Source organism: Rhizobium sp. SAFR-030, from assembly GCF_059415005.1.
The window spans coordinates 113,117-169,265 of sequence record NZ_JBPFDO010000006.1 but is presented as its reverse complement, the minus strand read 5'-3'; the positions used below and the strand labels follow the sequence as shown (position 1 = coordinate 169,265).

Sequence of the window (56,149 nt, the reverse complement as noted above, 5' to 3'; positions counted from 1 at the left end):
TCCGGCGGCAACCGCGTGCGTCTGGTGTTCTTCGCGCCGACCCGCGGCCTGATCGGCTATCAGTCCGAACTTCTGACCGACACCCGCGGCACGGCGATCATGAACCGCCTGTTCCACGACTACCAGCCGTTCAAGGGCGAGATCGGCGGCCGTTCGAACGGCGTGCTCCTGTCCAACCAGTCCGGTGAAGCCGTGGCCTATGCCATGTTCAACCTGGAAGATCGCGGCCCGATGATCATCGAGCCCGGCGAGAAGGTCTATATGGGCATGATCGTCGGCATCCACACGCGTGACAACGACCTGGAAGTCAATGTTCTGAAGGGCAAGCAGCTGACCAACATCCGCTCGGCCGGCAAGGACGAAGCCGTCCGCCTGACGCCGCCGATCCGCATGACGCTGGACCGCGCGCTGTCTTGGATCCAGGACGACGAGCTGATGGAAGTCACGCCGAAATCCATCCGCCTGCGCAAGATGTACCTCGATCCGAACGATCGCAAGCGCTTCGGCAAGGCCCGCGTCGCCTAAGGCGCCGGCACCAGTCTTCGAAAAGCCCCGGTAAAAGCCGGGGCTTTTTTTATGTGCGCCGGCTGCCCGAAGGCTTGTTCAAGAGATTAAAAGAGCGTTAAATTCTGACTGGTCGCCCGCGCAATATGTCTGTGGGCAAGGCTCTCCAACGCCATTCCGGAATGGCGGATCGGCTGCGGCGAGGTCAGAAGTAACGTCATGAAGACACTATCGATCGACGTCAGACGCGCCGAACTGCGGGATGCACGGGAAGTGTCGGAGGTCCACCGGCTCGCCTGGACGCAGACCTATGCCGGCATCATTCCGCACCGGCCGCTGACCGAGATGCTGGAGCGCCGCGGCGAAAGCTGGTGGCGGCGTGCGGCAGAGGGGCCCGCCACGCTGCTGGTCCTCGACGTTGCGGGTACCATCGCCGGCTATGCGACGATCGGCCTCAACCGGGCGCGTGCGCTGCCGCAGGACGGCGAAATCTACGAGCTTTATCTGCGGCCAGAGTTCCAGGGGATCGGCATGGGCCGCCGGCTGTTCGGCGAGGCGCGCCGGCTGCTGCGCTCACTCGGCTGCAACGGCCTTGTCGTCTGGTGCCTTGAAGACAGCGACAGCGCCGTGCGGTTCTTTCGTCGGCATGGCGGGCTCGATCTGGCGGAAGGCATGGAGGATTTCGCCGACGTGCGGCTGCGCAAGATCGGCTTCGTCTGGCCCTAGCCGTCTTCTCCGACATCTGCAGACATGCTGAAAAAGCGCCTGTATCCGCGCCCCCACCGGCACGGGTCCTGTTGCAATGCAGGGGTTTTGACAGTATCGAGGCGTACCCAATTCAACGCTCTCGGGGAGAAACATGCGTATCGATGCAATCAAGATCGGCAAGAATCCGCCGGAAGACGTGAACGTCATCGTCGAAGTTCCGGTCGGTGGTCACCCGATCAAGTACGAGATGGACAAGGATGCCGGCGCACTGGTCGTCGATCGCTTCCTCTACACGCCGATGACCTATCCGGGCAATTACGGCTTCGTCCCGCACACCCTGTCGGAAGATGGCGATCCGGTCGACGTTCTGATCTGCAACACCCGCCCGCTGGTTCCCGGCTGCGTCATCAACGTGCGTCCGATCGGCGTGATGATCATGGAAGACGACGGCGGCAAGGATGAAAAGATCCTGGCGGTTCCGTCGCCGAAGCTTACCCAGCGTTACGACAAGATCAACAACTACACCGATCTGCCGGAAATCACGCTGAAGCAGATCGAGCACTTCTTCGAGCACTATAAGGATCTGGAGCCCGGCAAGTGGGTGAAGATCGGCGGCTGGCAGGGCGTCGACGTTGCCAAGCGCCTGATCGTCGAGGCGATCGACCGCTACAACGCCCAGAAGTGATCAGCGCTTCAAAAGCGCATCCAGCCTGACCATCAAATCCTCCGGGTCGCCGTCGATCCGGAGGATTTTTTTGCGCGCCGTTTCGCCGGAAACAAAGCTGATCGAGGATTTCGGCAGCCGCGCCCATTTGGCGATGAGGGCGATCAGCGCCTTGTTCGCCTTGCCGGCCTCTGGCACCGCCGTGACGCGCGCCTTCAGGAAGACCTCGCCGTTGGCGGAGGTCTCCATCCCTTCGATCATGTCTCTGGAAGCGTTCGGCGTCAGCCGGACCGAGAGCCGCAGATGGTCGCGATGCGCGGTGAACGCGCTCGTCACATGACGGCCGGCACGATCGTCGTCCACATCAGCGAGCGGATGAAGAAGATGATCAGCAGCAGGATGACCGGCGAGATGTCGATGCCGCCGAGGTCGGGCAGGATCCGGCGGATCGGCCGCAGCGCCGGCTCGGTGAGGTTGAAGAGCATCCGCCCGATCGAGTTGACGAACTGGTTGCTCGAATTGATGACGTTGAATGCATAGAGCCAGGAGAAGATGGCGCTGATGATGAGAACCCAGGTATACAGGTTCAAGGCCAGGTCGATGGTCTGAAACAGCGCGAGCATCCAAGTCTCCATTTCTCGGTTGACAGACATGTAGACATTGGCGACTTAGGCGGCAAGTGCCGAGGCCAGCCTCATGGCGATTCATGTTAACGGGCGTTCCAGGCGCTGGAAACGACCGGTGGAAAGCGTTCCCGATGTCGATGACAGCTTCTGACGATCGCTTTGCCGCCTTCCGGCACAGTTCCTATACGCGTTTCTTCTTCTGCCGGTTTCTCGCCGCCTTCGCCATCCAGATCGTCAGCGTCTCGGTCGGCTGGCAGATGTATGACGTCACCGGCAACGCCCTTTATCTCGGGCTGATCGGCCTCTTCCAGTTCCTCCCGTCGCTCGTCCTGATGCTGGTTACCGGCACGGTGGCCGACCGCTACAATCGCCGGGCGATCGTCGCCGGCTGCCTGATGCTCGGCAGCCTGTGCGCCGCCGCCCTGCTGTTCCTCACGGTCACCGGACAGTTTTCGCCCTGGCCGGTGTTCGGCATCCTGATCGTCTTCGGCATCGAGCGCGCCTTCATGGGGCCAGCCGTCCAGTCGCTGGCGCCGAACCTGGTGCCGGAGCATGCGCTGCCCAACGCTGTGGCGTGGAATTCGTCCTCGTGGCAGACGGCCTCGATCGTCGGTCCAGTTGCCGGCGGCCTGCTCTACGGCGTCAGCGCCACCGCCGCCTACTCAGTCGCGCTTGCCTTCATGCTGGCCGCAGCGGTGCTGATCATCAGCATTCCGAAGCCGCCGCAGCGGACCTCCTCGAAGGCCGTCAACCTTTCGACCATCCTTGCCGGCTTCCGGTTCATCTGGAGCGAGAAGGTGGTGCTGGGGGCGATCTCGCTCGATCTGTTCGCCGTGCTGCTCGGGGGCGCCGTGGCGCTGATGCCGATCTTTGCCCGCGACGTGCTTGATCTTGGCCCCTGGGGGCTCGGGCTTCTGCGTGCCGCGCCCGGCATCGGGGCAATCGTCGTCGCGGTGCTGCTCGCCGCCTATCCGATCCGCCACCATGCGGGCGTCGCGATGTTCATCGGCGTCGCGCTGTTCGGCGTCGGTACCGTGGTCTTTGGCCTGTCCACGGCGCCCTGGCTGTCGATCGGCGCGCTGATGCTGATGGGCGCCTCGGACATGATCTCCGTCTACGTGCGCGAGAGCCTGATCATGCTGTGGACGCCGGACGAGGTTCGCGGCCGGGTGAATGCCGTGAACATGGTGTTCGTCGGCGCCTCCAACGAACTCGGCGAGTTTCGCGCCGGCACGATGGCGCATCTCATCGGCGCGGTTCCGGCAGTGGTCATCGGCGGCTTCGGCACGCTGGCGGTGGCGGTCGTCTGGGCGATGAGCTTCCCGAAGCTGCGCCGGATCGACAGCCTCGACGCGCCGTCCAACCCTTGACGATCAGAGCGCGGCTTCAAGCGTGGCCGCGGCGAGCGGCGGTCGGCGCGCCTCGCGGTCGAAGACGAGATCGAGGAAATCCGATAGCCAGGCTTTCAGCGGCTGATCGAAGATCATCCGGCCCTCCAGGTGCTCGCGGCCCTTCTGGGCATTCGGCATGATGAAGCGGTGCGCGCCGTGCACGACCCAGCGCTGCATCATGGCGCGGGTCAGCTCGGCGTGGAACTGCACGCCCCAGGCATTGTCGCCGTAGCGGATTGCCTGGTTGGGATAGGCCTCCCCCTGCGCCAGCAGGTGCGCGCCGCGCGGCACGTCGAAACCCTCGCTGTGGAAGTGGTAGACCATCTTCGGCCAGCGCATCAGCAGCCTGCCATGCTCGGTGGCGTTCAGCGGATACCAGCCGATCTCGGTCAGACCCTGCCGGTGCGGTGCAACCGATCCGCCAAGGTTGCGGACCATCATCTGGGCGCCGAGGCAGATGCCGAGATAGGGCTTGTTCTCCTTCAGCGGCACGGAGATCCAGTCGATCTCCGCCTTGACGTAGTCGTCGGGATCGTTGGCGCTCATCGGACCGCCGAAGATCACCGCGCCTGTATGTCCGGCAAGCGTCTTCGGTAGCGGATCGCCGAGAACCGGCCGCCGGATGTCGAGGGGAAAACCCTTGTCGATCAGCATCTGCCCCACCCGGCCGGGCGAGGAGCGCTCCTGGTGGAGCACGACAAGGATGGGAGCTTTCTTCGAAGCGCGTGGAGGCATGATCGGCATTCGTCTTTCCTCAGTCTCCTCCCGCATCGCCTCCCACGGTTCGCGCGGCCACCTTCTGCCGCTCCAGCACGCGGTCCCGCGACGAGACACCCAGAAGATCGGCGATTCTCCAGATCACGTGATCTTCCATCTCGCTGCGTTCGCCATCGGCATAGACGAGATCCCAGAGGGCTCCCACCAGGGCGACGCATTCATCGGGGCCGAGATGCCGCTTAAGATCGGAGGTAAAGCGGTAATAGTCAACCGCCTCGGAGCCCGCCTCGCGGCCGACGTCCATCAGTGTCTGCAGATGGCCCTTGTCGAGCTGGTAGCGCTCGCGCAGCAGGCTCTCCAGCCGCTGCTTCTCCTGCTCGGAGATCCGCCCGTCGGCTTCCATGACCTGGAAACAGAGGGCTGCGAAGGCGACGCGCGGATCGTCCGGGGCAAATTCATTCTGGGGACGGTCGCCCGTGAGGTCCTGGAAGAAGTCGAGTATGCGGTCAAACATCAAGCGGGCTCAGAACAGTTTGAGGCGGGTATTGGGTTCTGCGGGATTGCGCTCGTCCTTGACGCCCGGATCGTCCGGCGGACGTCCGTTGAACGGATCGGCGCCGTCTTCGTCGCCGGACTTCTCGGCACTTGCGCCAGCTTCGCCGGTAACCACAGTGGCCGGCGGCACCGGGCGGAGCGGTTCCGCCTTCGGTTCGACAGCCACGGGCTGCGGGGTCGAAACCACCGTCAGCGGCGGCTTGCGGGCAAGCGGCGGCTCCTCGGTGATCGACGTCTCCGACATCGGGTCGATGCGTGGCTCGGCGGGCGGCGTCTCGGACCGCTGGTCTTCAACATCCGTGCGGATGGCGGGGAGGCTGGACAGGGCCGTCTCGGCGGCCAGCGTGCCTTCCTCGATCGGACCCTCCAGCTGGCCGAACGGGCGCTTCCATTCGAAAGCGTCGAGGCGGCCCGTCACCGGCGAGACTGGCAGCCAGCGTTCGGACACCACGCCGTCGGCCACCCAGGACGGATCGCGCGGTGCGCGCAGCGCCTGCGCCATCCAGTGGCGGATGCGGCCCTGGTCGCCGGTTTCGCTCTCCTCGATGTCGGCCAGCAGCATGTAGGCGCTTTCGCGCGGATCCATGCGCAGCGCCGCCTCGGCCTTCGATCGGGCCCTGGCGAAATCCTGCGTATCGAGCGCCGCCTGGGCAACCGCCAGCAGCGATTCCGGATTGTTCGGCTTCAGCGCCTCGAGCTTTTCGGCACGCTTCAGGCGGTCGGCAGCGCTGTCGCCGCTGCGGGCGCGGACATAGGTGGCAGCAAGCTCCGGATGCGGCTCGTTCTTCCACAGCCCCTCGATCACCGAGGCCGCCTTGCGCACATTGTCCTCGCGCAGATAGGACTTGGCAGCGATGATCCCGGCCGGCACCAGATCCCGTGCCAGCTTCAGGGCGGCCTTGGCGTCGTCTCGGGCCCCCTTCGGATCGCCTTCCAGACGTTCGCCGGCGCGGGCCGTCAGCAGCACCGCCTTCCAGCGGTCGGCCTGCTTGCGGTCGATGACGTTGGCGATCCGCTGCTGGTCGAGCAGCCGCATGGCGTCTTCCCAGCGGCCGGCCTGGCAGCGGTATTCCAGCGTCGCCTCGGCAGCCCAGGGAAGGTAGGGTGCGGTTTCGGCCGCGGCTTCGGCATATTGGCGGGCGGCATCGTTGGCGCCCAGCCGGCGTGCTTCGATGTAGAGGCCGCGCAGACCGATCTCGCGGGTTTCCGGATCCTCGGCCATCGCCGCGAACTTTTCGCGGGCTTCCTCGTGGCGGCCCTCGATCAGCGCCGTCTGCGCCTCCAGAAGATGGATCAGCGGCTCCTGGTCGGCGCGCAGCAGTCCGCGGGCACGCGCCGTCATCTTGCGGGCAAGCAGGGCATTGCCGGCACCGGCGGCGATCAGGCCCGTCGACAGCGCCTGATATCCGCGGTCACGCTTGCGGGCGCGGAAGAACCGGCGCATCGAATGCGGCGAGGTCCAGATGGTCTGGATCAGCCACCAGAGGAACATGACGGCAAAGATCAGTGCCACGATGGCGGTCGCTGCCACCATCAGGCTGGTTTCCAGCAGCTGGTTCTGCCAGGTGATCGAGATCAGGCCGGGACGATCGGCGAGCCACGAAAATCCCCAGCCGAGAGACAGCGTGACGATCGCGAAGACAAACAGACGGATCATTCAGGGTCTCCTCAGCCGTTCGAACCGGCGCTGGTCATGGCACGGGTCAGCGTGCCGCTCGTCAGGTCGTCGACCTTGATGCGGGCGTCGAGTGCCCGACCGAAATCGGCGCCGGCCTGTCGGCCTGCTTCGGGAAGTGCGTTCCACTCGGTCTGGGCGGCCTTCAGGTCGCCGGTCCGGACGCGCTCTTCGAGGCGGGCGATGATGGCTTCCGGCGTATCGCCCTCCACATTGCCGACCGGCCGAACCGTGACCATGCGCATGGCGCTCGACATCAGCCGGCCGGCGATGCCCTGGTCGGCAGGCGGCTGGTGGATGGCATCAAGGATGGCGCCGCTGGCGGCAGGCAGGCGGCGGACGAGTTCGGCTTGCGTCGGCACGCCTTCAGCGGCGAACGGCCGAAGCCCCTCGACCGCCGCATCGGCCGGGGCGACGCTTGCAAGCGTCTGCAGCTCGGCTTCGAAGGAGCCACCGCGCTCCGTGGCGGATTTCAGAGCCGCTGCGGCCAGCGCCAGCGCCACGGCCTGTTCGGGGCCCGGCTGATCGACCTTGGTCTCGACGGCGGCGATCCGCTGGTCGAGTTCGGCACGTCCAGCGGTCTGCGTCTGGCTTGCCGTCTTCAGACCATCGAGTTCACTCCGCAGCGCCGCGACCTGCTCGTTGAGCTGGCCTGCATCGTCGGTGGAACCGGCGGCTTCAAGCGCTGCGATGCGATCCGACAGGTTGCCGTCTGCCGCCGGGCGCGCTTCCAGGCCGGCAATCTGCTGGCGCAGGGCGTCGAGCTCGGCGGAGCTTGCGGCGGACGGTTGGCTGCTCGGCGCCGGCAGGTAACCGGCATATTGCATGCTTCCAGCAAGCAGCAGCGAAACCAGGCCGCCGATGATTCCGGAGGCGACAAGTGCCGGTCCCAGGCTGCTTTTCTGCGGCGGTGTCGTTGCCGAGGTCGGACGCGGTGCCTCGGATGCCGGACGCGGCATCTCCGGCGGGTTCTTCGGCGGCGGCGGAGCACCGGCGCCGATCGGCGTCTTCACAGGAGATTCCGGTTTCGGCTCGGAAGGCTTGGTGTCGAGCGGCTTGGCTTCCACAGGCTTGGCATCCAGCGGTTTGGCGCCGATCGGCTTGTCCGCGATCGCACCCGGTCCGGCAGCCTTGGGCAAAACTGTGGGCGGCATGGTCGGCGCTTTTGCCGGTGCAGGCTTGGCGTTCTCCACCGGGTCACGCAGAACGCTACCGCCAGTGCTGGCGGTCGAGGCGGACACATTCGGCATCTTCGGCTCAGGTGTCTTCGGTCCGGGCGCCTTCGGCTCAAGCGTCTTCGGCGCGGGCTGCGGAGATGGGGTCGCAACGGTGGCGGTCGGATCGGATGTCACCGGCTCGCCGTCGGCAGGGGTGCTCTGCGCGGGACCCTTGTCGGCAACGGCGTCCTGTTTCGCCGTTACTGCGTCGGTATCGTCGCTTCGCACCGGCTCGGCGATCGGGCCGACCTCATCGGCTGCCAGGTCGATCGTGACCGGTGTCTTTCCCGGGCGGGAACGGCGGGGCGGCTTTTCGGAAACCATGGCAACCTCATTCTGGACTGTCTGCCGGCTCGGCTGACTGCGGGGCGAGCTGTCTTCTAAAACCTAGTCAGCCGGGCGGTGGATGGAAAGAGGCTGGACGGATTTTGGTTCCCGCACCCGATCAAAGTAGAAGAAGAAGCTGTTCTTCGCTCGGCTCCGGCGCCACCCGGATCGTGCCGAAGCTGTCGGCCGGCAGGGCGTCGGCGATCGTGCGGCTGAGGCAGAAGGCGGTCATTCGCGCCAGGTCGGGCAGTGCGTGCCGGAGCGCCGCGTCCTCGATGAAGAGGCGAGCCGCCTCGCTCGAATAGAACAGCACCGCATCCGGGTGCGGCGACAGGGCCGTGAGTTGCTCGGCCTTCAGGGCCGCCGGCCTCATCGAGTAGACCTCGACGGTGCGAAAGCGGATGCCGGCTGCCGCAAGCCCCGCCTCGAAGCGCGCCGATCGCGGCCGCCCGGCAAGGTAGAGCACGTCCTGCACGCCGTCGCCTGCGAGCTTTTTCGCAAGACCGGCACCCGTGCCGGGCCCGGCTGTCACCTGTCGGAAGCCGAGATTTCGTGCCGCCGTGGCACTTGCTGCGCCGACGGCATGGACGGGCGTATCTAAGACCGGCTGCAGATCAGCCTGCTCGACCGCCGACAGGGTCCGGACCGCTTCGGCGCTGGTGATGGCAATCACCGCATGCGGCTGGTGCAGCGCCTCGGCCGCCGCCTGCGGCCGGTGCTCGGGCTCTGTCAGCGGCAGAAGAACGGCGTCGTGACCCATCGCCGCAAGCCGATCGGCGGTGCGCCGGCCGCCGATCTCCGGGCGGGTCACGATCACCCGCATCGGCGTCAGGTCCAGTCGGCGAAGAAGCCGGGTCCGGCGGCGGTGCGCACCATGGTGCCGGCCTGGTCGCCGATCTGCAGGGCATCGCGACGGTGCCCGTCCAGCTCGATGGCGTGCTCCTGCGAACCGTCGGGCGTCAGGATCAGGCCGCAAAACCGCAGGTGATCGCCGTCGCAGACGGCGTAGCCGGCGATCGGCGTGCGGCAGGATCCGTCGAGCGCGCCGAGGAACGCCCGTTCGCAGGACACCGCGTCATAGGTCGGTGCATCGTTGATCGGCTCGAGCAGGTCGAGGATGCGCCGGTCGCCGATGCGGCTCTCGATGCAGATCGCCCCTTGCGCCGGGGCCGGCGGGAAGTCGCGCGGATCCATGACGTCGGTTGCCACCTCCGGCATCGACAACCGGTTGAGGCCGGCCATGGCGAGAAGCGTCGCATCCGCCTGGCCTTCCTCCAGCTTGCGAAGCCGGGTTTCCACCAGGCCGCGGAAGGTGATGACGGAGATGTCGGGTCGCCGGCGGCGGATCAGCGCCTGGCGGCGCAGCGACGAGGAGCCGATGGTCGCGCCTTCCGGCAGAGCCATCAGGCTCGGTGCGGTACGGCCGATGAAGGCATCGCGAAAATCCTCGCGCGGCAGGAAGGCGGAAAGCTCCAGCCCGTCGGGCAGGGCGGTCGGCATGTCCTTCGACGAGTGCACGGCGAAATCGAGGTCGCCGGCCGAAAGCTGGGCTTCCAGCTCCTCGGTGAACAGGCCCTTGCCGCCGACTTCGGCCAGCGACCGGTCGGTGATCCGGTCGCCCTTGGTCGACAGCACGACGATCTCGAACATCTCCTCCGGCAGCCCGTGCGCCACCATCAGCCGGGCGCGCGTCTCGGCCGCCTGGGCCAGCGCCAGCGGGCTTCCGCGCGTGCCGATGCGGAAAGGTTTTGTTTGCATCTCTCGTCATCCGTTGTTACGCGATAGCTTCGTAACCGGCTTTGCCCGGCATCGCAATTCGCCCGAACGCCTCCCGGACCCATGACCCGCCCCTTGCGCATTCTCGGTATCGAAACCAGCTGCGACGAAACCGCCGCATCCGTTGTCGTTCGCCATGAGAACGGGCAGGGTGAGATCGTCTCCGACGTCGTTTTGTCGCAGCTCGAGGAGCACAGTGCTTTCGGCGGCGTGGTGCCGGAGATTGCCGCCCGCGCCCATGTCGAGGCGCTCGACGGGCTTATCGAGGAGGCGCTGTCGCGCGCCGGCATCGGCCTCAAGGACATCGATGCGGTGGCGGCAACCGCCGGCCCTGGGCTCATCGGCGGTCTGCTTGTCGGCCTGATGACCGGCAAGGCCATCGCTAGGGCGGCTGCCAAGCCGCTCTACGCGATCAACCATCTGGAAGGCCATGCGCTGACGGCGCGGCTGACGGACGGCATCGACTTTCCCTATCTGATGCTGCTGGTCTCCGGCGGCCATACGCAGCTGGTGCTGGTCAAGGGCGTCGGCGACTACGAGCGGTGGGGCACGACCATCGATGATGCGCTGGGCGAGGCCTTCGACAAGACGGCAAAGCTGCTGGGTCTGCCTTATCCGGGCGGTCCGGCGGTCGAGAAGGCTGCGGCGTCCGGCGATCCGACGCGCTTCGACCTGCCGCGGCCGCTGGTCGGCGAGGCGCGGCTCGATTTTTCGTTCTCCGGCCTGAAGACCGCCGTGCGGCAGGCGGCGACCGCCATCCAGCCGCTCACCGAACAGGACATCGCCGACATCTGCGCCTCGTTCCAGCGGGCGATCTCGCGTACGCTGAAGGAGCGCATCGGCCGCGGCCTGTCGCGCTTTCGCGAACGCTATCCCGGCATGCAACAGCCGGCACTGGTGGTGGCCGGCGGCGTCGCGGCAAACCAGGTGATCCGCACGACGCTGCAGGACCTCTGCGCCGAACATCGCTTCCGCTTCATCGCGCCGCCTCTGCAGCTGTGCACCGACAATGCCGCGATGATCGCCTGGGCGGGGCTCGAGCGCATGGCAGCCGGTCTTGCGGAAGACGAGCTCTCGGTCGCGCCGCGCTCCCGCTGGCCGCTGGACCAGGCGGCAGCGGCGCTGATCGGATCCGGCAAGCGGGGTGCCAAGGCATGAGCAGGGAGAAGATCGCCGTCATCGGCGCCGGTGCTTTCGGCACGGCGCTTGCCACCGTCATCGCCTTGGAGGACAAGGCCGACGTGACGCTGATCGGCCGTGATGCGTCGCTGATGGCCGACCTGCGCAACGACCGGGTCCACGATGCAGCACTTCCGGGCGTCTCGCTGCCCGACGCGCTGGCCTTCTCGGTCGAGCCGGATGCACTGGCCGATGCCGACATCGTGCTGTTCGCCATGCCCTCACAGGCACATGCGGATGCGGCACGACATTACGGGCCGTATCTCGCCCCGGATGCGATCATCGTCAGCTGCGCCAAGGGCATCGAACAGGCCTCCGGCCGGCTGCTGAGCGAGGTTCTGGAGCAGGAGTTGCCGCATCACGCGGTGGCGATCCTGTCCGGTCCCGGCTTTGCCGCCGATATCGCCCGCGGTCTGCCGACGGCGATGGCCGTGGCGGCTGCCGACCAGGCGGTCGCAGAGCGGCTCGCGCATGCCGTCTCAAGCCGGAGTTTCCGGCTCTATGCGTCGACCGACCGGATCGGCGTGCAGCTCGGCGGAGCGCTGAAGAACGTGCTGGCGATTGCCTGCGGCATCGTCGAAGGTGCCGGGCTCGGCGATTCCGCCCGTGCCGCGCTGATTGCCCGCGGGCTTGCCGAAATGTCCCGGCTCGTCACCGCCATGGGCGGCCAGGCAGACACCGTGCGCGGCCTGTCGGGCCTTGGCGACCTGGTGCTGACCGGCACCAGCCACCAGTCGCGCAACCTGCGCTTCGGCATCGGCCTGGGCCAGGGCCATCCGGCGCAGATGTCCGGCGGGCCGCTGGTCGAGGGCGCCTATACCGCGACCATCGCCGCCGATCTTGCCGCCCGCCACCATGTGGAACTGCCGGTCACCGATGCCGTGGCCGCCATCATCGAGGGCCGGCTCGACGTCGCCGCGGCGATGCAGCAGCTGATGACGCGCCCGATCACCACCGAATAATTGCGACAGGAGAACAGCATGGCACTCTTTGCCTTCGTTTGCGCCGACAAGCCCGACCATCTCAACGTCCGCATGGACACGCGCCCGGCGCATGTCGACCACCTCAACGCGCTGAACGACCAGGGCGTGCTGAAGATGGCCGGCCCGTTTCTCGACAGCGACGGCAAGCCGAACGGCAGCCTCGTCATCGTCGAGGCGGAAACCATAGAAGCGGCGCAGGCCATCGCCAATGCCGATCCTTACGCCAAGGCGGGCCTGTTCGCCTCGGTGGAAGTGAAGCCCTTCAACTGGGTCTTCAACAAGCCGGACGCGTGAGGCAGGCATGGCATACTGGCTCTACAAGTCCGAACCGTTCAAGTGGTCCTGGGAAATGCAGAAGGCCAAGGGCAAGGTTGGCGAGGAATGGACCGGCGTGCGTAACTACCTGGCACGCAACAACATGCGGGCCATGAAGATCGGCGACAAGGGCTTCTTCTACCACTCCAATGAGGGGCTGGAAGTCGTCGGCATCACCGAGGTATGCGCGCTTTCGCATCCTGATTCGACAGCCGAAGGCGACGAGCGGTGGGATTGCGTCGACATCCGCGCCGTCTGCGACATGCCCAAGCCCGTCACGCTGAAGGACGTCAAGGCCAACCCCAAGCTCGAGAAGATGGCGCTCGTCACCTCGATGCGGCTGTCCGTCCAGCCGGTGACGGAAGAGGAATATTTCGAAGTCTGCCGCATGGGCGGGCTCGACAAGCCGCCGCTGTCGCCAGCCGACGAGGGATGAAGACCGAGCCGCGCGCCTTCATCCTCGCCAACACCGCTGTCATGTCGCCGCCGCACGTGCCGGAAATCCGGCTGCATCTGGCCGACGAGGCGCATGACCTCTGGCTGAAGACCGAGGAGGATCTGCAGGAGATCGGCCTGCCGCCGCCGTTCTGGGCTTTCGCCTGGGCGGGCGGCCAGGGGCTGGCGCGCTACGTACTCGACCATCCCGACGTGGTCCGCGACCGGCGGGTGGTGGATTTCGCTACCGGCTCGGGGCTGGTCGCGATCGCCGCCCGGCTTGCCGGTGCCGCGGCCGTGCATGCCGTCGACATCGACCCGTGGACGCAGTCGGCCGTCGAACTCAACGCTGCGGAAAACGCCGTCGAGATTTCCTTCAGCCGCGACGATCTCGTCGGTGGCGTGGTGGACGCGGAAGTGGTGCTGGCCGGAGACGTGTTCTACGACCGCGACTTCGCCGCCCGGCTGGTGCCGTGGTTCTCGATGCTTGCCGCGCAAGGCAAGCAGGTGCTGGTCGGAGATCCCGGGCGCAGCTATCTGCCGAAAGATCGGCTGGAGGCTCTGGCAAGCTACGAGGTGCCGGTCAGCCGGGCGCTGGAAGACAGCGAGATCAAGAAGACCACCGTCTGGCGCTTCGTCTGACCCCCTTCGATAGCCTTCGGGATCAGTTGGTGCCGCGGATGACGCAGACGCCGGCCTCGTAGCGGCAGTCGTCATACGCGAGGAATTCCCCGCTCGCGACGTCCTCGTCGATGTGGATGATCTTCGGCTGCAGCCCGATCGACCGGCTGCCGGCCTCGCCTGTGCTGCCCAAATCGCTTGAGAAATAGATGCCGTTGCCGCGCACCCGCATCGCCGAAATGCCGCCGGCAAAGGTGCCGACGCCGGGGATGATCGACGGCAGCCCATCGCCGCCCACATACTCGCCCCCGCCGTATCCGCGATCGGTATGTCTGCCGTGGTCGCGGTGCCGATCGCCGTGACGGTCCCTGTGGTGCGCCTGGCGGCGGTCGTCGCCGCCACGCCAGCCGGGCGCCCGGTAATCTGGAACGGAGGATCTGCCGCGGCCGGCATGGCTGCCGTGCTCGATGCTGCGCGATTGCCAGCCGGAATGGTGGCCTCGGTCGCGGTGACGCTCGGACGCCTCGGCAACGGTTGCGATGCCGGCGGTCGCCATCATGACTGCCACTGCCACCAGGCCAGACTTCAGGTTTGCCGCCATTGGGGCGTCCTCTCCAACTCCGTTCGTTAACCCGACGTTAACAGAAACAAAGTGGATTGGATCCTATTCGGACCCCGCTGATACGAAAAAGTTTCAAGGGGTCCGGACAGACCCCGGACATGATTGTCTCGGCGGTGGTAGATCCACTCCGATCTGCCAATCGATTAAATTTGAAATCGCTCTGGAATCGGCTTGTGGTCTGACCATCCGATGAGTAAACCACCCGATGATGCAATGCACATTTTCTCGGCATGGTGCATTGCCGGAAGCGCTCCCGCGTGAATGCGCATGAACGCCGCGAGGATATGATGGCGAATGTGACAAATAATCGGCCGTTGTCGCCGCACCTGCAAATTTATCGTTTCATCCCCACCATGGCCATGTCGATCGTGCACCGCATCACTGGCGGCGCGCTGTATTTCGGCACGATCCTGGTGGCTGCCTGGCTGCTCGCCGCGGCCTCGGGCGAACAGACGTTCAACCAGGTGAACTGGTTCTTCGGCTCCATCGTAGGACAGGTCATCCTGTTCGGCTACACCTGGGCCATGCTGCATCACCTGCTGGGCGGGCTGCGCCACCTGATGTGGGATCTCGGCTACGGCTTCGAGAAGGAAACCTCGACGCTGCTCGCCAAGGCAAACCTGGTGGCTTCGATCGTCCTGACGGTCGTCGTCTGGGCCATCGTGCTGATCGTACGCTAAGGAGTTACCTCATGGACATGCGCACGCCGCTCGGCAAGGTTCGCGGGCTTGGCTCGGCCAAGAGCGGAACCGATCATTTCTGGAAGGTTCGCACCACGTCGATCGCACTGGTGCCGCTGCTTCTCTTCTACGTCGTCTTCCTCATCATGTATGCCGGCCGGCCTTATGCGGATGTCGTCTCGGCGCTGTCCAATCCGTTCGTCGCGACCATCAATGCGCTGACGATCATTGCCAGCATCGTGCACATGAAGCTCGGCATGGAAGAGGTCATCCAGGACTACATCCATTCCGAGGTCATGAAGCTCGCGCTTCTGATGCTCAACGCCTTCTTTTCGCTTCTGGTCGGCGGGCTCTGTCTTGTCGCCGCCTTGAAGATCGCATTCGCAGGATAATCATCCCATGGCATCGATCACTCCCATCGCCCAGAACGGCAAGGCCTACACCTATGTCGACCACTCCTACGACGTGATCGTCGTCGGCGCCGGCGGGGCTGGCCTTCGCGCCACGCTCGGCATGGCCGAGCAGGGGTTCAAGACGGCCTGCATCACCAAGGTCTTCCCGACCCGCAGCCACACGGTCGCAGCCCAGGGCGGTATCGCCGCTTCGCTGCAGAACATGACGCCGGACTCGTGGCAGTGGCACCTCTACGACACGGTCAAGGGTTCCGACTGGCTCGGCGACGTCGATGCCATGCAGTACATGGTCATGGAAGCGCCGAAGGCCGTCTACGAGCTCGAGCATTACGGCGTGCCCTTCTCGCGTAACGAGGAGGGCAAGATCTACCAGCGGCCGTTCGGCGGCCACATGCAGAACTTTGGCGCCGGCCCGCCGGTGCAGCGCACTTGCGCCGCCGCCGACCGTACCGGCCACGCCATCCTGCACACGCTCTATGGCCAGTCGCTGAAGCACAACGCCGAATTCTTCATCGAGTATTTCGCCCTCGACCTGATCATGTCGGACGACGGCCGCTGCACCGGTGTCGTCGCCTGGAACCTCGACGACGGCACGATCCATCGCTTCGCCGCCAAGATGGTGGTGCTGGCGACCGGCGGATACGGCCGCGCCTACTTCTCGGCAACGTCGGCCCATACCTGCACCGGCGACGGTGGTGGCATGGTGGCCCGTGCCGGCCTGCCGCTGCAGGACATGGAGTTCGTCCAGTTCCACCCGACCGGCATCTACGGCTCCGGCTGTCTGATCACCGAGGGCGCGCGCGGCGAAGGCGGCTATCTCGTCAATTCCGAAGGCGAGCGCTTCATGGAGCGCTATGCACCCTCGGCCAAGGATCTTGCCTCGCGTGACGTGGTGTCGCGCTGCATGACGCTGGAAATCCGCGAGGGTCGCGGCGTCGGCAAGAACAAGGACCACATCTTCCTGCATCTGGATCACCTGGATCCGGCCGTCCTGCATGAACGTCTTCCCGGCATCTCGGAAAGCGCCAAGATCTTTGCCGGCGTCGACGTGACGCGCGAGCCGATCCCGGTCCTGCCGACGGTCCACTACAACATGGGCGGCATTCCGACCAATTACTGGGGCGAAGTGCTGAACGCCGACAGCGAAAATCCGGAACGGCTGCTGCCGGGCCTGATGGCCGTCGGCGAAGCCGGATGCGCCTCGGTGCACGGCGCAAACCGCCTCGGCTCCAACTCGCTGATCGACCTCGTGGTCTTCGGCCGCGCCGCCGCCATCCGCGCCGGCCAGGTCATCGACCGGGTATCGCCGGTGCCGGCTCTCAACATCGCTGCCTGCGACAAGATCATGGACCGCTTCGACGGCCTGCGTCACGCACAGGGCGGCACGCCGACGGCGGTGCTGCGCGACAAGATGCAGCGCGCCATGCAGGAAGACGCCGCCGTCTTCCGGACCCAGGAATCGCTGGAATCCGGCTGCAAGCGCCTGTCGTCGATCTGGAGCGAGATGAAGGACATCAAGGTCACCGACCGGTCGATGATCTGGAACTCCGACCTTGTCGAAACGCTGGAACTGCAGAACCTGATGGCCAACGCCATCAGCACGGTGTTCAGCGCCGAGGCCCGCAAGGAAAGCCGCGGCAGCCACGCCCGCGAGGATTATACCGAAGGCGCATTCGCCGGCCGCGACGACGTCAACTGGCGCAAGCATTCGCTGGCCTGGGTGTCGCCGGAGGGCGACGTCAAGCTCGACTACCGGCCGGTGCACACCGACCTCATCGCCGAGGGCATCGATCCAGTGAAGATCGAGCCGAAGGCGCGCGTGTACTGATCGATGAACATGGTGGCCTCCCGCATAGATGCCCGTAAAAGCGTCCCTGGGGGGAGGCCGCTTGGCCTGTTCGCGATCAACCTCGACCGGTCGCCGGATCGCTGGGCGGCCATCGAGGCGGGCTTCGGCAGCCTCGCCTGGCCGCTCCACCGGGTGGCCGGCGTCGATGCGCGAAACGATCCGCAGGCGGTTCTGTCGGTGCGGGGCGCGGCCTTGGCCGATGACGGCCAGGGGCTGGGGTGGAACTTGCACCGCAACCGCCGGTTCATGCTGACGGAGGAAGCCTGCCTGGCCGGCCATGTGATGGCCTGGCGCCAGTTTCTCGCAAGCGATTTCCAGCACGCGCTGGTGCTCGAGGATGATGCCGCTCCGCAGCCGGGTTTCGAACAGACCCTGAGGTCTCTGCTGGCGAAGGGTTTCGACGCCGACATCGTCAAGCTCGAAGGCATTTATCGCGCGGGCGGGCGACGGAGCCTGCCGCTCGCAAGCCTCGGCGACCACCAGCTGGTGCGGTCGCTGCGTCCCTGTTCGGGTGCTGCGGCCTATCTGCTTACACGCCCGGCGGCCGAGCGGCTTCTGGCGCGGATCGGCCGGCTGCTCGTTCCGGCCGACGATTTTCTCTGGACGCCGTCCCTGCACGGGCTGCGGCTGGCGGACGTGTCGCCGTGGACGGTGATGCAGTCGGGTGCCGCAAGCGTGATCGCGACAGATCGCGGGGAAAAGCAGGCCAGGCGCGGCGGCTCTTTCATGCGCGGTCCAGCAACGGCGCTGCGGCGGGCAATGGAACGGCTTGCGCTTTTGTGGGCAGCCTGTGACGGGCGTCCCCATATACTCGTGAAGGCGACCATGGCGCCCTGGGCGCCGGATGATTATAACCGAGGTAACAAAACGGCGGTCTGCGCCGATGATCGAAGGTCCAGCAATGGTTGAACTTGCTCTCCCGAAAAACTCCAAGATGACCGAAGGCAAGACCTGGCCGAAGCCGGCCGGCGCCACGAACCTTCGCGAATACCGCATCTATCGCTGGAATCCGGACGACGGCGAGAACCCGCGCATCGATACCTACTACATCGACGTGGACAATTGCGGTCCGATGGTTCTCGATGGCCTCCTGTACATCAAGAACAACATCGACCCGACGCTGACGCTGCGCCGTTCCTGTCGCGAGGGCATCTGCGGGTCGTGCGCGATGAACATCGACGGCTCCAACACGCTCGCCTGCACCAAGGGCATGGACGACGTGAAGGGCAGCGTGAAGGTCTATCCGCTGCCGCATATGCCGGTGGTGAAGGATCTGGTGCCGGATCTGACCAATTTCTACGCTCAGCACCGCTCGATCGAGCCTTGGCTGAAGACGGTCTCGCCACCGCCGGTCAAGGAGTGGAAGCAGAGTCACGACGACCGCATGAAGCTCGACGGTCTCTACGAGTGCATCCTGTGCGCCTGCTGCTCGGCATCCTGTCCCAGCTACTGGTGGAACGGCGACCGCTATCTCGGCCCGGCCGTCCTCCTGCAGGCCTATCGCTGGCTGATCGACTCCAGAGACGAGGCCAAGGGCGAGCGTCTCGACGACCTCGAGGATCCCTTCCGCCTCTATCGCTGCCACACGATCATGAACTGCGCCCAGACCTGTCCCAAGGGCCTTAATCCGGCCAAGGCCATCGCCGAGATCAAGAAGATGATGATCGAGCGGCGGGTCTGACATCCGTCGGCCGCCCTTGAACTCGCGCAGATGTGAGCCATCTGCGCGGGAGGCGGCCCGAAACGCGGGCCTGGACCGGATCGATGACTTGATTTGAAACGGCTATTGACGGTAATTCAGAGACAGACGTGCGCGCGGTGCGTGCGGAAGCGGTTAGCGGGAGCTTTAAGATGCAGTTGAGATATGTGGTGACCGGCGTTCTGGTTGCGGTGTCCCTTTCCGGCTGCCAAAGAACCTCCAGCGATCCTTACACCAATCTGCCGGGTCCTGCTCCTCTGCAGGCCCAGCCTGTTCCTCAGGTCCAGTCCAACCAGCTGCCGCCTCCGGGCGCCGGCGGCTCGTCGCAGTTCCCGGCTGCTCCCGCTGGCAACACGCAGATGGCGTCCCTGCCGCCAGGCGGCGGCGAAGCGCCGGCAACCGCGCTCGATGTCACCAAGGAATCGATGGTCGGCAACTGGCGCGTCAACAATGCCGGCAGCAGCTGCGACATGTTCCTGACGCTCACCAATCTCGGCGGTGGATCGCGCGGCGGTACGCGCGGCTGCGTCGGCGAGCTGACGGCGATGGGCTCCTGGGAAGTGTCGGGCAAGACGGTGCAGTTCAAGAACCGCAGCGGCGACGTGATCGGCCGGGTCTACAAGAGCGGCGAGACGCGTTTCGACGGCACGACCAATTCCGGACAGGCGATCAGCCTCAGCCGCTAAGCGGACGTCTCCGGCGCCCGCCCGACAGGGCTCATCGATGGCACAACTCCCGGACTACAACAACAGCGTCAGCGATGAGCTGACGTCCATGACGGCGGCGGGTACGCTGCAGCTCGACAGGGCGCAGATGGCCGTCGCTGCAAAGCTCGATCATGTGCTGGCGCAATTGCGCGAGCGCGTGCCGGCGAAGAAGACCAGCGCCCTCGGCTGGCTGTTCGCCCGCAAGGCCCGACGCTCGGAAAACGGCATCCGCGGGCTCTATGTCTACGGCTCGGTCGGCCGCGGCAAGACCATGCTGATGGACATGTTCTTCTCCAAGGCTCCGGTGGCCGCGAAGCGCCGCTGCCACTTCCACGAATTCATGGCGGATGTGCATGCGCGCATCCATGCCCACCGGCAGAAGCTGAAGGCCGGCGAGACGAAGCAGGCGGATCCGGTACCGCCGGTCGCCGCCGACCTGTTCGCCGAGGCGCAACTTCTCTGCTTCGATGAGTTCTCGGTCACCGACATCGCTGACGCGATGATCCTCGGGCGGCTGTTCACCGAACTCTTCTCGCTCGGCTGCGTGCTGGTCGCGACCTCCAACGTGGCGCCCGACGACCTCTACCGTGACGGCCTCAACCGCTCGCTCTTCCTGCCGTTCCTGACGCTGATGACGCAGTATGTGGACGTGACGACGCTGAATTCGCCAACCGACTACCGGATGGAGAAGCTCGCCAGCCTGCCCGTCTACCTGTCACCGCTTGGCGGGAAGGCCGACGTGGCGCTGGAAACCGCCTGGCACCAGATGACTGACGGGGCGAAGGTTGCTCCGGCCGAAATCCCCCGCAACGGCCGCAGCATCCACGTCCCTTGTGCTGCAGGGCGGGCTGCACGCTTCGGCTTTTCCGACATCTGCGACAAGCCGCTTGCCGCTGCCGACTACCTGGAGATTGCCGCCCGCTACGACGTCGTGTTCGTCGAGGGCGTGCCGCTGCTCGGACCTGAGAAGCGCAACCAGACGAAACGTTTCATCAACATGGTCGATGCATTCTACGACAAGAGCGTGCGGCTGTTCATTTCGGCAGCGGCGACGCCTGACGCATTGCTGACGGAAAAGCGTGGTACCGAGGGCTTCGAGTTCGACCGGACGATCTCCCGCCTCTACGAGATGCGCAGCCCGGATTATCTCGCACTGCACAGGGCGAAGCGCGCCCGGGATGACACTTCAGCGACATAATCTCTTACGTTTACGTAAGAATTTTATAGTCTAACCGATTGAAATTCCAGCTTCCAAAGAATCGTTTGCCATTTTACGGCATCCGGGCTAATCGAAAGCCCTACCGGTCGACAGTCTCATGCCGGCCATGCATTCGAATGGAGAGGAAGCTTCTCAATGGCTCGCAAAAAGATTGCACTTATCGGTTCCGGCATGATCGGCGGCACGCTGGCTCACCTCGCCAGCCTCAAGGAGCTCGGCGACATCGTCCTGTTCGACATCGCCGACGGCGTACCGCAGGGCAAGGGCCTGGATATCGCCCAGTCCGGCCCGGTTGAAGGCTTCAACGCCAAGCTCTCCGGTGCCAGCGATTACGCAGCCATCGAAGGCGCTGACGTCTGCATCGTCACCGCCGGCGTCGCCCGCAAGCCGGGCATGAGCCGCGACGACCTGCTCGGCATCAACCTCAAGGTCATGGAACAGGTCGGCGCCGGCATCAAGAAGTATGCGCCGAACGCCTTCGTCATCTGCATCACCAACCCGCTCGACGCGATGGTCTGGGCGCTGCAGAAGTTCTCCGGCCTGCCGAAGAACATGGTCGTCGGCATGGCCGGCGTGCTGGATAGCTCGCGCTTCCGCCTCTTCCTCTCCGAAGAATTCAACGTGTCCGTCCAGGACGTCACCGCCTTCGTTCTCGGCGGCCACGGCGACACCATGGTGCCGCTCGCCCGCTACTCGACGGTCGGCGGCATTCCGCTCACCGACCTCGTCAAGATGGGCTGGGTCACCGCCGAGCGCCTCGAGCAGATCATCCAGCGCACCCGTGATGGCGGCGCCGAAATCGTCGGCCTGTTGAAGACCGGCTCTGCCTATTACGCCCCGGCCGCCTCGGCGATCGAGATGGCGGAATCCTTCCTCAAGGACAAGAAGCGCGTCCTGCCCTGCGCCGCCTATCTCTCCGGCCAGTACGGCGTCAACGACATGTATGTCGGCGTGCCGACCGTGATCGGCGCCGGCGGCATCGAGCGCATCATCGAAATCGATCTCAACAGCGACGAACAGGCGGCTTTCCAGAAGTCCGTCGATGCGGTTGCCGGCCTCTGCGAAGCCTGCACGACCATCGCTCCCGCTCTCAAGTAATTGATGACATACGAAGGTCGCCAGCAACTGATCGGTTTTGCGCTTATCGCAATAATAGCGGTGGGCGGGATATGGCTAGCGATCTACTTCGTATCCGCTTTGGTTACGGCAGATAAGTCGATTCAGGCCGCAATCATTGCGGCCGTAGTCGGTCTGTTCACGGTCACATTCACCTACTGGAAGGAGCGTAGTCGCTCCATTAAAGAGGCGCATAGGGACAAAAAAATCGAGGTCTATCAGAAATTCTACGAGATCATGTTCGCTTTAATGGAAGCATCGAAAAAGGGCATTGTGAGCGATGCATCCGATGCGGAATTTCAAGCGAAATGGTTCGAAGTTAGCCGGGGTGTGATGTTTTACGGTTCGCCTACGGTCCTGAACGCTTTCGCAGCGCTGAAACGACATAAAGGTGATGCTGAGCCAAAGAATGTTTTCCGGATTATGGGGAGAATACTGTTGGCTATGAGAAGCGATATTGGACTTAGCAATTTTGGTCTCGACGAATTGAATATACACCAGATTTACGTGAATGATGACATCAACAAGCTAGGAAATGCTAATGAACATTCATGAATATCAGGCCAAGGCTCTTCTGAAGAGCTACGGCGCACCGGTCGCCGAAGGCGTGGCGATCTTTTCCGCGGAAGAAGCCGAAGCTGCCGCAAAGCAGCTGCCCGGCCCGCTCTACGTGGTGAAGAGCCAGATCCATGCGGGCGGCCGCGGCAAGGGCAAGTTCAAGGAACTCGGCCCGGATGCCAAGGGCGGCGTTCGCCTGGCCTTCTCGATCGATGAAGCCAAGAGCCACTCCAAGGAAATGTTCGGCAACACGCTGGTCACCGCCCAGACGGGTGAGGCCGGCAAGCAGGTGAACCGTCTCTACATCGAAGACGGCGCCGACATCTCCCGCGAACTTTACTGCTCGCTCCTCGTCGACCGTTCGGTTGGTCGCGTCGCCTTCGTCGTTTCGACGGAAGGTGGCATGGACATCGAGGCTGTCGCCCACGACACGCCGGAAAAGATCCACACGATCGCCATCGATCCGGAAGCCGGCGTCACGGCCGACAACATCGCTGCCATCTCCAAGGCCCTGGAACTCTCCGGCGCTGCCGCGGAAGATGCCAAGTCGCTGTTCCCGATCCTCTACAAGGCCTTCAGCGAGAAGGACATGGCGCTCCTCGAGATCAACCCGCTGATCGTCATGAAGAACGATCACCTGCGCGTTCTCGACGCCAAGGTGTCGTTCGACGGCAACGCCATGTTCCGCCACGACGACGTCAAGGCGCTGCGTGACGAAACCGAGGAAGACGCCAAGGAAATCGAAGCCTCCAAGTGGGACCTCGCTTACGTGGCGCTCGACGGCAACATCGGCTGCATGGTCAACGGCGCAGGCCTTGCCATGGCGACGATGGACATCATCAAGCTGTACGGCAAGGAGCCGGCAAACTTCTGCGACGTCGGCGGGGGCGCCGGCAAGGAGAAGGTTGCGGCAGCCTTCAAGATCATCACCGCAGACCCGAAGGTCGAGGGTATCCTCGTCAACATCTTCGGCGGCATCATGAAGTGCGACGTCATCGCTGAAGGCGTCGTCGCTGCCGTCCAGGAAGTCGGCCTCAAGGTTCCGCTGGTCGTTCGTCTGGAAGGCACCAATGTCGAGCTTGGCAAGAAGATCCTGAACGAATCGGGCCTTGCGATCACGGCCGCCGACGACTTGGACGACGCCGCCAAGAAGATCGTCGCTGCGATCAACGCCTAATTTGAAGGACCGGAAATAATGTCCATTCTCGTCAATAAAGACACCAAGGTCCTGGTTCAGGGCCTGACCGGCAAGACCGGCACCTTCCACACCGAACAGGCGCTTGCCTATTACGGCACGCAGATGGTCGGCGGCATCCACCCGAAGAAGGGTGGCGAAACCTGGACCGGCTCGAAGGGTGAAAGCCTGCCGATCTTCGCTTCCGTCGCCGAAGCCAAGGAACGCACCGGCGCCGACGCCTCGGTCATCTACGTTCCGCCGGCAGGCGCAGCGGACGCGATCATCGAAGCGATCGACGCCGAAGTGCCGTTCATCACCTGCATCACCGAGGGCATCCCGGTCATGGACATGGTGCGCGTCAAGGCACGGCTCGAAAAGTCGAAGTCGCGTCTTCTCGGCCCCAACTGCCCGGGCATCCTGACGCCGGAAGAATGCAAGATCGGCATCATGCCGGGCTCGATCTTCCGCAAGGGCTCGGTCGGCATCGTGTCGCGCTCCGGCACGCTGACCTATGAAGCAGTGTTCCAGACCTCGAACGAGGGCCTCGGCCAGACGACCGCTGTCGGTATCGGCGGCGACCCGGTCAAGGGCACCGAGTTCATCGACGTCCTGGAAATGTTCCTCGCCGACGAAGCCACCCAGTCGATCATCATGATCGGCGAAATTGGCGGTTCGGCCGAAGAGGATGCCGCTCAGTTCCTCATCGACGAAGCCAAGAAGGGCCGCAAGAAGCCGATGGCAGGCTTCATCGCCGGCCGCACCGCGCCGAAGGGCCGCACCATGGGTCATGCCGGCGCCGTCGTTTCGGGTGGCAAGGGCGATGCGGAATCGAAGATCTCCGCCATGGAAGCCGCCGGCATCAAGGTGTCGCCTTCGCCGGCCCGCCTCGGCAAGACGCTGGTTGAAGTTCTGAAGGGCTGACGCCACATTCACGTCAGCTGATACACTTTCAGGGCAGGCGGATCCGGTTGGATCCGCCTGCCCATGCCGCTCCCGGGTTTTTGCGGGCCTTACGGCAGCATACGCACTGCAAGCGACGGTCGGCGCTTATCCAAGATCCGGCCCCCAATTACGTCAGGAGGCGGGTATTACAGCCCGCGGAAGCATCATGGCACGGCAAGAAGCCAACGAGCAGTTTCTCATCACCTCGTTCCTCGACGGCGCGAATGCCGCCTATATCGAGCAGCTCTACGCTCGCTACGAGGAAGATCCGAATTCCGTCGGTCCCGAATGGCAGTCCTTCTTCAAAGCGCTGGCCGATAATCCGGATGACGTGAAGAAGGCCGCCAAGGGCGCCTCCTGGCAGCGCAAGAACTGGCCGATCCCGGCCAACGGCGAGCTGATCTCGGCGCTGGACGGCAATTGGCCGGTCGTCGAGAAGGCGATCGAGAAGAAGGTTCAGGCGAAGGCCGAGGCCACCGCTGCTGCTGCCGGCACGCCGCTCGATCCGACCGCTGTCCTGCAGGCGACGCGTGACAGCGTGCGCGCCATCATGATGATCCGCGCCTACCGCATGCGCGGCCACCTGCATGCCAAGCTCGATCCGCTCGGCCTTGCAGCGCCGGTCGAGGACTATAACGAGCTGTCGCCGACCGCCTACGGCTTCACCGAGGCCGATTACGACCGCAAGATCTTCATCGACAACGTGCTGGGCCTCGAATACGCGTCGGTCCGCGAGATGATCGATATCCTCGAGCGCACCTACTGTTCGACGCTCGGCGTCGAGTTCATGCACATCTCCAACCCTGAAGAGAAGGCGTGGATCCAGGAGCGCATTGAAGGCCCGGGCAAGGGCGTCGAGTTCACCCCGGAAGGCAAGAAGGCGATCCTCCAGAAGCTCGTCGAGTCGGAAGGCTTCGAGCAGTTCATCGACGTCAAGTACAAGGGCACCAAGCGCTTTGGTCTCGATGGCGGTGAATCGCTGATCCCGGCACTCGAGCAGATCATCAAGCGCGGCGGCCAGGACGGACTGGAAGAAGTCGTGCTCGGCATGGCCCATCGCGGCCGTCTGAACGTCTTGACCAACGTCATGCACAAGCCGCATCGCGCGGTGTTCCACGAGTTCAAGGGCGGCTCCTTCAAGCCCGACGAAGTCGAAGGCTCGGGCGACGTCAAGTACCACCTCGGCGCCTCCTCGGACCGCGAGTTCGACGGCAACAAAGTGCACCTGTCGCTGACCGCCAACCCGTCGCACCTGGAAATCGTCAACCCGGTGGTGATGGGCAAGGCCCGCGCCAAGCAGGACATGATCGCCAAGTCCTGGGATGGCGACGTCATCCCGCTGAAGGAACGCGCCAAGGTCCTGCCGCTGCTGCTGCACGGCGATGCCGCGTTCGCCGGCCAGGGCGTGACCGCCGAAATCCTCGGGCTGTCGGGCCTGCGCGGTCACCGCGTTGCAGGGACGCTGCATTTCATCATCAACAACCAGATCGGCTTCACCACCAATCCGGCCTATTCGCGTTCGTCGCCCTATCCGTCGGATGTCGCCAAGATGATCGAGGCGCCGATCTTCCACGTCAACGGCGACGATCCGGAAGCTGTCGTCTACGCCGCCAAGATCGCCACCGAATTCCGCATGAAGTTCCACAAGCCGGTGGTCGTGGACATGTTCTGCTACCGTCGCTTCGGCCATAACGAAGGCGACGAGCCGGCGTTCACGCAGCCGAAGATGTACAAGGTCATCCGCGGCCACAAGCCGGTTGCCGAGCTCTACGCCGAGCGTCTGATCGCCGAAAACGTCATCACCGACGGTGAATACCAGAAGCTGAAGGCCGACTGGCGCGCCCATCTGGAACAGGAATTCGAAGCCGGCCAGAGCTACAAGCCGAACAAGGCCGACTGGCTGGACGGCCAGTGGACGGGCCTGCGCTCGGCCGATAACGCCGACGAGCAGCGTCGCGGCAAGACCGCCGTGCCGATGAAGAGCCTCAAGGAAATCGGCCGCAAGCTGTCGACCATTCCGGACGGCTTCAACGCTCACCGAACCATCAAGCGGTTCATGGACAACCGCGCGCAGATGGTCGAGACCGGCGAGGGGATCGACTGGGCGATGGCGGAAGCCTTCGCCTTCGGGTCGCTCGCCGTCGACGGCCACAAGGTGCGTCTGTCCGGCCAGGATTGTGAACGCGGCACCTTCTCGCAGCGTCACTCGGTGCTTTACGATCAGGACACCGAAGAGCGCTACATTCCGCTTGCCAACCTGTCGCCAACCCAGGCCCGCTACGAAGTCATCAACTCGATGCTGTCGGAAGAGGCCGTGCTCGGCTTCGAATACGGCTACTCGCTGGCCCGTCCGAACGCGCTCACCCTCTGGGAAGCCCAGTTCGGCGATTTCGCCAACGGTGCGCAGGTCGTCTTCGACCAGTTCATCTCGTCGGGTGAGCGCAAGTGGCTGCGCATGTCGGGCCTCGTCTGCCTTCTGCCGCACGGCTATGAAGGCCAGGGTCCGGAGCATTCGTCGGCGCGCCTCGAGCGCTGGCTGCAGATGTGCGCCGAAGACAACATGCAGGTTGCCAACGTCTCGACGCCGGCCAACTACTTCCACATCCTGCGCCGGCAGATGAAGCGCGACTTCCGCAAGCCGCTGATCCTGATGACGCCGAAGTCGCTGCTGCGTCACAAGCGCGCCACCTCGACGCTGGCGGAAATGGCGGGCGAAAGCTCGTTCCACCGCCTGCTGTGGGACGACGCTGAAGTCATCAAGGACGGCCCGATCAAGCTGCAGAAGGACGCCAAGATCCGTCGCGTCGTGATGTGCACCGGCAAGGTCTATTACGACCTCCTGGAAGAGCGCGAAAAGCGCGGCATCGACGACATCTACCTGCTGCGTCTGGAACAGCTCTATCCGTTCCCGGCCAAGGCGCTGATCAACGAGCTGTCGCGGTTCCGCCATGCGGAGATGGTGTGGTGCCAGGAAGAGCCCAAGAACATGGGTGCCTGGGCGTTCATCGACCCGTATCTCGAATGGGTGCTGGCGCATATCGACGCCAAGTACCAGCGCGTCCGCTACACCGGCCGTCCGGCTGCCGCCTCTCCGGCGACGGGCCTGATGTCCAAGCACCTGGCGCAGCTGGAAGCCTTCCTCGAAGACGCACTCGGCGGCTGATCTCCAGTCGCTTGGTGGCGGCTGAGTTCTCAGCCGCCCCTTCACCCGTTCGAAAATACATCTGACAAACACGGAAACAGATCATGGCCACCGAAATCCGCGTCCCAACGCTTGGGGAATCCGTCAGCGAGGCAACCATCGGCACCTGGTTCAAGAAGGTCGGCGACACGGTGAAGGCCGATGAACCGATCGTCGAACTGGAAACCGACAAGGTGACCGTCGAAGTTCCGGCCCCGGCATCGGGCGTGCTGACGGAAATCGTCGCACAGGCCGGCGATACGGTCGGTCTCGGCGCGCTGCTCGGGCAGATCGCCGAAGGCGCCGCCGGTTCCGCATCGGCTCCGGCCGCCGCTCCGGCCCCGGCAGCTGCCCCTGCAGCGCCGGCCGCTGCTGCTCCGGCACCTGCCGCCGCACCGCAGGCGACTGCCGGCTCGTCGATGCCGCCGGCCCCGGCTGCCGCAAAGCTTGCCGCCGACAACAACCTCTCGACCTCCGACATCGATGGCTCGGGCAAGCGTGGCCAGGTGCTGAAGGGCGACGTGATCGCTGCCGTCGCCAAGGGAACCTCGGCTCCGGCTGCCGCGCCGGCAGCGGTTCCGGCCGCACCGCGCGCTCCGTCGTCCACCGAGGATGCGGCCCGCGAAGAGCGCGTCAAGATGACCCGCCTGCGCCAGACGATCGCCAAGCGCCTCAAGGACGCCCAGAACACCGCCGCCATGCTGACCACCTACAACGAGGTGGACATGAAGGCGGTCATGGACCTGCGCAACCGCTACAAGGACGTGTTCGAGAAGAAGCACGGCGTGAAGCTCGGCTTCATGGGCTTCTTCACCAAGGCCGCCACCCATGCGCTGAAGGAACTGCCGGCCGTCAACGCCGAGATCGACGGTACCGATCTCGTCTACAAGAACTACTGCCACGTCGGCATGGCCGTCGGCACCGACAAGGGCCTCGTCGTCCCGGTCATCCGTGACGCCGACCAGCTGTCGATCGCCGGGGTTGAAAAGGAACTCGGCCGTCTCGCCAAGGCTGCCCGCGATGGCACGCTCGGCATGGCCGACATGCAGGGCGGCACCTTCACCATCACCAATGGTGGCGTCTACGGCTCGCTGATGTCCTCGCCGATCCTCAACGCACCGCAGTCGGGCATTCTTGGCATGCACAAGATCCAGGAGCGTCCGGTCGTCGTCGGCGGCCAGATCGTCATCCGTCCGATGATGTACCTGGCGCTTTCCTACGATCACCGCATCGTCGACGGCAAGGAAGCCGTCACCTTCCTGGTGCGCGTCAAGGAAAGCCTGGAAGATCCGGAACGCCTGGTTCTCGATCTCTAAGAAACTACGTGACATCGAACTGAGGAGAGCAGCATGGATCCGATTTCGGCAAACGCCGCGCATCTTGTCGTGCTGCTCTCGCTCAGCGTTGTCATCCTGCTCTTCCATATCGGCTTGCAGGGGATTCTTGCGACCCGCGAGCTGGGATCGACCTGGAACGCCGGTCCGCGGGATGCCGACAAGCAGCCGACGGGAGTGATGGCCGGTCGCGCCGCCCGCGCCTCGAAGAATTTCCAGGAAACCTATCCGGCCTTCATCGGCCTGCTGCTCGGCCTCGCCTTCATCGGCGATCCGTCCGGCCTTGGCATCGGCGGCGCCTGGATGTGGCTGATCGCCCGCATCGCCTATATCCCGCTCTATCTCACCGGCATTCCGTATATCCGCTCTCTCGTCTGGCTGGTGAGCGTCGCCGGGTTGCTGATCATGATGTTCGCCCTGGTTGCCTGAACTGCCCCGGGCACATCAGGCAAACGCGACGTTTCTAAAAAGGACTTAACTGCATGGCTTATGATCTCATCGTTATCGGCACCGGCCCTGGCGGCTATGTCTGCGCAATCAAGGCTGCCCAGCTCGGCATGAAGGTTGCCGTGGTCGAGAAGCGCGCCACCTTCGGCGGCACCTGCCTCAATGTCGGCTGCATCCCGTCGAAGGCGCTGCTGCACGCGTCGGAAGTCTTTGCGCATGCCAAGCACGGCATGGAAGAGCTGGGCGTCGAGGTCTCCGGCACCACGCTCAACCTCGAAAAGATGATGGGCCACAAGGACGCGACCGTGAAGTCGAACGTCGATGGCGTCGCCTTCCTGTTCAAGAAGAACAAGATCGAGACCTTCATCGGCACCGGCAAGATCGTCTCCGCCGGCAAGGTCTCGGTGACCGCTGAAGACGGCTCGGCGCAGGAACTCGAAACCAAGAATATCGTCATCGCCACCGGCTCCGACGTTGCCGGCATTCCGGGCGTGCAGGTCGAGATCGACGAGAAGGTCATCGTCTCGTCGACCGGCGGCATCGCGCTTGAAAAGGTCCCGGCCCACATGGTGGTCGTCGGCGGCGGCGTGATCGGCCTCGAGCTCGGCTCGGTATGGATGCGTCTCGGCGCCAAGGTCACCGTCGTCGAATATCTCGACACCATCCTCGGCGGCATGGACGGCGAAGTCTCCAAGCAGTTCCAGCGCATCCTCGCCAAGCAGGGCATGGACTTCAAGCTGGGTGCCAAGGTCACCGGCGTCGAGAAGTCCGAGACCGGCGCCAAGGTCACCTTCGAGCCGGTCAAGGGCGGCGAAGCCCAGACCGTCGATGCGGACGTTGTGCTGATCTCCACCGGCCGCAAGCCGTTCACGGCGGGCCTCGGGCTGGAAGAAGCGGGCGTCGTGCTCGACAACCGCGGCCGCGTCGAGATCGACGGCCACTACGCGACCAACGTCCCGGGCATCTATGCCATCGGCGACGTGGTCAAGGGCCCGATGCTTGCCCACAAGGCGGAAGACGAGGGCGTGGCGCTTGCCGAAATTCTCGCCGGCCAGCACGGCCACGTGAACTACGACGTCATACCGGGCGTCGTCTACACGCAGCCGGAAGTCGCCTCGGTCGGCAAGACCGAGGAAGAGCTGAAGTCGGCCGGCACCGCCTACAAGGTCGGCAAGTTCCCGTTCATGGCCAATGGCCGTGCGCGCGCCATGCTGGCGACGGAAGGTTTCGTCAAGGTTCTGGCCGACAAGGATACCGACCGCGTGCTCGGCGTTCACATCATCGGCTTCGGAGCCGGCGAAATGATCCACGAGGCAGCCGTGCTGATGGAATTCGGCGGTTCGTCGGAAGATCTCGGCCGCACCTGCCATGCGCACCCGACGATGTCGGAAGCCGTCAAGGAAGCAGCGCTCGCCACCTTCTTCAAGCCGATCCACATGTGATCGGCGGGGCCGGCACCCGAAACGCACGCTTCGAAGTCCCGCCTGGCCAGTCCAGGCGGGACATTTTCGTTCAGGCAGGTCTCGAACAGTGAGTATTTTGGCGAGCGGCTTCGGGGCGGGTCTCGATCAGTCGACCCGCGTCACCGCAAATCCCTGCTGGCGCAGGAGGCTTACCAGCCCGTCCTTTCCAACCAGGTGCAGCGCGCCGACGGCGATGAAGGCACCGCCCTCGTTCAGCATCGGCAAAGCGCGTTCGGCCATGGTGTGGTTGCGGCGGCTGACGATGCGCTCCTCGAATTCGGCATAGCCTTCGCCCTCTGTACCGTCCGGTGCCACCGCCTTCAGCATCGGCATGGTCATGCCGATCTCGCCGGACAGATAGAGTTCGGTCATCGTCGCGGTGACGTCGTCCATCCGGTCGCCCATGGCGATCATCTCCATCAGCGACTTGATGTGGAAGTCGGTGGGGATCGATGCCATGGCCGAGAGCTGCTCCTGCATCGTCTCCAGCCCCTTCACCGGCTTGCCGGCCGCGACCGCCTGCTCGGCAATCTGCTTGTCGAGGAAGGAGGCGCCCTTGGCCTTGCGGGCAAGCTCACATGCCGGCAGGGCGATGAAGCTCGACAGCATCCACGGCTGCATGCGCGAGACAGCGGCAAGCGGAATGCCGCGCTTCTTCAGCGAGGCTTCGAGCTTTGCCGCATCCTGCGGCGACAGGAACGTCTGGATTGTCGCGCCGTCGGTCATCATCGTCAGCTCCGGCTTGACGAGCATCTTCGCCATCGCCTGCTTCTCGTCGAGGATCTCGTCGGATTCAACGACGATCACCTTTGCGGAATCGCGGGCTTCGACGGCACCCTTCGGCATGGCGAGCACCCGGGGATCGGTCACGTGCATGGTGCCGAGCAGCCAGGAGGGCGCAAGGCCCGGCCTGTCGATCTTCCAGAACAGACCCCGGCCGTTCTCCACCTTATCGGCTTCCGCCACCAGCCCGGCATAGGCGGACGGATCGCGGGCTTTCATCTCGGTGAGGATGTTGGCTCCGTCGCACGTGTCGCCCGCCGCGCGTGCCGGGACCGCAAGGCCGAGCACGACCAGGAACGTCAGAAACGCCAGCACGTGCAGTGCGGCCAGCAGCCAGAGAGCCTGGTCGCCGGGCTCCCGGCGGACAGAACGGAGATGGGGGAAGATGCGATGGGTCATGGGGATCGCTTTAACCCTGTGGAGGAGCAGAGAGGCTTAACGAACATGGTTAATGCGGTGTCTGCCGGCCTGTTCCTCAGGCGCGCGGATGGGCGCGGTCGTAAACTTCCAGCAGCCGCGCCTGGTCGACGCCGGTATAGATCTGCGTCGTAGACAGGCTGGCATGGCCGAGCAGTTCCTGGATGGTGCGCAGGTCGCCGCCGCCTGCCAGGAGGTGGGTGGCGAAGGAATGGCGCAGCGCATGCGGCGTGGCGCTGTCGGGTAGCCCCATCGCGCCGCGCAGCTTCTGCATCTCGCGCTGGATGATCGCCGGCTGCAGCTTTCCACCGCGGGCGCCGCGAAACAGCGGCTGGTCGTCGTCGAGATGGTAGGGGCAGAGCGTGCGATACTCGTCGATGGCGCGCGGCACGACGTCGAGCACCGGCACGATCCGCGTCTTGCCGCCCTTGCCGGTGACACGCAGCGTGCGGGCATCTCCCGGCAGGTCGGCGGGCGTCAGGTCCAGTGCTTCCGCAATGCGCAGGCCGCAGCCGTAGAGCAGCGTCAACACGGCGGCGTCGCGGGCGGCGATCCATGGCTCGTCGTTGAGCTGCGCCTGGCGGGTCACCAGCTCGACGGCCTGGCGGTCGGTGAGCGGCTTGGGCAGCGATTTCGGCTGACGCGGCGCGCGGATGGCGCCGGCGGCGGCGGCGTTGATCAGGCCCTTCCGTTCCAGGTAGCGCAGGAACGACCGCAGTCCTGCCAGGTGCCGGCCGAGCGAGCGGGCGCCGGAGCCGTCCCTTCGCCGCTTGGCCAGAAAGGCGCGAAGGTCGGCGGTGCGCAGGGTGTGGATGTGCGACAGAGCCGGCGGATGGCCAAGATGCGTGGTCAGGAAGGTCAGGAACTGCCGCGTGTCCCGCTCGTAGGCCTGCAGCGTGTTTGCCGCCAGACGTCGCTCGCCCGACAGCTGGTCCAGCCATTGCCGCCGCTGCTCCAGCAGGTCAGGCCCCGCCAGGATGAGGATCTCGTTCACGCCAGGTCCATTGTTTTTGTGGGCTCAGGCACCACATTGATGGCGGTGGCGTTACCAATTCGCTAAGAGGGCACCGTCACGTTTCGATCACAGTGGATTGCGATAAAGCTGTGCATGTTTGGCGGGAGTTCTTATGCAGCGCCGTGAAGCCTTGTCCGCGTTCGGGCAATTAGCCGAGGCGATTGCCCTCGTATCCCACGGCAGCCCGGGCCATATCGTCGATACGCTGATTGCCGAGCGCGGCACGCGCATCGTCCACCATCCGCTGTGGCCGGTCATGCGGCCTTTCCTGTATTCGCTGCTGCGCTACAGCCGGGCGATCCGCTTCACCAACGACATCGAGAGCCTGTCCGGCTTCCAGTCGTTCGAGCACCTGAGCAACCTGCTGAAGCTCGATATCCGCGTCCGCAACCCGCAGCGTATTCCGTCGTCGGGCGGCTTCATCCTGGTCAGCAATCATCCAACCGGCATTGCCGACGGCGTCGCGGTCTTCGATCTCCTCAAGGAACGTCGTCCCGACATGATGTTCTTTGCCAACCGCGATGCGGTGCGCGTCAATCCGCGGTTTTCCGAGATGATCATCCCGGTCGAATGGCGCGAGGAGCACAAGTCGAAGCTCAAGGCGCGCGAGACGTTGCGGCTGACCAACCACGCGGTGGAGGCGGGCAAGGTGACGGTGCTCTTTCCCTCCGGCCGCATCGCCTACTGGGAGAACGGCCGGCTCAACGAGCGGCCGTGGAAGACCTCGGCCGTCGGGCTTGCGCGCAAGTACAATCTGCCGATCCTGCCGGTGCATCTGACGGCGCGCAATTCCGGCCTGTTCTACTGGTTCGCCAAGTGGTCGACGGAACTGCGCGACATGACGGTGTTCTACGAACTGCTCAACAAGAAGGGCGGCCACTTCGATTTCTCCATCGGCCAGATGATCCTGCCCCAGCAGCTGGACGGCGATCCGGCAGAGGTGACCAGGGCGCTGGAGCACCATACGGTGAATGAAATGGCCGCCGATGGCGACGCCGTGTTTCAGCCGCCGGGATCGTCGGCGATGACCGCCGCCTGAGCGATCCGCCTATCGGATCACCGACCCCGGTTCATCCGGCCGCGGTCCTGCGCTAGGAATGGCACATGCTGCTTCGTTCGATGTTTGCCGCAAACTACCGCTCGCTGCGGGCGATCCGCATGGATCTCGCCGGCGTCAACCTGTTCATCGGCGAAAACGGCGTTGGCAAGTCCAATCTCTACCGCGCCCTGCAGCTGGTGCAGGCGGCGGTGCGCGGCACGCTTGCCCATGAGATTGCTGCCGAAGGCGGCATGGCGTCGGCACTGTGGTCAGGGCCACGCCGCGCGGAGAAGAACTTCCGCATCAAATTCGAAGTGGAGGTGCTGGACGAGGAGCGCGCCATCACTTTCCGCTATCGCGTCGAGGCCGGACTGCGGCCGCTCGAGGCGGCAGCCGGATTTGCCTTCGAGCCGCAGGTGAAGGCCGAGGAGCTGTCGGTCGAAACCGGTTCGCGACCGGTGACGATGATGAAACGGGCCGGACCCGGCATCATGGTGCGCGGGCCGACCGGGCGCATGCAGGAATATCCGGAGCAGGCGATGACTTCCGAGACCGCCATCGCGCTTCTCGGCGATGCCGGCCACTATCCGGAGATCGGCACCTTCCGCCGCATGATCGACAGCTGGCGCTTCTTCCATGGCTTTCGGACCGACCGCGCCTCGCCGCTGAGGCAGCCCTGCCTGGCGGTGACCTCGCCGCTGCTCGACGAGGACGGCAGCAATCTGGCGGCTGTGTTCGCGACGCTCGTGCACATCCGCGGCGATACGGTGGAACTTGCGCGGGCAATCTCCGCTGCCCTCGGTGGCGCCAAGCTCTCCGTGCCGGAGCCGGGCGAGCATGCCGAGTTCGGCCTGGTCTTTCCGGAATTTCCGCTCCGGGTTTTCCAGCCGCGCGAGCTGTCGGACGGGCAGTTGCGCTTCCTCGGCCTGGCGGCCGGGTTGATGTCCTACAGGCAGCCGCCGCTGATTGCCCTCAACGAGCCGGAAGCGAGCCTTCATCCCGACATGCTGCCGCCGCTGGCAGACATGATCGCCGAGGCGTCGCGCGCCAGCCAGGTGTGGATCGTCACCCATTCGGAAGTGCTGGCCGCGGCGGTGGAAGCGCGCTGCGGCACGCGGTCGAAGCGGGTCATCCGGCGGGAGGGCGCCACCTGGATCGAGGGCATGCGTCTGACCGGCGTGATCGACGACGAGGACGACGAAATCTGATTCGGGTTCCCTTTTGTTCCGCATCGGGGCATGGTCCCGCTCAATGGCTAAAGATTCGTCCGACCTCTTCGGCAAGCTTTTCGAAGCGCCCGAGATGACCCATACCGTTCCCGTCCTGGTGCCGCTACCGGTGCCGGAGGCGTACAGCTATGCGGTGCCGGAAGGCATGGCGGTCGAGCCAGGTTCGGTGGTGCAGGTTCCGCTCGGGCCGCGTCAGGTCATCGGCGTCGTCTGGGACGACCCGGACGCCGACAGCGGCAGGCCGCTCGACCCGAAAAAGCTCCGGCCGATCACGCTCGTCTTCGACTGCCCGCCGCTTACCGGCGAGATGCGCCGCTTCATCGACTGGGTGGCGTCCTATACGCTGTCTCCACCCGGTCTGGTGGCGCGTATGGCGGTACGGGCACCGGCAGCCCTGGACCCGGAACCGATGGTCGAGGCGCTGCGCTTTCTGGGCGGTGCACCGGACCGGATGACGCCGGCACGTGCCCGGGTTCTTGAGCGGGTGGCGGATGGCGCGGTGTGGACGCGCATCGGCCTTTCGCATGCGGCGGGCGTGTCGATGAGCGTCGTCGACGGCCTCATCCGGCATGGCCTTTTCGAGACCACCTTTCTACCGCCGCCGCCGGTGGTGGCGCGCCCCGATCCCGATTATGTCGCACCGCGCATCGAAGGGCCGCAGAAGCAGGCGGCTTCCGAAATCGTCGAGACGATGCAGGAGGGCGGGTTTTCCGCAGCCCTGATCGACGGCGTCACCGGGTCGGGCAAGACCGAGGTGTATTTCGAGGCGATCGCGCAAGCGCTGCGCACCGGCAAGCAGGTGCTGATCCTGCTGCCGGAAATCGCCCTGACCGCCAGCTTCCTCGACCGTTTCCAGGACCGGTTCGGCGCCAGGCCGGCCGAATGGCATTCCGACCTGTCGCCGCGCATGCGCGAGAAGGTCTGGCGCGGCGTGGTGACCGGCGAGGTGAGGGTGGTCGCCGGCGCCCGGTCGGCGCTGTTCCTGCCGTTCGAGGAGCTGGGCCTCATCGTCGTCGACGAGGAGCACGATCCTGCCTACAAGCAGGAGGAGCGGGTTTTCTACAATGCCCGTGACATGGCGGTGGTGCGCGCCCGCATCGGCCAGTTCCCGGTGGTCCTGGTGTCGGCGACGCCGTCGGTCGAGAGCCAGGTCAACGGCCAGACCGGCCGCTATCACATGGTCCACCTGCCGACCCGCTTCGGCGATGCGGCGATGCCGGACCTGCATCTTGTCGACATGCGCCGGCATCCCCCCGAACGCGGCGGCTTCCTGTCGCCGGTCATGCTGCGGGCGGTGAAGAAGACCATAGAGAAGGGCCAGCAGGCGCTGCTCTTCCTCAATCGCCGCGGCTATGCGCCGCTCACCCTCTGCCGCGTCTGCGGCCATCGCTTCCAGTGCCCGCAATGTTCGAGCTGGCTTGTCGAGCACCGCTTCAAGAGCCAGCTGCAGTGCCATCAGTGCGGCCATTCGGAGCGCACGCCGGAGGCATGCCCGGAATGTGGAACGCTGGATCATCTGGTCGCCTGCGGGCCGGGCGTCGAACGGATCGCCGAAGAGGTGGAGAAGCATTTTCCCGATGCGCGCACCATCGTCATGTCGTCCGATCTCCTGGGCGGCATGAAGCGCATGCGCATCGAGCTTGAAGCCATCGCCAATGGCGAGGCCGACATCGTCATCGGCACGCAGCTGGTCGCCAAGGGCCACAATTTCCCGCTGATGACGCTGGTCGGCATCATCGATGCCGATCTCGGGCTGGCGAACGGCGATCCGCGCGCCGCCGAGCGCACCTTCCAGCTCTTGAGCCAGGTTACCGGCCGTGCCGGACGAACCGGGCTGAAGAGCCACGGGCTGCTGCAGACCTATCAGCCGCAGCATCCGGTGATGCAGGCGATTGTCTCGGGCGATGCCTATGCCTTCTACGAGCGGGAGATCAACGAGAGGGAAAAGGCCGTGCTGCCGCCGTTTGGCCGGCTCGCCTCGATCATCGTCTCGGCCGACAGCCGGGCTGATGCCGAAGGCCATGCACGCGGGCTGCGGGCCGCCGCCCCGCATGTCGCCGGCATCGCCGTGCTCGGTCCGGCCGAAGCACCGCTTGCGCTGGTGCGCGGACGGCACCGCTTCCGGCTTCTGGTACATGGCAAGCGCAACAGCGACATGCAGTCCTATCTACGCACGCTGCTCGGCAGCGGGCCGAAAGTGCGCGGCACGGTGCAGGTGCAGCTCGACGTCGATCCGCAAAGCTTCCTTTGAGAATCACGCTCCGGCTGCTATGGCCGGCGCACTTTACGTGCGGCATGTCCAAGGATCCGGCATGGAACTCTACTTCCCCAGCGAACTTCCCGAACAGCTTGCCTTCATCGGCGCAGCGCTCGTCGCCTTGACCGGCCTCGTGCTGTTTCTGATGCCGTCAGCGGCGCTCAAGGCGGCCGGCTTCTCGGTCGGCGTGGTGACGCCGGAAGGCTACGGCGCGACGCGCGCGACCGGCGGCATGTATCTCGGTCTCGGCGGCACGGCACTTCTCCTGGCACAGGACTGGATCTATCTCGCCGTCGGTGCCGCGGTGGCACTCGGCGCGCTCGGACGGCTGATCTCGGTGTTTGCCGATCGTGGCGCGACGCCTCGCAACATCGGCTTTATGCTGCTTCAGGTTGTGGTTTCGTGCTTGCCGCTCGGCTATGTGTTCGGCTACTTCTGAAGGCTGAGGAGGCCGGGAGGAGGCCGATCCGCGCATTTCTTCACGGATTGAGACAAAATCGTTTCAAGCCCTTGCAGATAAGGCTCTTTCCGGGGCTGCGCGTGTTGCGAGTCCCTGTGTCCTATGCTAGACGAACCGCGAATTTCGAAAAAACGCCTGGGGCTGACCTCGGTCGAATTCGAGAAATAGAAGCATATTCAACCGCTTGTCTGACTTGGGAAAGCAGGCTCCGCGATTGGGTGATAATCAGGGAATTTGTGCCCGTGGCAGACACATCCCATCAGACTTCCAGCGTGGCCGATCGTTACGCATCCTCGCTTTTCGAGCTGGCGCTCGAAGCGAATGCCGTCGATCAGGTGCGCGCCGATCTTGACCGTTTTCAGGCAATGATCGACGAGAGTGATGATCTCAAGCGTCTCATCGCCAGCCCGGTCTTTTCGTCCGCAGATCAGGCGCGTGCCGTGGCTGCGCTGGCGGACAAGGCCGGTGTCCGCGGCGTCGTTGCGAACTTCCTCAAGGTCGTCGCCGGCAATCGCCGTCTGTTTGCGTTGCCCGGCATGATCCGCGCCTTCCGCGATATCGTTGCCCGTCACCGGGATGAAGTTACCGCCGAGGTCGTCTCGGCCCATGCGCTGTCTGCAGCGCAGGAACAAGAATTGAAGTCGGCGCTGAAGGGCGTCACCGGTAAGGACGTCACGATTGCCATGACGGTCGACCCCACCATTCTCGGTGGCCTGATCGTCAAGGTGGGGTCGCGCCAGATCGACAGTTCCCTTCGCACCAAACTTTCCACTCTTAAGCTTGCATTGAAAGAGGTCGGCTGATGGATATCCGTGCAGCGGAAATTTCCGCAATTCTCAAGGATCAGATCAAGAACTTCGGCCAGGATGCCGAAGTTTCGGAAGTCGGTCAGGTCCTGTCCGTCGGCGACGGCATCGCTCGCGTCTACGGTCTCGACAATGTCCAGGCCGGTGAAATGGTCGAGTTCCCGGGCGGCATCCGCGGCATGGCGCTCAACCTCGAATCCGACAATGTCGGCGTCGTTATCTTCGGATCCGACCGCGACATCAAGGAAGGCGATACCGTCAAGCGCACCGGCGCCATCGTCGACGTGCCGGTTGGTCCGGAACTGCTCGGCCGCGTCGTCGACGCGCTCGGCAACCCGATCGACGGCAAGGGCCCGATCGCCACGACGCGCCGTTCGCGCGTCGACGTGAAGGCTCCCGGCATCATCCCGCGCAAGTCGGTGCATGAGCCGATGTCGACGGGCCTCAAGGCCATCGACGCCCTGATCCCGGTTGGCCGCGGCCAGCGCGAGCTGGTCATCGGCGACCGTCAGACCGGCAAGACCGCCATCATTCTCGACACGATCCTCAACCAGAAGGCCATCCACGACAACGGCCCCGAGAACGAGAAGCTGTTCTGCGTCTACGTGGCCATCGGCCAGAAGCGCTCGACGGTTGCCCAGTTCGTCAAGGTTCTGGAAGAGCGCGGCGCCCTGCAGTACTCGATCATCGTTGCGGCAACGGCGTCCGATCCGGCTCCGATGCAGTATCTCGCACCGTTCGCCGGCTGCGCGATGGGTGAATACTTCCGCGACAACGGCCAGCACGCGCTGATCGCCTATGACGATCTGTCCAAGCAGGCCGTCGCCTACCGCCAGATGTCGCTGCTGCTGCGCCGCCCGCCGGGCCGCGAAGCCTATCCGGGCGACGTCTTCTACCTGCACTCGCGTCTCCTCGAGCGCGCTGCAAAGCTCTCCGACGAGCGCGGCGCCGGTTCGCTGACGGCACTGCCGGTCATCGAAACCCAGGGCAACGACGTTTCGGCCTTCATTCCGACCAACGTGATCTCGATCACCGACGGCCAGATCTTCCTCGAAACCGACCTGTTCTACCAGGGCATCCGTCCGGCCGTTAACGTCGGTCTGTCGGTATCGCGCGTCGGCTCGGCCGCTCAGGTCAAGGCGATGAAGCAGGTTGCCGGTTCGATCAAGGGCGAGCTTGCGCAGTACCGCGAAATGGCGGCATTCGCCCAGTTCGGCTCCGACCTCGACGCCTCGACGCAGCGCCTGTTGAACCGCGGCGCACGCCTGACGGAACTCCTGAAGCAGCCGCAGTTCTCGCCGCTGAAGACGGAAGAGCAGGTTTCGGTGATCTTCGCTGGCGTCAACGGTTACCTCGACAAGATCCCCGTCGATCAGGTCGGCAAGTTCGAGCAGGGTCTGCTGAACTACCTGCGCACCGAAGGTAACGGCGTTCTCGAGGCAATCCGCACCGAGAAGCAGGTTTCCGACGACACGAAGGCAAAGCTCAAGGCAGCGCTCGATACGTTCGCCAAGTCTTTCGCCTGAAAACGGATCAAGCTCGAGGACCGATAACGGATGCCTTCACTTAAGGATCTGAAAAGCCGGATCGCCTCCGTCAAGGCGACGCAGAAGATTACCAGAGCGATGAAGATGGTCGCTGCTGCAAAGCTGCGCCGCGCGCAGGAGGCGGCGGAAGCCGCCCGTCCCTACGCCGAGCGGATGAATGCCGTGCTCGGAAGCCTCGCGGCTGCCAATGCCGGCAACGTCGAGGCGCCGCTGCTGCTGTCGGGCACGGGCAAGGACCAGGTTCACCTGCTGGTCGTGGCGACCGGCGAACGCGGCTTGGCCGGGGGCTTCAACTCCTCGATCATCCGCATGGCTCGCGACCACGCGCTGAAGCTGATTGCCCAGGGCAAGACGGTCAAGATCCTGACCGTCGGCCGCAAGGGCAATGACATCCTGCGCCGCACGTTCCGCGACAACATCGTCGATTACGTGACGTTCCGCGAGGTCAAGCAGCTTGGCTTCGCCCAGGCCGACGAAGTCGCGCTGAAGGTTCTGGCTCTCTACAATGCCGGCGAGTTCGACGTTGCGACGCTGTTCTATGCGCGCTTCCAGTCGGTCATCAGCCAGGTCCCGACGGCCAAGCAGATCATCCCGGCAACGTTCGAGACCACCGAGGCCGCCACAGGTTCCTCGGCGCTCTACGAATACGAGCCCAGCGAGGAAGAAATCCTCGACGACCTGCTGCCGAAGAACATCGCAGTGCAGATCTTCCGTGCGCTGCTCGAAAACAACGCTTCCTTCTATGGCGCGCAGATGTCCGCAATGGACAACGCGACGCGCAATGCCGGTGACATGATCAACAAGCTGACGTTGTCCTACAACCGTCAGCGTCAGGCACAGATCACCAAGGAACTCATTGAAATCATTTCGGGCGCGGAAGCGCTCTGAAGTAAAGAAAGAGGGTAAGTATCATGGCTACCGCAACGGGCTCGTCCCTCGGCAAAGTGACCCAGGTTATCGGCGCTGTCGTCGACGTCGCATTCGACGGCGAACTGCCTGCAATTCTGAACGCGCTTGAGACCGAGAACAACGGCAACCGCCTGGTTCTCGAAGTCGCGCAGCACCTCGGTGAAAATCAGGTTCGCACCATCGCTATGGACTCGACCGAAGGTCTCGTTCGTGGCCAGTCGGTCACCGACACCGGCGCTGCAATCTCCGTTCCGGTCGGCGTCGAGACGCTCGGCCGCATCATGAACGTCATCGGCGAGCCGGTCGACGAAGCCGGCCCGCTGGTCACGCCCTACAAGCGCGCGATCCACCAGGAAGCACCGGCCTTCGTCGAGCAGTCGACCGAAGGTCAGATCCTCGTCACCGGCATCAAGGTCGTCGACCTCCTGGCACCTTACGCCAAGGGCGGCAAGATTGGCCTGTTCGGCGGCGCCGGCGTTGGCAAGACGGTTCTCATCATGGAACTGATCAACAACGTCGCCAAGGCGCACGGTGGTTACTCGGTATTTGCCGGCGTGGGTGAACGTACCCGCGAAGGGAACGACCTTTACCACGAAATGATCGAATCGGGCGTCAACAAGCACGGCGGCGGCGAAGGCTCCAAGGCAGCCCTCGTGTACGGCCAGATGAACGAGCCTCCGGGTGCACGCGCCCGCGTTGCGCTGACGGGCCTCACCATCGCTGAAGACTTCCGCGACAAGGGCCAGGACGTTCTGTTCTTCGTCGACAACATCTTCCGCTTTACCCAGGCAGGTTCGGAGCTTTCGGCTCTTCTCGGCCGTATTCCGTCGGCCGTAGGTTACCAGCCGACGCTCGCCACCGACATGGGCCAGATGCAGGAACGCATCACCACCACCAACAAGGGCTCCATCACGTCCGTGCAGGCCATCTACGTGCCCGCCGACGACTTGACCGACCCGGCGCCGGCAACCTCGTTTGCCCACCTTGATGCGACGACGACGCTGTCGCGTTCGATCGCCGAAAAGGGCATCTATCCGGCCGTGGATCCGCTCGACTCGACCTCGCGCATGCTCGACCCGATGATCGTCGGCGAAGAGCACTACGAGATCGCCCGTAAGGTCCAGACGACGCTGCAGCGCTACAAGTCGCTGCAGGACATCATCGCCATCCTCGGCATGGACGAGCTGTCGGAAGAAGACAAGATGACGGTCGCGCGCGCCCGTAAGATCGAGCGCTTCCTGTCCCAGCCGTTCTTCGTTGCCGAAATCTTCACCGGCGCACCGGGCAAGCTGGTTGCTCTCGAAGACACGATCAAGGGCTTCAAGGGCCTCGTCAACGGCGAATACGACCACCTTCCGGAAGCTGCCTTCTACATGGTCGGCACCATCGAGGAAGCGGTCGAGAAGGCCAAGAAGCTGGCTGCAGCCGCCTGATCAGCTGAGTGACGGCGCGCGGGATTTGATCATCCGGCGCGCCAATCCCGCATCGGTTACGCAAAGCCCCCAGCGCGCGTAATGTACTTTAAGGAAGTTGACCGTCATGGCCGAAGCTTTCAAATTCGAACTGGTCTCGCCGGAGCGCCTGCTCGTGTCGGAAGACGTATCCGAAGTGGTGATTCCGGCGACGCTCGGCGAGATGACGGTGCTGGTCAACCACGCACCGACGATGACGACGATCAAGCCGGGTGTCGTGACCGTCAAGCTCGTTTCGGGTCAGGTGAAGAAGTACGTCGTGTTCGGCGGTTTCGCCGACATCCTGCCGAAGAGCTGCACGCTGCTTGCCGAATCGGCCGTGGCGCAGGACGAAACGAACCGCGACCTGTTCGAGGCCCGCATTGCAGCGCTGCGTCAGGACATTTCTGACGCGCCGACCGACGAGCACCGCACGAAGCTCGAGCATATGCTTGCCGATCTGACACATCTCAACCACACCGTCCTGCCGGGCTGATCCAGCCCGCGGCAGTCATCCGTGCATGCGCGTCGCGCTTCCCGGGGCGAACGCGGATATCCACGAAACGAAACCGCCTGCAACGCACCCCGTTGCAGGCGGTTTTTGTTTGTCGGCATGTCACTCGTGGGACCTGCTGCGTCAGGCCCGATCGCGAATGTTCAGCCTCGGTGTCGACAGCGCATAGCGCAGGCCATCCGGCGCGTAGGTCAGCGTCCCGGTTCCGCCGAAATCGTGCGGCGCGACGCGTTCCATCAGCGTCGTGCCGAAGCCGCGTCGCTCCGGCGGCCGTACTGCCGGTCCGCCGGTCTCCACCCAGTTCAGGTCGAAACCCTGTTCTCCCGCCTTCTGCCAGGTGATGCGCACGCGGCCGGCATCCGCCGACAGCGCCCCATACTTGAAGGCGTTGGTGGCCAGCTCGTTGATCGCCAGCGCCAGTGACAGCGCCTGCTTCTCGTTGACGGCGATGGTCGGGCCGTTCATCTCGATCCGCTCGTCGCCCGCCCGGTGTACCGAAAGCACCGTGTCCAGAACCTGGCGCACCGGCACGTCACCCTTTGGCGTATCGGTCATCATGGTATGGGCGCCGGCAAGGGCCGCCAGCCGCTGCAGCAGCAGTGGCCGCGTCTCCGCAGGAGGCCGCTCTCCACGCAGCGTCTGGCTGACGATCGAGGTGACGGTGGCGAATATGTTCTTCATGCGGTGCTGCAGCTCCGCATTCATCAGCTGGATGCGGCGTTCTGTCTCGACGCGCTTCGTCGTCTCGATCACGGTATCGAGCATGCCGACAATCTTGCCCTCGTCGTCGCGTAGCGGACTGTAGCAGAAGGTGAAGAAGGCCTGCTCGGGATAGCCGTTGCGGTCGACCGTCAGCGGAAAGTCCTCGATGAAGGTTGCCTCGCCGGCGCGGGCCTTCTCGGCGATCGGTCCAATGACCTCCCAGGCTTCCGCCCAGACGACACCGAACGGCTTGCCCATCGCTTCCGGCTTGTTGCCGAGAATGGCGCGGAACGGGTCGTTGTATATGAGGGTGAGGTCCGGGCCCCATGTGACCGCGGAAGGGAAGGACGAATTGAGGATGGTACCGACGGCCGTCTTCAGCGAGATCGGCCAGCTCTCGATCGGGCCGAGCGGCGTGGCCGACCAATCGAACTGGGAAACGAGCTGGGCGGATCTGCCGTCACCCTGCAGGAAAGGAGGTCTCTGGTTTACGCTCACGGTGCCTTCCAAGTTTTCTGTCTGGCGCGCAGGCAGGCCGGCCGCGTCGCGATCATAGTATCTAGGGTAGCGGGCCATCCTGGCAAACCCAAATCTGCGCGAGCCGGCACGACAGTCGTGCGAGCGAGGTTGACGTGTGGCGGGAGAAACGACGACAACCGTAAAGGAGCAGGGGAGAGGGGGAGACGCGGTGATCGACAAGCTGGAATTCTTCATCACGCTGGCCGGCACCGGCCATTTTGGCAGGGCGGCGGAAGAGTCCGGCGTCTCGCAACCGACGCTGTCGGCGGCCATCCGCCAGCTGGAGGATCAGCTCGGCGTCGTGCTGGTCGTGCGCGGCTCGCGCTTCCAGGGGCTGACGCCGGAGGGCCAGCGGGTGCTCGAATGGGCACGCCGCATTGTCGGCGACACGCGCACCATGCGCGAGGAGATGCGGGCGGCCCGCAAGGGGCTCGCCGGCCACATGCGCATCGCCGTCATCCCGACGGCGCTCGCCATGGTGCCGCGCCTGACCGAGCCTTTCCAGGCCCGTCATCCGGCGGTCACCTTCTCCGTCACCTCGCGCACCTCGCTGCAGGTGCTGAGCCAGTTGGAGAACCTGGAGATCGATGCCGGCATCACCTATCTTGACAACGAACCGCTGGGGCGGGTGACGACGGTGCCGCTCTATTCGGAGCGCTATCACCTGATCGCCGCTGCCGGAACGCCGCTGGCCGACCGTGACGAGGTGTCCTGGAAGGAGGTTTCCAATCTTCGGCTTTGCCTATTGACGCCGGACATGCAGAACCGCCGGATCATCAACAAGCACATGGCAGAGGCAGGTGTGTGGGCCAAGCCGACGCTCGAATCCAATTCGATGATCGTCCTGTTTTCACATATCCGCACCGGCCAGTGGGCGTCGATCATGCCGCGCAACGTCGCGGAATCATTCGGCTTTCCTGAGCAGATCCGGATGATCCCGATCGCCCAGCCGGAAGCCGAGCATCTCGTCGGCCTGGTCGCCACCCATCGCGAACCGCACACCCCGCTGGTCTCGGCGCTGTTGCACGAGGCGCGGGCACGGGCCGCGGCGGCCGACTTCGATAGGAAAATCCTATCGACCCACGGCACACCGTTATTGACCTAACCGTGGGTTGAGCCTCAGTCTACCCTCAAGCGGATCCGGTGAGGACGGATCTGCGTCGGTTTGGGAGGACTGACCTGATGAATATTCGCGCGGTTGCGGTGGATGAGGCAACCCGGATCCTTTCGATCATCGATGACTGTCGCCATCTTGAAGGGCCGATGCTGCCGATCCTTCACAAGGTGCAGGCGGAATTCGGCTTCATCCCCGAGGCCGCCAAGCAGGTGATCGCCCAGACGCTGAACCTGTCGCGCGCCGAGGTTCACGGCGTCGTCAGCTTCTATCACGACTACCGGGATCATCCGGCCGGCCGCCACGTCCTGAAGATCTGTCGCGCCGAGGCCTGTCAGGCGATGGGCTGCGAGCAGCTGGCCGACGGCCTCAAGGCAAGGCTCGGCATCGACTGGCACGAAACTGCAAGCGACGGCTCCGTCACGCTCGAACCCGTCTACTGTCTCGGCCTCTGCGCCACGGCGCCGGCCGCCATGCTTGACGGAACGCTGTATGGCCGGCTCGACGAGGACTGTCTGACCGACATCGTTGCGGAGGTGCGCCGATGAGCGTCACCGTTTTCGTTCCCCGCGATTCCGCCGCACTCGCCGTCGGCGCAGATCGTGTCGCCGCGGCCATCGAGCGCGAGGCAACGGCCCGTGGTCTCGACGTGACGGTGGTCCGCAACGGCTCGCACGGCATGCTGTGGCTGGAAGTGCTGGTCGAGGTCGAAACGATAAATGGCCGCGTCGCCTATGGCCCGGTGAGGCCATCCGACGTACCGTCGCTGTTCGGCGCCGATTTCCTTGCCGGTGGCCGGCATCCCCTCTCTCACGGCCTGACCCGCGAGATCCCCTTCCTCAAGAGCCAGACACGGCTGACCTTCGCGCGCTGCGGCATCACCGATCCGCTGTCGCTTGCCGATTACCGGCGCTACGGCGGCCTGATCGGTCTCCAGGCTTCGCTGCGCATGACATCGGCACAGATCGTCACCGAGGTGACGGAGAGCGGCTTGCGCGGTCGCGGTGGCGCCGGCTTCCCGACCGGCATCAAGTGGAAGACGGTCGCCGATGCCGTGGCCGACCAGAAGTACATCGTCTGCAATGCCGACGAAGGCGATAGCGGCACGTTTGCCGACCGGATGATCATGGAAGGCGATCCCTTCGTGCTGATCGAGGGCATGACGATCGCCGGTATCGCCGTCGGCGCGACGAAGGGCTATGTCTACACCCGCTCGGAATATCCGCAGGCCATCGCGGTGATGAACGAGGCGATCGAGCTCGCCCGGCGCGAGGGCATTCTCGGTCCCTCGGTGCTCGGTTCTCAGCATGCCTTCGACATGGAGGTGCGCGTCGGCGCCGGTGCCTATGTCTGCGGCGAGGAAACCTCGCTGCTGAATTCGCTGGAGGGCAAGCGCGGCGTGGTGCGTGCCAAGCCGCCGCTTCCGGCATTGCAGGGCCTGTTCGGCAAGCCGACCGTCGTCAACAACGTCATGTCGCTGGCGTCTGTGCCGATCATCATGGACCGTGGCGCGTCCTTCTATCGCGATTTCGGCGTCGGCCGCTCGAAGGGCACGATCCCCATCCAGCTGGCCGGCAACATCCGGCACGGCGGACTGTACGAAACGGCGTTCGGCCTGACGCTCGGCGAACTGGTGAACGACATCGGCGGCGGCACGCTCACCGGGCGGCCGGTCAAGGCGGTGCAGGTGGGCGGTCCGCTCGGCGCCTACTTCCCCGTCTCGCTGTTTTCGACAAGCTTCGACTACGAGGCCTTCGCTCTCGCCGGCGGACTGATCGGCCATGCGGGTGTGGTGGTCTTCGACGACACTGCCGACATGCTGAAGCAGGCCCGCTTCGCCATGGAATTCTGCGCCATCGAAAGCTGCGGCAAGTGTACCCCCTGCCGCATCGGCTCGACGCGCGGCGTCGAAGTGGTCGACCGGATCTCCCGCGGCATCGAGCCGGAACAGAACCGGGCGCTGCTGGAGGATCTCTGCAACACGATGAAGTTCGGCTCGCTCTGCGCGCTCGGCGGCTTCACGCCCTATCCGGTCATGAGCGCGCTGACGCATTTCCCGCAGGATTTCGCGCCGGTGCCGATGGTGGAGGCAGCCGAATGAGTGACGGTTCGTGCTCGTCATCCTCGGGCTTGTCCCGAGGATCTACCGACATTGCCATGCGGGCGACATTCATTGCTGAACGGATACCCGAAATTCAGACGCAGCAGATCCTCGGGACAAGCCCGAGGATGCCGGCGGAAAGGTAAGCGCAATGTCCCTCGTTCATGAAATCGACTACGGCACGCCCGCCTCGAAATCCGCGGAGACCGTGACGCTGACCATCGACGGCCGCGCCGTCACCGTGCCCGCCGGCACGTCGATCATGCGCGCCTCCCGGGAGGCCGGCATCCAGGTGCCGAAACTCTGCGCCACCGACATGGTCGATGCCTTCGGCTCCTGCCGCCTCTGTCTGGTGGAGGTCGAGGGCCGTAACGGCACGCCGGCCTCCTGCACCACGCCGGTCGCCGCCGGCCTCGTCGTCCACACCCAGACGGAGCGCCTGAAGCAGATCCGCAAGGGGGTGATGGAGCTCTACATTTCCGACCACCCGCTCGATTGTCTTACCTGCGCCGCCAACGGCGATTGCGAGTTGCAGGACATGGCCGGCGCCGTCGGCCTGCGCGACGTGCGCTACGGCTACGAGGGCGACAACCATGTGAAGGCCCGCAGCGAGGGCGCGATCAACGCCAAGTGGATGCCGAAGGACGAGAGCAATCCGTACTTCACCTATGACCCGTCGAAATGCATCGTCTGTTCGCGCTGCGTGCGGGCCTGCGAGGAGGTGCAGGGCACCTTCGCGCTGACGATCGAGGGCCGCGGCTTCGAAAGCCGGGTGTCGCCCGGCGCCCACGAACACTTTCTCGACAGCGAATGCGTCTCCTGCGGCGCCTGCGTGCAGGCCTGCCCGACGGCGACGCTTACCGAGAAGTCGGTGATCGCCATCGGCCAGCCGGAGCATTCGGCGGTCACCACCTGCGCCTATTGCGGCGTCGGCTGCTCGTTCAAGGCGGAGATGCGGGGCGAGGAGCTGGTGCGCATGGTGCCGTTCAAGGACGGCCAGGCCAATCGCGGCCATTCCTGCGTCAAGGGCCGGTTCGCCTATGGTTACGCAAGCCACAAGGACCGCATCCTCAATCCGATGATCCGCGAAAACATCGCTGATCCGTGGCGCGAGGTCAGCTGGGAAGAGGCCTATGCCTATGTCGCCTCGCAGTTCCGCCGCATCCAGTACCAGTATGGCCGCGACTCGATCGGCGGCATCACCTCGTCGCGCTGCACCAACGAGGAGACCTACCTCGTCCAGAAGCTGATCCGGGCCGGTTTCGGCAACAACAATGTCGATACCTGCGCCCGCGTCTGCCATTCGCCGACCGGCTACGGTCTCGGCCAAGCGTTCGGCACTTCGGCCGGTACCCAGAATTTCGACAGCGTCGAGCATTCGGACGTGGTGGTGGTGATCGGCGCCAATCCCACCGATGGCCATCCGGTGTTCGGATCGCGGCTGAAGAAGCGGCTGCGGCAGGGGGCAAAGCTCATCGTCATCGATCCGCGCCGTATCGATCTCGTGCGCACGCCGCATGTCGAGGCCTCGTTCCACCTGCCGCTGCTGCCGGGCACTAATGTTGCGGTGATGACGGCGCTCGCCCACGTGATCGTCACCGAAGGCCTTGCCGACGAGACGTTCATCCGTGAGCGCTGCGACTGGTCGGAGTTCGAGGACTGGGCGGCCTTCGTCGCCGAGCCGCAGCACAGCCCGGAGGAGACGGAAAAGTTCACCGGCGTTCCGGCAGCCGACCTGCGCGGCGCGGCGCGGCTGTTTGCCACCGGCGGCAATGGCGCGATCTATTACGGCCTCGGCGTCACGGAGCACAGCCAGGGCTCGACGACGGTGATGGCGATTGCCAACCTTGCCATGGTCACCGGCAATATCGGCCGGCCCGGCGTCGGCGTGAACCCCCTGCGCGGCCAGAACAACGTCCAGGGCTCCTGCGACATGGGCTCCTTCCCGCACGAGCTGCCGGGCTATCGACACATCTCCGACGATGCGACCCGCGAGACGTTTGAAAAGCTGTGGGGCGTGACGCTTGCCAGCGAGCCGGGCCTGCGCATCCCCAACATGCTGGATGCCGCCGTCGAAGGCACGTTCAAGGGCATCTACATCCAGGGCGAGGACATCCTGCAGTCGGATCCGGACACCAAGCATGTCTCGGCCGGGCTCGCCGCCATGGAATGCGTCGTCGTCCACGATCTCTTCCTCAACGAGACCGCCAACTACGCGCATGTCTTCCTGCCGGGCTCGACCTTCCTCGAGAAGGACGGCACCTTCACCAATGCCGAGCGGCGCATCAACCGCGTCCGCAAGGTGATGACGCCGAAGAACGGCTATGCCGACTGGGAGGTAACCCAGAAGCTGGCGCAGGCCATGGGGCTCAACTGGAACTACACCCACCCGTCGCAAGTCATGGACGAGATCGCCGCCACCACGCCAAGCTTTGCCGGCGTCTCCTATGATTACCTGGAGAAGATGGGCTCGGTGCAGTGGCCGTGCAACGAGAAATTCCCGGTCGGTTCGCCGATCATGCATGTCGATGGTTTCGTGCGCGGCAAGGGTAAGTTCATACGCACGGAATACGTCGCGACCGACGAGCGCACGGGGCCGCGCTTCCCGCTGCTGCTGACCACCGGCCGCATCCTCAGCCAGTACAATGTCGGGGCCCAGACCCGGCGCACCGAAAACGTCGTCTGGCACCAGGAGGACATGCTGGAGATCCATCCGCACGATGCCGAACAGCGCGGCATCAAGGATGGCGACTGGGTCAAGCTTGCCAGCCGCTCGGGTGATACGACGCTGAGGGCGCTGATCACCGACCGCGTCGCGCCGGGCGTCGTCTACACAACCTTCCACCACCCGAATACACAGGCAAATGTGATCACCACTGATTTTTCCGACTGGGCAACCAACTGTCCGGAGTACAAGGTAACCGCGGTGCAGATCTCGCCATCCAACGGCCCGAGCGAATGGCAGGAGGAATACGAGGAACTGGGACGCCGTTCGCGGCGTATTGCAGCCAGGCTGGAGGCGGCGGAATGAGCCAGGCGGGTCCTGCCATTGTGTTGAGGGACGACAGAATTTGACGGAGCTTGCTGAATGATGCCGCCCTTCCGAACCGTCCCGGAAATGCAGTTCCGGAACGGCAGCCTGCGCACTGCGACGCGCCCGGTCGCCGAAGAGGTGGCGATCGCCATGTCCTACGGCGGCTCTACCCATGCGGTGATGATGGCGACGCCCGCCGACCTCGACGATTTCGCCGTCGGCTTCTCCATGGCCGAAGGCATCATCCGCTGCCCGGAGGAGATCCTCGCCGTCGAGCCGATCGAGGCCGGCGACGGCATCGACGTGCAGGTGACGCTGAAGGATGCGACGGCCGAGGCGTTGACCTCGCGGCGGCGGCGCATGGCAGGCCCGGTCGGCTGCGGCCTCTGCGGCATCGAATCGATCGAGCAGGCGACCCGCGAGGTGCCGCATATCCGCGACTGCAATTTCAAGTTTTCAGGCGCCGAGATCGCCGAGGCCATGCGGCTGCTGGGCGACGGGCAGAAACTCAACCGGGAAACGCGCGCCGTGCACGGTGCGGGCTTCTACCTTCCCGGTGAAGGCCTGGTGGCGATCCGCGAGGATGTCGGCCGCCACAATGCGCTCGACAAGCTGGTCGGCGCGGTGCTGCTCGGCGGCTGGGAGCCGACGGCGGGCATCGTCGTCGTCACCAGCCGACTGTCGGTGGAAATGGTGCAGAAGGCGGCGATCCTCGGCAGTCCGGTGCTGGCGGCCATCTCGGCGCCGACGACGCTTGCCATCCAGACCGCCAAGGCTGCCGGCATGACGCTGATCGGCATCGCCCGCGATGATGATTTCGACGTCTTCACCCGGGCCGACCGGCTGACGGCGGGAGGGATTTCCAATGTCGCATGATTACGTCGACGAAAAGCTCGTGCGCATGGCCAACCAGATCGCCACCTTCTTCGGCTCGCAGCCGGAAGAGGTGCGCACCGATGGCATCGCGACGCACATCAACAAGTTCTGGGAGCCGCGCATGCGACGTCGCTTCTTCGAGATGATGGATGGCGGCACCGGCGGCTTTCTGCCGTTGGTGGTCAGCGCCGCCCCCAAGATCAAACGGCCCGGCGAAGGCAATAGCGGCGCGGTCGGCGTCGGTGCCGATGCCGCGGCGGGAGCGCCCGGCGGACACGGTCCGGCGAGTGGAGAATCCTTGTCGGAACCAAGCGTTCCGGAAAGGACGGACTGATCCCGCCGGCGCTGTCGGGGTGACAGCGCGAACGGATCCGATCACCAGAGGTTTCAGAGGGAGATATTGTCGATGGCAGTAGCAGGCGTGACTGACGAGGGGCTGGCCGGTGCCGGTATCCTCGACCGCGAGAGGATTATCGCGCAACCGGGCTTCAACCGCTGGCTCGTGCCGCCGGCGGCATTGGCCATCCATCTCTGCATCGGCATGGCCTACGGCTTCAGCGTCTTCTGGCTGCCGCTCAGCCGGGCGCTGCCGTCCACCGATCCGAGCTGCAGCGGCCTGACGCTGGCCGGTGCCCTGTTCACCACCGCCTGCAACTGGCGCGTCGCGGATCTCGGCTGGATCTATACGCTGTTCTTCGTGCTGCTCGGCTGCTCGGCGGCCATCTGGGGCGGCTGGCTGGAGCGGGTCGGCCCGCGCAAGGCGGGCTTCGTCTCCGCCTGCTGCTGGTGCGGCGGTATTCTCGTCGCCGCCATCGGCGTGATGACCCACCAGCTGTGGCTGATGTGGATCGGCGCCGGCGTCATCGGCGGCATTGGTCTCGGGCTCGGCTATATCTCGCCGGTCTCGACGCTGATCAAGTGGTTCCCCGACCGCCGCGGCATGGCCACCGGCATGGCCATCATGGGATTTGGCGGCGGTGCGATGATCGGTGCGCCGCTCGCCAACCTGCTGATGACCTATTTCAAGACCGACGTATCGGTCGGCGTCTGGCAGACCTTCGTGGTCATGGCGCTCATCTACTTCGTGTTCATGATGGGCGGCGCGTTCGGCTATCGCATTCCGCCGGCTGGCTGGCGTCCGGAAGGCTGGGTGCCGCCGGCGTCCAAGAGCACGATGATCACCACGCGCCACGTGCATCTGCGCGATGCGCACAAGACGCCGCAGTTCTGGCTCATCTGGGCGGTGCTGTGCCTCAACGTCTCGGCCGGTATCGGCGTCATCGGCGTTGCCTCGCCGATGCTGCAGGAAATTTTCGCCGGCTCGCTGATCGGTCTGCCGGATCTTACCTTCAGCCAGCTCGATGTCGGCCAGAAGGCGCAGATTGCCGCGATTGCCGCGGGCTTCACCGGGCTCCTGTCGCTGTTCAACATCGGCGGGCGGTTCTTCTGGGCGTCGATGTCCGACAGGATCGGCCGCAAGAACACCTATTACTGCTTCTTCATTCTCGGCATCGTCATGTACGCACTTGCCCCGACGCTTGCCGGTCTTGGCTCGAAGGCGCTGTTCGTGCTCGCCTTCGGCATCATCCTGTCGATGTATGGCGGTGGTTTCGCCACCATCCCCGCTTATCTTGCGGATATCTTCGGCACCCAGTTCGTCGGCGCCATCCATGGCCGGCTGCTGACCGCTTGGGCAACCGCCGGCATCGTCGGTCCGGTGGTCGTCAACTACATCCGCGAGGCGCAGATCTCCGCCGGCGTCGCGCCGGGACCGTCGCTCTATACGGGCACCATGTACATCCTGGCTGGCATGCTGGCGCTCGGCCTCGTCGCCAACGCGCTGGTCAGGCCGCTGTCGGACAAGTGGTTCATGTCGGATCAGGAAGTGGCGGCGCTGCAGGCAAAGAGTGCGGCAGCCGATGCGGGCCCGACCGGCTCCTTCGGCATCGGTACCGGCGGCTTCGATGCCAAGGCGGCACTCGCCTGGGCCGTTGTCGGCATCCCGCTGCTCTGGGGTGTGTGGGTGACGCTGAGAAGCAGCATGGTGCTGTTCGGCTGACAAGCCAAACCCGTCATTGCTCTTGGAAGCCGGCCGCGTGCCGGCTTCCTGCGTTGAGGAGCCTAGTTCAGCCAGAGATGGATGAGCGCCGCTTCCGGGGTCTCGTTGCCGCCGTTCTCGATGCCTGTGCTCCACAACCCGGCACTCGCCTGATAGACGCCGGGCTCCAGCCCGCCGGTCTCGCACTGGCTGACGGCGCGGATCCTCTGTCCGGCGCGCACCGCCCCGGTGAGCACGTCCAGAAGCTCCCGGTCGTCCATCATCGTGCCCGATCCGAACACGCGCAGAACCGCTCCGTCGAGCGTCGAGAGGGCGGAGCGCAGGAAAGCCGCCGGCAGGCCCGGCGTCAGCGTCAGCACCGCCAGCCGGCGCGGCGCGAAGAAGCGCCGAAGCGGCGACTGGCTTTTCGCCTGCGGGAGGGAGCGGAAGGCGTCGGCGGCATGGCTGTCGCGTTTCACCAGCCCGGCGGCAGGCATCAGGCGGCCGGCAAAGGCCAGCCAGACCCCCCCTTCGGCAGGCCCAAGGGCTGCCTCGATGGCAAGCGCGAGATTGCCTTCAGCATCGCCGTCACCGCCGAGCGGGATCATCGAGCCGCAGAGGATCACCCGACGCGCCTCGCCGGCCAGCGCCTGAGACAGGGCGGCCCCGGTGTAGGCCATCGTGTCGGTGCCGTGGGTGACGATCACCGGCACATCCGGATGGGCGCGGATCACCGCAAGCATCTCGTTCCAGTGAGCCGGGCCGACGTCCGAACTGTCGAGAAGCGGGGCAAAGATGTGGGTGCTGAGCGCGATCCCCGCCGGCAGCCGTTCGGAGAGCGCCGCCTCGACCAGTCCATCCATGGGTGCAAGACCCGAGGGGCCGGGCGTCATGCCGATCGTGCCGCCGGTGTGGATGAGAAGCAGGCGCATGAAACCTCCTTGGGTGGGTGCCGACGATCATCGGAGCGTCTGGTACGGCAGGACGCATCGGCGATCAACCAGCGACGTCGGGCAGCCGGACACCCATAACGCAAACAAGGCAGCGCGGGGTCGCGCTGCCTTGTTCGAACTGTCGTCGTCGCGTGCCGTTCAGGCAGCGATTTCCTCGATTTCAGAGCCCTTGAACATCTTGGAGAGGTTCAGGAAGCAGATCATGCCGTTCTCGTTGGCGATAATGCCTTCGGAGAAGGACTTGTCGAACGAGGCGGAGATTTCCGGAACCGGCTGGACCTGGCTGGACGGGATGGTGAGGATGTCCGACACGCGATCGACCAGCATGCCGATCACCATGTTGTGGACTTCCGCCACGACGATCGCGGAACGCTCGTTGGCAACCGTGCTCTTCATGCCCAGCTTGTAGGCGAGGTCGATGATCGGGATCACCGAGCCGCGCAGGTTCATCACGCCGATAACGTCGGCCGGCGCGTGCGGGATCGGCGTCGAAGGCGCCCAGCCGCGGATTTCGCGGATGGTCGTCGTCTTGACGCAGAATTCCTGGTCGTGAAGGCGGAAGGCAATGATCTCAAGCGTTTCGCCGCTGAAGCTTGCCGAAGGGATCGTCGTAGCCATCAAAATTCTTCCCAATTTGCCGAGACCTGGACTGCGGCCGCGGCACCGGAACGTGACCGGGCAACCGTCGCCATCAGTGCGCGGGCCGGCGACGCCACGGGGCGTGTATCGGGTCGCGCAAGCGAGACTGTAGCGGAAGATTGTTTCCCAAAGCTGAATCGGCCGATGAGCCCGTTGAGCGCCTGCGCCTCGCTGGCAAGGCTGTTGCTGGCGGCGGTCGATTCCTCCACCATCGCGGCGTTCTGCTGGGTGTTCTGGTCCATCAGGTCCAGCGCGTTGTTGATCTCCCGCAGCCCGGTCGCCTGTTCGCGGCCCGCCTCGACGATCGCCTTGACGTTGGCATTGATGTCGCCCACCTCTGCAATGATCGCCTTCAGCGCCTTGCCGGTCTCATCGACCAGCGTCACGCCCTGCAGGACCTGCTGGCTGGAGGTGGTGATCAGCGCCTTGATTTCCTTGGCAGCCTTTGCGGAGCGCTGGGCAAGTTCGCGGACTTCCTGGGCAACAACGGCAAAACCCTTGCCGGCTTCACCGGCACGCGCCGCCTCGACGCCGGCATTCAGCGCCAGAAGGTTTGTCTGGAAGGCGATCTCGTCGATGACGCCGATGATGCTGGAGATTTCTCCCGAAGACTTCTCGATCTGGCCCATGGCGGTGATCGCCTTGG

Annotated in this window: 55 protein-coding genes (2 of these 55 cut by a window edge); 40 read left to right on the top strand and 15 right to left on the bottom strand. The window is 64.7% G+C overall.

All coding sequences use genetic code 11. The features are described from left to right. The 3 genes from typA to ppa all read left to right on the top strand — a co-directional run. A protein-coding gene (gene typA / locus ACR65N_RS18860) for a translational GTPase TypA (RefSeq protein ID WP_440458250.1) crosses the window boundary here: on the top strand, positions 1-525 show its 3' end. It extends 1,299 nt beyond the left edge of the window; only the last 525 of its 1,824 coding nucleotides appear in the window; the start codon falls outside the window, past its left edge; the stop codon is at positions 523-525. Positions 526-723: 198 nt separating this feature from the next. Beyond that, positions 724-1,230, top strand: coding sequence for a GNAT family N-acetyltransferase (locus tag ACR65N_RS18855; protein ID WP_430307584.1), 507 nt, complete (start codon positions 724-726; stop codon positions 1,228-1,230). 133 nt (positions 1,231-1,363) lie between these two features. After that, positions 1,364-1,897 carry an inorganic diphosphatase gene (gene ppa / locus ACR65N_RS18850; protein ID WP_430307583.1) on the top strand — a complete coding sequence of 178 codons (534 nt, stop codon included), beginning with the start codon at positions 1,364-1,366 and terminating at the stop codon, positions 1,895-1,897. Here ppa and ACR65N_RS18845 read toward each other — a convergent pair whose 3' ends face one another. Both ACR65N_RS18845 and ACR65N_RS18840 read right to left on the bottom strand, forming a co-directional pair. Then, on the bottom strand, positions 1,898-2,212 hold the full coding sequence (locus ACR65N_RS18845; protein ID WP_440458249.1) for a DUF167 domain-containing protein: 315 nt from the start codon (positions 2,210-2,212) through the stop codon (positions 1,898-1,900). Further along, complete coding sequence (locus ACR65N_RS18840) at positions 2,209-2,529, bottom strand: YggT family protein (protein WP_430307581.1); 321 nt, start codon at positions 2,527-2,529, stop codon at positions 2,209-2,211. The genes ACR65N_RS18845 and ACR65N_RS18840 overlap by 4 nt, the downstream gene beginning before the upstream one ends. A 104-nt stretch (positions 2,530-2,633) precedes the next feature. Between ACR65N_RS18840 and ACR65N_RS18835 the strand changes: the two genes are divergently transcribed. Continuing rightward, positions 2,634-3,872, top strand: a complete 1,239-nt coding sequence (locus tag ACR65N_RS18835) for an MFS transporter (RefSeq protein ID WP_440458248.1) — start codon at positions 2,634-2,636, stop codon at positions 3,870-3,872. A gap of 3 nt (positions 3,873-3,875) precedes the next feature. On the opposite strand, the gene ACR65N_RS18830 is transcribed toward ACR65N_RS18835, so the two are convergent. The 6 genes from ACR65N_RS18830 to hemC all read right to left on the bottom strand — a co-directional run bounded on the left by ACR65N_RS18830 (position 3,876) and on the right by hemC (position 10,142). Continuing rightward, entirely contained in the window at positions 3,876-4,637 is a 762-nt protein-coding gene (locus ACR65N_RS18830) for a glutamine amidotransferase (protein ID WP_440458247.1), read from the bottom strand. Between the two features lie 10 nt (positions 4,638-4,647). Further along, complete coding sequence (locus ACR65N_RS18825) at positions 4,648-5,124, bottom strand: tellurite resistance TerB family protein (RefSeq protein WP_430307578.1); 477 nt, start codon at positions 5,122-5,124, stop codon at positions 4,648-4,650. Between the two features lie 9 nt (positions 5,125-5,133). Continuing rightward, positions 5,134-6,822 (bottom strand): heme biosynthesis protein HemY, encoded by a 1,689-nt coding sequence (locus tag ACR65N_RS18820; RefSeq protein ID WP_440458246.1) that lies wholly within the window; start codon positions 6,820-6,822, stop codon positions 5,134-5,136. Between the two features lie 11 nt (positions 6,823-6,833). Continuing rightward, positions 6,834-8,381 (bottom strand): COG4223 family protein, encoded by a 1,548-nt coding sequence (locus ACR65N_RS18815; RefSeq protein ID WP_440458245.1) that lies wholly within the window; start codon positions 8,379-8,381, stop codon positions 6,834-6,836. 121 nt (positions 8,382-8,502) lie between these two features. Then, positions 8,503-9,207, bottom strand: coding sequence for a uroporphyrinogen-III synthase (locus tag ACR65N_RS18810; protein WP_440458244.1), 705 nt, complete (start codon positions 9,205-9,207; stop codon positions 8,503-8,505). A gap of 5 nt (positions 9,208-9,212) precedes the next feature. After that, a complete protein-coding gene (gene hemC, locus ACR65N_RS18805) occupies positions 9,213-10,142 on the bottom strand; it encodes a hydroxymethylbilane synthase (protein WP_440458243.1) in 930 nt (309 codons plus the stop codon). Between the two features lie 81 nt (positions 10,143-10,223). Between hemC and tsaD the strand changes: the two genes are divergently transcribed. The 5 genes from tsaD to ACR65N_RS18780 are packed head-to-tail and all read left to right on the top strand — an operon-like array spanning position 10,224 to position 13,714. Further along, complete coding sequence (gene tsaD / locus ACR65N_RS18800) at positions 10,224-11,318, top strand: tRNA (adenosine(37)-N6)-threonylcarbamoyltransferase complex transferase subunit TsaD (RefSeq protein WP_440458242.1); 1,095 nt, start codon at positions 10,224-10,226, stop codon at positions 11,316-11,318. Continuing rightward, a complete protein-coding gene (locus tag ACR65N_RS18795; RefSeq protein WP_440458241.1) occupies positions 11,315-12,301 on the top strand; it encodes an NAD(P)H-dependent glycerol-3-phosphate dehydrogenase in 987 nt (328 codons plus the stop codon). Before tsaD ends, ACR65N_RS18795 begins: the two co-directional genes overlap by 4 nt. Before the next feature lie 18 nt (positions 12,302-12,319). Further along, positions 12,320-12,616, top strand: coding sequence for a YciI-like protein (locus ACR65N_RS18790; protein ID WP_440458240.1), 297 nt, complete (start codon positions 12,320-12,322; stop codon positions 12,614-12,616). 7 nt (positions 12,617-12,623) lie between these two features. Continuing rightward, a complete protein-coding gene (locus tag ACR65N_RS18785) occupies positions 12,624-13,073 on the top strand; it encodes an EVE domain-containing protein (RefSeq protein ID WP_430307570.1) in 450 nt (149 codons plus the stop codon). Further along, a complete protein-coding gene (locus ACR65N_RS18780; RefSeq protein ID WP_440458239.1) occupies positions 13,070-13,714 on the top strand; it encodes a class I SAM-dependent methyltransferase in 645 nt (214 codons plus the stop codon). The genes ACR65N_RS18785 and ACR65N_RS18780 overlap by 4 nt, the downstream gene beginning before the upstream one ends. Before the next feature lie 22 nt (positions 13,715-13,736). On the opposite strand, the gene ACR65N_RS18775 is transcribed toward ACR65N_RS18780, so the two are convergent. Next, positions 13,737-14,294: a hypothetical protein gene (locus tag ACR65N_RS18775; RefSeq protein ID WP_440458238.1), complete on the bottom strand. Its 558-nt coding sequence runs from the start codon at positions 14,292-14,294 to the stop codon at positions 13,737-13,739. 308 nt (positions 14,295-14,602) lie between these two features. Here ACR65N_RS18775 and sdhC point away from each other — a divergent pair, with 308 nt between their 5' ends. From sdhC to lpdA, 15 genes are all read left to right on the top strand, one after another. Continuing rightward, on the top strand, positions 14,603-14,995 hold the full coding sequence (gene sdhC, locus ACR65N_RS18770) for a succinate dehydrogenase, cytochrome b556 subunit (RefSeq protein WP_430307567.1): 393 nt from the start codon (positions 14,603-14,605) through the stop codon (positions 14,993-14,995). A gap of 11 nt (positions 14,996-15,006) precedes the next feature. Further along, entirely contained in the window at positions 15,007-15,387 is a 381-nt protein-coding gene (gene sdhD, locus ACR65N_RS18765; protein WP_430307565.1) for a succinate dehydrogenase, hydrophobic membrane anchor protein, read from the top strand. A gap of 7 nt (positions 15,388-15,394) precedes the next feature. After that, positions 15,395-17,236: a succinate dehydrogenase flavoprotein subunit gene (sdhA, locus tag ACR65N_RS18760; protein WP_430307564.1), complete on the top strand. Its 1,842-nt coding sequence runs from the start codon at positions 15,395-15,397 to the stop codon at positions 17,234-17,236. A gap of 9 nt (positions 17,237-17,245) precedes the next feature. Then, positions 17,246-18,166, top strand: coding sequence for a glycosyltransferase family 25 protein (locus ACR65N_RS18755; RefSeq protein ID WP_440458237.1), 921 nt, complete (start codon positions 17,246-17,248; stop codon positions 18,164-18,166). After that, complete coding sequence (locus ACR65N_RS18750) at positions 18,159-18,938, top strand: succinate dehydrogenase iron-sulfur subunit (RefSeq protein ID WP_430307562.1); 780 nt, start codon at positions 18,159-18,161, stop codon at positions 18,936-18,938. Before ACR65N_RS18755 ends, ACR65N_RS18750 begins: the two co-directional genes overlap by 8 nt. A 170-nt stretch (positions 18,939-19,108) precedes the next feature. Continuing rightward, positions 19,109-19,642 (top strand): protease inhibitor Inh/omp19 family protein, encoded by a 534-nt coding sequence (locus tag ACR65N_RS18745; RefSeq protein WP_440458236.1) that lies wholly within the window; start codon positions 19,109-19,111, stop codon positions 19,640-19,642. A 37-nt stretch (positions 19,643-19,679) separates the two neighbouring features. Next, positions 19,680-20,861: a cell division protein ZapE gene (zapE, locus tag ACR65N_RS18740; protein ID WP_440458235.1), complete on the top strand. Its 1,182-nt coding sequence runs from the start codon at positions 19,680-19,682 to the stop codon at positions 20,859-20,861. Between the two features lie 156 nt (positions 20,862-21,017). Continuing rightward, on the top strand, positions 21,018-21,980 hold the full coding sequence (gene mdh, locus ACR65N_RS18735; RefSeq protein ID WP_440458234.1) for a malate dehydrogenase: 963 nt from the start codon (positions 21,018-21,020) through the stop codon (positions 21,978-21,980). 3 nt (positions 21,981-21,983) lie between these two features. After that, positions 21,984-22,553, top strand: coding sequence for a hypothetical protein (locus ACR65N_RS18730; RefSeq protein WP_440458233.1), 570 nt, complete (start codon positions 21,984-21,986; stop codon positions 22,551-22,553). Continuing rightward, complete coding sequence (sucC, locus tag ACR65N_RS18725) at positions 22,540-23,733, top strand: ADP-forming succinate--CoA ligase subunit beta (RefSeq protein WP_440458232.1); 1,194 nt, start codon at positions 22,540-22,542, stop codon at positions 23,731-23,733. Before ACR65N_RS18730 ends, sucC begins: the two co-directional genes overlap by 14 nt. 18 nt (positions 23,734-23,751) lie before the next feature. Next, positions 23,752-24,654, top strand: a complete 903-nt coding sequence (sucD, locus tag ACR65N_RS18720) for a succinate--CoA ligase subunit alpha (RefSeq protein WP_440458231.1) — start codon at positions 23,752-23,754, stop codon at positions 24,652-24,654. Between the two features lie 187 nt (positions 24,655-24,841). Beyond that, on the top strand, positions 24,842-27,838 hold the full coding sequence (locus tag ACR65N_RS18715; RefSeq protein WP_430307555.1) for a 2-oxoglutarate dehydrogenase E1 component: 2,997 nt from the start codon (positions 24,842-24,844) through the stop codon (positions 27,836-27,838). 83 nt (positions 27,839-27,921) lie between these two features. After that, positions 27,922-29,172, top strand: coding sequence for a 2-oxoglutarate dehydrogenase complex dihydrolipoyllysine-residue succinyltransferase (gene odhB, locus ACR65N_RS18710; protein WP_440458230.1), 1,251 nt, complete (start codon positions 27,922-27,924; stop codon positions 29,170-29,172). A 33-nt stretch (positions 29,173-29,205) separates the two neighbouring features. After that, complete coding sequence (locus ACR65N_RS18705; protein ID WP_430307553.1) at positions 29,206-29,619, top strand: MAPEG family protein; 414 nt, start codon at positions 29,206-29,208, stop codon at positions 29,617-29,619. 53 nt (positions 29,620-29,672) lie between these two features. Beyond that, positions 29,673-31,079, top strand: a complete 1,407-nt coding sequence (gene lpdA, locus ACR65N_RS18700; RefSeq protein WP_430307552.1) for a dihydrolipoyl dehydrogenase — start codon at positions 29,673-29,675, stop codon at positions 31,077-31,079. Between the two features lie 126 nt (positions 31,080-31,205). Here lpdA and ACR65N_RS18695 read toward each other — a convergent pair whose 3' ends face one another. Both ACR65N_RS18695 and ACR65N_RS18690 read right to left on the bottom strand, forming a co-directional pair. Then, entirely contained in the window at positions 31,206-32,282 is a 1,077-nt protein-coding gene (locus tag ACR65N_RS18695) for a TraB/GumN family protein (protein WP_440458229.1), read from the bottom strand. Positions 32,283-32,358: 76 nt separating this feature from the next. Continuing rightward, positions 32,359-33,294, bottom strand: coding sequence for a tyrosine recombinase XerC (locus ACR65N_RS18690; protein WP_440458228.1), 936 nt, complete (start codon positions 33,292-33,294; stop codon positions 32,359-32,361). A gap of 133 nt (positions 33,295-33,427) precedes the next feature. Between ACR65N_RS18690 and ACR65N_RS18685 the strand changes: the two genes are divergently transcribed. From ACR65N_RS18685 to ACR65N_RS18645, 9 genes are all read left to right on the top strand, one after another. After that, positions 33,428-34,354 carry a GNAT family N-acetyltransferase gene (locus ACR65N_RS18685; protein ID WP_440458227.1) on the top strand — a complete coding sequence of 309 codons (927 nt, stop codon included), beginning with the start codon at positions 33,428-33,430 and terminating at the stop codon, positions 34,352-34,354. A 65-nt stretch (positions 34,355-34,419) separates the two neighbouring features. After that, entirely contained in the window at positions 34,420-35,562 is a 1,143-nt protein-coding gene (locus ACR65N_RS18680) for an AAA family ATPase (protein WP_440458225.1), read from the top strand. Between the two features lie 43 nt (positions 35,563-35,605). Continuing rightward, the gene (locus ACR65N_RS18675; RefSeq protein WP_440458224.1) at positions 35,606-37,834 is read left to right on the top strand and encodes a primosomal protein N'; all 2,229 of its coding nucleotides are present in this window, start codon (positions 35,606-35,608) and stop codon (positions 37,832-37,834) included. 61 nt (positions 37,835-37,895) lie between these two features. Next, positions 37,896-38,279, top strand: coding sequence for an AGROH133_08824 family phage infection protein (locus ACR65N_RS18670; RefSeq protein WP_440458223.1), 384 nt, complete (start codon positions 37,896-37,898; stop codon positions 38,277-38,279). A gap of 257 nt (positions 38,280-38,536) precedes the next feature. Next, on the top strand, positions 38,537-39,103 hold the full coding sequence (locus ACR65N_RS18665) for a F0F1 ATP synthase subunit delta (RefSeq protein ID WP_430307756.1): 567 nt from the start codon (positions 38,537-38,539) through the stop codon (positions 39,101-39,103). Continuing rightward, on the top strand, positions 39,103-40,632 hold the full coding sequence (gene atpA, locus ACR65N_RS18660) for a F0F1 ATP synthase subunit alpha (protein WP_440458222.1): 1,530 nt from the start codon (positions 39,103-39,105) through the stop codon (positions 40,630-40,632). Before ACR65N_RS18665 ends, atpA begins: the two co-directional genes overlap by 1 nt. Before the next feature lie 30 nt (positions 40,633-40,662). Continuing rightward, positions 40,663-41,541: a F0F1 ATP synthase subunit gamma gene (locus ACR65N_RS18655; RefSeq protein ID WP_430307541.1), complete on the top strand. Its 879-nt coding sequence runs from the start codon at positions 40,663-40,665 to the stop codon at positions 41,539-41,541. 23 nt (positions 41,542-41,564) lie between these two features. Beyond that, a complete protein-coding gene (gene atpD / locus ACR65N_RS18650) occupies positions 41,565-42,995 on the top strand; it encodes a F0F1 ATP synthase subunit beta (RefSeq protein WP_430307540.1) in 1,431 nt (476 codons plus the stop codon). Between the two features lie 106 nt (positions 42,996-43,101). Further along, a complete protein-coding gene (locus ACR65N_RS18645; RefSeq protein WP_430307539.1) occupies positions 43,102-43,509 on the top strand; it encodes a F0F1 ATP synthase subunit epsilon in 408 nt (135 codons plus the stop codon). A gap of 141 nt (positions 43,510-43,650) precedes the next feature. On the opposite strand, the gene ACR65N_RS18640 is transcribed toward ACR65N_RS18645, so the two are convergent. Next, positions 43,651-44,727, bottom strand: a complete 1,077-nt coding sequence (locus ACR65N_RS18640) for a sensor histidine kinase (RefSeq protein WP_440458221.1) — start codon at positions 44,725-44,727, stop codon at positions 43,651-43,653. Positions 44,728-44,917: 190 nt separating this feature from the next. On the opposite strand from ACR65N_RS18640, the gene ACR65N_RS18635 reads away from it, so the two are divergent. The 7 genes from ACR65N_RS18635 (at position 44,918) to ACR65N_RS18605 (ending at position 53,932) form a co-directional block, all read left to right on the top strand. Continuing rightward, positions 44,918-45,853, top strand: coding sequence for a LysR family transcriptional regulator (locus ACR65N_RS18635; RefSeq protein WP_440458220.1), 936 nt, complete (start codon positions 44,918-44,920; stop codon positions 45,851-45,853). 77 nt (positions 45,854-45,930) lie between these two features. Next, positions 45,931-46,410 carry a formate dehydrogenase subunit gamma gene (locus ACR65N_RS18630; protein WP_440458219.1) on the top strand — a complete coding sequence of 160 codons (480 nt, stop codon included), beginning with the start codon at positions 45,931-45,933 and terminating at the stop codon, positions 46,408-46,410. Beyond that, the gene (locus tag ACR65N_RS18625) at positions 46,407-47,963 is read left to right on the top strand and encodes a formate dehydrogenase beta subunit (protein ID WP_440458218.1); all 1,557 of its coding nucleotides are present in this window, start codon (positions 46,407-46,409) and stop codon (positions 47,961-47,963) included. Before ACR65N_RS18630 ends, ACR65N_RS18625 begins: the two co-directional genes overlap by 4 nt. A gap of 151 nt (positions 47,964-48,114) precedes the next feature. Beyond that, complete coding sequence (fdhF, locus tag ACR65N_RS18620) at positions 48,115-50,994, top strand: formate dehydrogenase subunit alpha (protein WP_440458217.1); 2,880 nt, start codon at positions 48,115-48,117, stop codon at positions 50,992-50,994. 60 nt (positions 50,995-51,054) lie between these two features. Then, on the top strand, positions 51,055-51,873 hold the full coding sequence (gene fdhD / locus ACR65N_RS18615) for a formate dehydrogenase accessory sulfurtransferase FdhD (RefSeq protein WP_430307755.1): 819 nt from the start codon (positions 51,055-51,057) through the stop codon (positions 51,871-51,873). Beyond that, positions 51,863-52,207, top strand: a complete 345-nt coding sequence (locus ACR65N_RS18610; RefSeq protein ID WP_440458216.1) for a formate dehydrogenase subunit delta — start codon at positions 51,863-51,865, stop codon at positions 52,205-52,207. Before fdhD ends, ACR65N_RS18610 begins: the two co-directional genes overlap by 11 nt. 72 nt (positions 52,208-52,279) lie before the next feature. Continuing rightward, positions 52,280-53,932: an OFA family MFS transporter gene (locus tag ACR65N_RS18605; RefSeq protein ID WP_430307532.1), complete on the top strand. Its 1,653-nt coding sequence runs from the start codon at positions 52,280-52,282 to the stop codon at positions 53,930-53,932. A gap of 62 nt (positions 53,933-53,994) precedes the next feature. Here the strand turns inward: ACR65N_RS18605 and ACR65N_RS18600 are convergent, their stop codons facing one another. The 3 genes from ACR65N_RS18600 to ACR65N_RS18590 all read right to left on the bottom strand — a co-directional run. Further along, positions 53,995-54,843, bottom strand: a complete 849-nt coding sequence (locus ACR65N_RS18600) for an asparaginase domain-containing protein (protein ID WP_440458215.1) — start codon at positions 54,841-54,843, stop codon at positions 53,995-53,997. A gap of 159 nt (positions 54,844-55,002) precedes the next feature. Beyond that, positions 55,003-55,482, bottom strand: coding sequence for a chemotaxis protein CheW (locus ACR65N_RS18595; RefSeq protein ID WP_430307530.1), 480 nt, complete (start codon positions 55,480-55,482; stop codon positions 55,003-55,005). Then, positions 55,482-56,149 carry the 3' end of a methyl-accepting chemotaxis protein gene (locus ACR65N_RS18590; protein WP_440458214.1) on the bottom strand. 1,120 nt of this gene lie beyond the right edge of the window, so 668 of the gene's 1,788 nt are visible here — the last part of the coding sequence; its start codon lies beyond the right edge, outside the window; the stop codon is at positions 55,482-55,484. The genes ACR65N_RS18595 and ACR65N_RS18590 overlap by 1 nt, the downstream gene beginning before the upstream one ends.

Coding starts and splice junctions, on each gene's coding strand:
- ACR65N_RS18625 (WP_440458218.1), top strand. CDS start 46,407: ATGAGCGTCACCGTTTTCGTTCCCCGCGATTCCGCCGCACTCGCCGTC.
- sdhD (WP_430307565.1), top strand. CDS start 15,007: ATGGACATGCGCACGCCGCTCGGCAAGGTTCGCGGGCTTGGCTCGGCC.
- ACR65N_RS18685 (WP_440458227.1), top strand. CDS start 33,428: ATGCAGCGCCGTGAAGCCTTGTCCGCGTTCGGGCAATTAGCCGAGGCG.
- ACR65N_RS18840 (WP_430307581.1), bottom strand. CDS start 2,529: ATGTCTGTCAACCGAGAAATGGAGACTTGGATGCTCGCGCTGTTTCAG.
- sucC (WP_440458232.1), top strand. CDS start 22,540: ATGAACATTCATGAATATCAGGCCAAGGCTCTTCTGAAGAGCTACGGC.
- ACR65N_RS18745 (WP_440458236.1), top strand. CDS start 19,109: ATGCAGTTGAGATATGTGGTGACCGGCGTTCTGGTTGCGGTGTCCCTT.
- ACR65N_RS18655 (WP_430307541.1), top strand. CDS start 40,663: ATGCCTTCACTTAAGGATCTGAAAAGCCGGATCGCCTCCGTCAAGGCG.
- atpD (WP_430307540.1), top strand. CDS start 41,565: ATGGCTACCGCAACGGGCTCGTCCCTCGGCAAAGTGACCCAGGTTATC.
- ACR65N_RS18815 (WP_440458245.1), bottom strand. CDS start 8,381: ATGGTTTCCGAAAAGCCGCCCCGCCGTTCCCGCCCGGGAAAGACACCG.
- ACR65N_RS18600 (WP_440458215.1), bottom strand. CDS start 54,843: ATGCGCCTGCTTCTCATCCACACCGGCGGCACGATCGGCATGACGCCC.
- fdhF (WP_440458217.1), top strand. CDS start 48,115: ATGTCCCTCGTTCATGAAATCGACTACGGCACGCCCGCCTCGAAATCC.
- ACR65N_RS18755 (WP_440458237.1), top strand. CDS start 17,246: ATGGTGGCCTCCCGCATAGATGCCCGTAAAAGCGTCCCTGGGGGGAGG.
- ACR65N_RS18785 (WP_430307570.1), top strand. CDS start 12,624: ATGGCATACTGGCTCTACAAGTCCGAACCGTTCAAGTGGTCCTGGGAA.
- ACR65N_RS18810 (WP_440458244.1), bottom strand. CDS start 9,207: ATGCGGGTGATCGTGACCCGCCCGGAGATCGGCGGCCGGCGCACCGCC.
- ACR65N_RS18790 (WP_440458240.1), top strand. CDS start 12,320: ATGGCACTCTTTGCCTTCGTTTGCGCCGACAAGCCCGACCATCTCAAC.
- ACR65N_RS18695 (WP_440458229.1), bottom strand. CDS start 32,282: ATGACCCATCGCATCTTCCCCCATCTCCGTTCTGTCCGCCGGGAGCCC.
- ACR65N_RS18610 (WP_440458216.1), top strand. CDS start 51,863: ATGTCGCATGATTACGTCGACGAAAAGCTCGTGCGCATGGCCAACCAG.
- ACR65N_RS18820 (WP_440458246.1), bottom strand. CDS start 6,822: ATGATCCGTCTGTTTGTCTTCGCGATCGTCACGCTGTCTCTCGGCTGG.
- sdhC (WP_430307567.1), top strand. CDS start 14,603: ATGGCGAATGTGACAAATAATCGGCCGTTGTCGCCGCACCTGCAAATT.
- mdh (WP_440458234.1), top strand. CDS start 21,018: ATGGCTCGCAAAAAGATTGCACTTATCGGTTCCGGCATGATCGGCGGC.
- ACR65N_RS18645 (WP_430307539.1), top strand. CDS start 43,102: ATGGCCGAAGCTTTCAAATTCGAACTGGTCTCGCCGGAGCGCCTGCTC.
- ACR65N_RS18855 (WP_430307584.1), top strand. CDS start 724: ATGAAGACACTATCGATCGACGTCAGACGCGCCGAACTGCGGGATGCA.
- ACR65N_RS18775 (WP_440458238.1), bottom strand. CDS start 14,294: ATGGCGGCAAACCTGAAGTCTGGCCTGGTGGCAGTGGCAGTCATGATG.
- hemC (WP_440458243.1), bottom strand. CDS start 10,142: ATGCAAACAAAACCTTTCCGCATCGGCACGCGCGGAAGCCCGCTGGCG.
- ACR65N_RS18730 (WP_440458233.1), top strand. CDS start 21,984: ATGACATACGAAGGTCGCCAGCAACTGATCGGTTTTGCGCTTATCGCA.
- ACR65N_RS18830 (WP_440458247.1), bottom strand. CDS start 4,637: ATGCCGATCATGCCTCCACGCGCTTCGAAGAAAGCTCCCATCCTTGTC.
- ACR65N_RS18670 (WP_440458223.1), top strand. CDS start 37,896: ATGGAACTCTACTTCCCCAGCGAACTTCCCGAACAGCTTGCCTTCATC.
- tsaD (WP_440458242.1), top strand. CDS start 10,224: ATGACCCGCCCCTTGCGCATTCTCGGTATCGAAACCAGCTGCGACGAA.
- ACR65N_RS18825 (WP_430307578.1), bottom strand. CDS start 5,124: ATGTTTGACCGCATACTCGACTTCTTCCAGGACCTCACGGGCGACCGT.
- fdhD (WP_430307755.1), top strand. CDS start 51,055: ATGCCGCCCTTCCGAACCGTCCCGGAAATGCAGTTCCGGAACGGCAGC.
- odhB (WP_440458230.1), top strand. CDS start 27,922: ATGGCCACCGAAATCCGCGTCCCAACGCTTGGGGAATCCGTCAGCGAG.
- ACR65N_RS18715 (WP_430307555.1), top strand. CDS start 24,842: ATGGCACGGCAAGAAGCCAACGAGCAGTTTCTCATCACCTCGTTCCTC.
- zapE (WP_440458235.1), top strand. CDS start 19,680: ATGGCACAACTCCCGGACTACAACAACAGCGTCAGCGATGAGCTGACG.
- ACR65N_RS18835 (WP_440458248.1), top strand. CDS start 2,634: ATGTCGATGACAGCTTCTGACGATCGCTTTGCCGCCTTCCGGCACAGT.
- ACR65N_RS18780 (WP_440458239.1), top strand. CDS start 13,070: ATGAAGACCGAGCCGCGCGCCTTCATCCTCGCCAACACCGCTGTCATG.
- ACR65N_RS18675 (WP_440458224.1), top strand. CDS start 35,606: ATGGCTAAAGATTCGTCCGACCTCTTCGGCAAGCTTTTCGAAGCGCCC.
- ACR65N_RS18595 (WP_430307530.1), bottom strand. CDS start 55,482: ATGGCTACGACGATCCCTTCGGCAAGCTTCAGCGGCGAAACGCTTGAG.
- ACR65N_RS18680 (WP_440458225.1), top strand. CDS start 34,420: ATGCTGCTTCGTTCGATGTTTGCCGCAAACTACCGCTCGCTGCGGGCG.
- ACR65N_RS18795 (WP_440458241.1), top strand. CDS start 11,315: ATGAGCAGGGAGAAGATCGCCGTCATCGGCGCCGGTGCTTTCGGCACG.
- lpdA (WP_430307552.1), top strand. CDS start 29,673: ATGGCTTATGATCTCATCGTTATCGGCACCGGCCCTGGCGGCTATGTC.
- sdhA (WP_430307564.1), top strand. CDS start 15,395: ATGGCATCGATCACTCCCATCGCCCAGAACGGCAAGGCCTACACCTAT.
- ACR65N_RS18605 (WP_430307532.1), top strand. CDS start 52,280: ATGGCAGTAGCAGGCGTGACTGACGAGGGGCTGGCCGGTGCCGGTATC.
- sucD (WP_440458231.1), top strand. CDS start 23,752: ATGTCCATTCTCGTCAATAAAGACACCAAGGTCCTGGTTCAGGGCCTG.
- ACR65N_RS18705 (WP_430307553.1), top strand. CDS start 29,206: ATGGATCCGATTTCGGCAAACGCCGCGCATCTTGTCGTGCTGCTCTCG.
- ACR65N_RS18630 (WP_440458219.1), top strand. CDS start 45,931: ATGAATATTCGCGCGGTTGCGGTGGATGAGGCAACCCGGATCCTTTCG.
- ACR65N_RS18750 (WP_430307562.1), top strand. CDS start 18,159: ATGGTTGAACTTGCTCTCCCGAAAAACTCCAAGATGACCGAAGGCAAG.
- atpA (WP_440458222.1), top strand. CDS start 39,103: ATGGATATCCGTGCAGCGGAAATTTCCGCAATTCTCAAGGATCAGATC.
- ppa (WP_430307583.1), top strand. CDS start 1,364: ATGCGTATCGATGCAATCAAGATCGGCAAGAATCCGCCGGAAGACGTG.